This is a genomic window from Mesotoga sp. UBA6090, from assembly GCF_002435945.1.
Lineage (GTDB): Bacteria > Thermotogota > Thermotogae > Petrotogales > Kosmotogaceae > Mesotoga.
Map to the genome: position 1 here is coordinate 1 of NZ_DIXC01000060.1, position 57,671 is coordinate 57,671.

Annotated in this window: 54 protein-coding genes, 3 tRNA genes, 1 other RNA gene and 2 pseudogenes (1 of these 60 running past the window's edge); 42 read left to right on the top strand and 18 right to left on the bottom strand. The window is 44.4% G+C overall.

Translation table 11 applies throughout. The annotated features are described in order from the left end of the window. The coding region (locus B3K42_RS09215; RefSeq protein ID WP_292598400.1) for an MFS transporter at positions 1-870 on the top strand (870 nt) is incomplete at its 5' end. Between the two features lie 180 nt (positions 871-1,050). Here the strand turns inward: B3K42_RS09215 and B3K42_RS09220 are convergent. Continuing rightward, positions 1,051-2,691, bottom strand: coding sequence for a peptidylprolyl isomerase (locus B3K42_RS09220; protein WP_292598401.1), 1,641 nt, complete (start codon positions 2,689-2,691; stop codon positions 1,051-1,053). A 68-nt stretch (positions 2,692-2,759) separates the two neighbouring features. Here B3K42_RS09220 and B3K42_RS09225 point away from each other — a divergent pair, with 68 nt between their 5' ends. Both B3K42_RS09225 and B3K42_RS09230 read left to right on the top strand, forming a co-directional pair. Further along, the gene (locus B3K42_RS09225; protein WP_292598403.1) at positions 2,760-3,152 is read left to right on the top strand and encodes a hypothetical protein; all 393 of its coding nucleotides are present in this window, start codon (positions 2,760-2,762) and stop codon (positions 3,150-3,152) included. A 203-nt stretch (positions 3,153-3,355) separates the two neighbouring features. Continuing rightward, positions 3,356-4,894 carry a hypothetical protein gene (locus tag B3K42_RS09230; RefSeq protein ID WP_292598404.1) on the top strand — a complete coding sequence of 513 codons (1,539 nt, stop codon included), beginning with the start codon at positions 3,356-3,358 and terminating at the stop codon, positions 4,892-4,894. 506 nt (positions 4,895-5,400) lie between these two features. Here B3K42_RS09230 and lpdA read toward each other — a convergent pair. The 4 genes and pseudogenes from lpdA to B3K42_RS09245 all read right to left on the bottom strand — a co-directional run bounded on the left by lpdA (position 5,401) and on the right by B3K42_RS09245 (position 7,429). Beyond that, a complete protein-coding gene (gene lpdA, locus B3K42_RS09235; RefSeq protein ID WP_292598406.1) occupies positions 5,401-6,762 on the bottom strand; it encodes a dihydrolipoyl dehydrogenase in 1,362 nt (453 codons plus the stop codon). Then, positions 6,755-6,970 carry a sulfurtransferase TusA family protein gene (locus B3K42_RS13770; protein ID WP_349680970.1) on the bottom strand — a complete coding sequence of 72 codons (216 nt, stop codon included), beginning with the start codon at positions 6,968-6,970 and terminating at the stop codon, positions 6,755-6,757. Before B3K42_RS13770 ends, lpdA begins: the two co-directional genes overlap by 8 nt. 87 nt (positions 6,971-7,057) lie before the next feature. Next, positions 7,058-7,165 (bottom strand): annotated as a pseudogene (locus B3K42_RS13775) (YeeE/YedE family protein); the annotation flags it as partial. 24 nt (positions 7,166-7,189) lie between these two features. Continuing rightward, positions 7,190-7,429 (bottom strand): sulfurtransferase TusA family protein, encoded by a 240-nt coding sequence (locus B3K42_RS09245; protein ID WP_292598410.1) that lies wholly within the window; start codon positions 7,427-7,429, stop codon positions 7,190-7,192. Between the two features lie 243 nt (positions 7,430-7,672). Here B3K42_RS09245 and B3K42_RS09250 point away from each other — a divergent pair, with 243 nt between their 5' ends. The 3 genes from B3K42_RS09250 to B3K42_RS09260 all read left to right on the top strand — a co-directional run bounded on the left by B3K42_RS09250 (position 7,673) and on the right by B3K42_RS09260 (position 11,016). Then, positions 7,673-8,188, top strand: coding sequence for a cob(I)yrinic acid a,c-diamide adenosyltransferase (locus B3K42_RS09250; RefSeq protein ID WP_292598412.1), 516 nt, complete (start codon positions 7,673-7,675; stop codon positions 8,186-8,188). Positions 8,189-8,193: 5 nt separating this feature from the next. Further along, positions 8,194-8,727: an HAD family hydrolase gene (locus B3K42_RS09255; protein WP_292598413.1), complete on the top strand. Its 534-nt coding sequence runs from the start codon at positions 8,194-8,196 to the stop codon at positions 8,725-8,727. Between the two features lie 609 nt (positions 8,728-9,336). Further along, complete coding sequence (locus B3K42_RS09260) at positions 9,337-11,016, top strand: HD domain-containing phosphohydrolase (protein ID WP_292598415.1); 1,680 nt, start codon at positions 9,337-9,339, stop codon at positions 11,014-11,016. A gap of 367 nt (positions 11,017-11,383) precedes the next feature. On the opposite strand, the gene corA is transcribed toward B3K42_RS09260, so the two are convergent. Next, positions 11,384-12,448, bottom strand: coding sequence for a magnesium/cobalt transporter CorA (gene corA, locus B3K42_RS09265; RefSeq protein ID WP_292598416.1), 1,065 nt, complete (start codon positions 12,446-12,448; stop codon positions 11,384-11,386). Between the two features lie 202 nt (positions 12,449-12,650). Between corA and B3K42_RS09270 the strand changes: the two genes are divergently transcribed. The 3 genes from B3K42_RS09270 (at position 12,651) to B3K42_RS09280 (ending at position 15,844) form a co-directional block, all read left to right on the top strand. Beyond that, positions 12,651-12,803 carry a hypothetical protein gene (locus tag B3K42_RS09270; RefSeq protein ID WP_292598417.1) on the top strand — a complete coding sequence of 51 codons (153 nt, stop codon included), beginning with the start codon at positions 12,651-12,653 and terminating at the stop codon, positions 12,801-12,803. Between the two features lie 170 nt (positions 12,804-12,973). Beyond that, entirely contained in the window at positions 12,974-13,927 is a 954-nt protein-coding gene (locus B3K42_RS09275; protein ID WP_292598419.1) for a transglutaminase-like domain-containing protein, read from the top strand. Between the two features lie 198 nt (positions 13,928-14,125). Beyond that, entirely contained in the window at positions 14,126-15,844 is a 1,719-nt protein-coding gene (locus tag B3K42_RS09280; RefSeq protein WP_292598420.1) for a dipeptidase, read from the top strand. A 27-nt stretch (positions 15,845-15,871) separates the two neighbouring features. Here the strand turns inward: B3K42_RS09280 and B3K42_RS09285 are convergent, their stop codons facing one another. Beyond that, entirely contained in the window at positions 15,872-16,453 is a 582-nt protein-coding gene (locus B3K42_RS09285; RefSeq protein ID WP_292598422.1) for a flavin reductase family protein, read from the bottom strand. 276 nt (positions 16,454-16,729) lie between these two features. Here B3K42_RS09285 and B3K42_RS09290 point away from each other — a divergent pair, with 276 nt between their 5' ends. The 5 genes from B3K42_RS09290 to B3K42_RS09310 all read left to right on the top strand — a co-directional run bounded on the left by B3K42_RS09290 (position 16,730) and on the right by B3K42_RS09310 (position 24,489). Continuing rightward, positions 16,730-17,842 (top strand): Ldh family oxidoreductase, encoded by a 1,113-nt coding sequence (locus tag B3K42_RS09290; protein ID WP_292598568.1) that lies wholly within the window; start codon positions 16,730-16,732, stop codon positions 17,840-17,842. 43 nt (positions 17,843-17,885) lie between these two features. Next, positions 17,886-19,151 carry an NAD(P)/FAD-dependent oxidoreductase gene (locus B3K42_RS09295; protein WP_349680971.1) on the top strand — a complete coding sequence of 422 codons (1,266 nt, stop codon included), beginning with the start codon at positions 17,886-17,888 and terminating at the stop codon, positions 19,149-19,151. A 525-nt stretch (positions 19,152-19,676) separates the two neighbouring features. Further along, positions 19,677-20,036 carry a VOC family protein gene (locus B3K42_RS09300; protein ID WP_292598425.1) on the top strand — a complete coding sequence of 120 codons (360 nt, stop codon included), beginning with the start codon at positions 19,677-19,679 and terminating at the stop codon, positions 20,034-20,036. A gap of 39 nt (positions 20,037-20,075) precedes the next feature. Beyond that, entirely contained in the window at positions 20,076-22,346 is a 2,271-nt protein-coding gene (locus B3K42_RS09305; RefSeq protein WP_292598426.1) for a WD40 repeat domain-containing protein, read from the top strand. Positions 22,347-22,353: 7 nt separating this feature from the next. Further along, positions 22,354-24,489, top strand: a complete 2,136-nt coding sequence (locus B3K42_RS09310) for a fibronectin type III domain-containing protein (RefSeq protein WP_292598427.1) — start codon at positions 22,354-22,356, stop codon at positions 24,487-24,489. On the opposite strand, the gene B3K42_RS09315 is transcribed toward B3K42_RS09310, so the two are convergent. Beyond that, a complete protein-coding gene (locus B3K42_RS09315) occupies positions 24,490-25,389 on the bottom strand; it encodes a GGDEF domain-containing protein (RefSeq protein WP_110991308.1) in 900 nt (299 codons plus the stop codon). It abuts the gene before it with no gap. A 117-nt stretch (positions 25,390-25,506) separates the two neighbouring features. On the opposite strand from B3K42_RS09315, the gene B3K42_RS09320 reads away from it, so the two are divergent. Next, the gene (locus tag B3K42_RS09320) at positions 25,507-26,088 is read left to right on the top strand and encodes a GNAT family N-acetyltransferase (RefSeq protein WP_292598428.1); all 582 of its coding nucleotides are present in this window, start codon (positions 25,507-25,509) and stop codon (positions 26,086-26,088) included. Positions 26,089-26,126: 38 nt separating this feature from the next. Here B3K42_RS09320 and B3K42_RS09325 read toward each other — a convergent pair whose 3' ends face one another. The 4 genes from B3K42_RS09325 to B3K42_RS09340 all read right to left on the bottom strand — a co-directional run bounded on the left by B3K42_RS09325 (position 26,127) and on the right by B3K42_RS09340 (position 29,759). After that, on the bottom strand, positions 26,127-26,921 hold the full coding sequence (locus B3K42_RS09325; protein ID WP_292598429.1) for a M55 family metallopeptidase: 795 nt from the start codon (positions 26,919-26,921) through the stop codon (positions 26,127-26,129). A 356-nt stretch (positions 26,922-27,277) separates the two neighbouring features. Continuing rightward, positions 27,278-27,931 carry an RNase H family protein gene (locus B3K42_RS09330; RefSeq protein WP_292598430.1) on the bottom strand — a complete coding sequence of 218 codons (654 nt, stop codon included), beginning with the start codon at positions 27,929-27,931 and terminating at the stop codon, positions 27,278-27,280. 2 nt (positions 27,932-27,933) lie between these two features. Then, entirely contained in the window at positions 27,934-28,704 is a 771-nt protein-coding gene (locus tag B3K42_RS09335; protein ID WP_292598432.1) for a prepilin peptidase, read from the bottom strand. After that, entirely contained in the window at positions 28,689-29,759 is a 1,071-nt protein-coding gene (locus B3K42_RS09340) for a tetratricopeptide repeat protein (protein ID WP_292598433.1), read from the bottom strand. Before B3K42_RS09340 ends, B3K42_RS09335 begins: the two co-directional genes overlap by 16 nt. 156 nt (positions 29,760-29,915) lie before the next feature. Here B3K42_RS09340 and B3K42_RS09345 point away from each other — a divergent pair, with 156 nt between their 5' ends. Further along, positions 29,916-30,419 carry a ferritin-like domain-containing protein gene (locus tag B3K42_RS09345; protein ID WP_292598435.1) on the top strand — a complete coding sequence of 168 codons (504 nt, stop codon included), beginning with the start codon at positions 29,916-29,918 and terminating at the stop codon, positions 30,417-30,419. Here B3K42_RS09345 and rnr read toward each other — a convergent pair. After that, positions 30,413-32,623 carry a ribonuclease R gene (gene rnr, locus B3K42_RS09350; protein WP_292598436.1) on the bottom strand — a complete coding sequence of 737 codons (2,211 nt, stop codon included), beginning with the start codon at positions 32,621-32,623 and terminating at the stop codon, positions 30,413-30,415. The two genes, B3K42_RS09345 and rnr, sit on opposite strands and share 7 nt — an antisense overlap. A gap of 100 nt (positions 32,624-32,723) precedes the next feature. Between rnr and B3K42_RS09355 the strand changes: the two genes are divergently transcribed. The 14 genes and pseudogenes from B3K42_RS09355 to guaA all read left to right on the top strand — a co-directional run bounded on the left by B3K42_RS09355 (position 32,724) and on the right by guaA (position 44,129). After that, positions 32,724-33,746, top strand: coding sequence for a 6-phosphofructokinase (locus tag B3K42_RS09355; protein ID WP_292598437.1), 1,023 nt, complete (start codon positions 32,724-32,726; stop codon positions 33,744-33,746). A gap of 9 nt (positions 33,747-33,755) precedes the next feature. Beyond that, complete coding sequence (gene amrA / locus B3K42_RS09360) at positions 33,756-34,271, top strand: AmmeMemoRadiSam system protein A (protein ID WP_292598439.1); 516 nt, start codon at positions 33,756-33,758, stop codon at positions 34,269-34,271. Between the two features lie 20 nt (positions 34,272-34,291). Then, positions 34,292-35,287, top strand: a complete 996-nt coding sequence (gene amrS / locus B3K42_RS09365; protein ID WP_292598441.1) for an AmmeMemoRadiSam system radical SAM enzyme — start codon at positions 34,292-34,294, stop codon at positions 35,285-35,287. Further along, positions 35,257-36,297, top strand: a complete 1,041-nt coding sequence (locus B3K42_RS09370) for an FAD:protein FMN transferase (protein WP_292598442.1) — start codon at positions 35,257-35,259, stop codon at positions 36,295-36,297. Before amrS ends, B3K42_RS09370 begins: the two co-directional genes overlap by 31 nt. Next, complete coding sequence (locus B3K42_RS09375) at positions 36,294-36,644, top strand: NusG domain II-containing protein (RefSeq protein WP_292598444.1); 351 nt, start codon at positions 36,294-36,296, stop codon at positions 36,642-36,644. The genes B3K42_RS09370 and B3K42_RS09375 overlap by 4 nt, the downstream gene beginning before the upstream one ends. 108 nt (positions 36,645-36,752) lie before the next feature. Continuing rightward, positions 36,753-37,292, top strand: a complete 540-nt coding sequence (locus B3K42_RS09380; RefSeq protein WP_292598445.1) for a Gx transporter family protein — start codon at positions 36,753-36,755, stop codon at positions 37,290-37,292. Further along, complete coding sequence (locus B3K42_RS09385) at positions 37,280-37,843, top strand: nucleoside triphosphate pyrophosphatase (RefSeq protein WP_292598447.1); 564 nt, start codon at positions 37,280-37,282, stop codon at positions 37,841-37,843. Before B3K42_RS09380 ends, B3K42_RS09385 begins: the two co-directional genes overlap by 13 nt. Positions 37,844-37,859: 16 nt before the next feature. Beyond that, positions 37,860-38,480, top strand: a pseudogene (gene radC, locus B3K42_RS09390) (RadC family protein); the annotation flags it as partial. 40 nt (positions 38,481-38,520) lie between these two features. Then, positions 38,521-39,069 carry an HDIG domain-containing metalloprotein gene (locus B3K42_RS09395; RefSeq protein ID WP_292598450.1) on the top strand — a complete coding sequence of 183 codons (549 nt, stop codon included), beginning with the start codon at positions 38,521-38,523 and terminating at the stop codon, positions 39,067-39,069. Positions 39,070-39,103: 34 nt separating this feature from the next. Then, positions 39,104-39,853, top strand: a complete 750-nt coding sequence (gene deoC / locus B3K42_RS09400) for a deoxyribose-phosphate aldolase (RefSeq protein ID WP_292598452.1) — start codon at positions 39,104-39,106, stop codon at positions 39,851-39,853. A gap of 1 nt (position 39,854) precedes the next feature. Further along, positions 39,855-40,484, top strand: a complete 630-nt coding sequence (locus B3K42_RS09405) for a cyclodeaminase/cyclohydrolase family protein (protein ID WP_292598454.1) — start codon at positions 39,855-39,857, stop codon at positions 40,482-40,484. Continuing rightward, positions 40,477-41,622, top strand: coding sequence for a tRNA guanosine(34) transglycosylase Tgt (gene tgt, locus B3K42_RS09410; protein ID WP_292598455.1), 1,146 nt, complete (start codon positions 40,477-40,479; stop codon positions 41,620-41,622). The genes B3K42_RS09405 and tgt overlap by 8 nt, the downstream gene beginning before the upstream one ends. 4 nt (positions 41,623-41,626) lie before the next feature. Then, entirely contained in the window at positions 41,627-42,454 is an 828-nt protein-coding gene (locus tag B3K42_RS09415; protein WP_292598457.1) for a hypothetical protein, read from the top strand. Positions 42,455-42,623: 169 nt separating this feature from the next. Further along, positions 42,624-44,129, top strand: a complete 1,506-nt coding sequence (guaA, locus tag B3K42_RS09420) for a glutamine-hydrolyzing GMP synthase (RefSeq protein ID WP_292598459.1) — start codon at positions 42,624-42,626, stop codon at positions 44,127-44,129. A gap of 197 nt (positions 44,130-44,326) precedes the next feature. On the opposite strand, the gene B3K42_RS09425 is transcribed toward guaA, so the two are convergent. The 3 genes from B3K42_RS09425 to B3K42_RS09435 form a co-directional block, all read right to left on the bottom strand. Further along, positions 44,327-44,401, bottom strand: a tRNA-Gly gene (locus B3K42_RS09425). A 26-nt stretch (positions 44,402-44,427) separates the two neighbouring features. Continuing rightward, positions 44,428-44,512: transfer RNA gene (locus tag B3K42_RS09430), tRNA-Leu, on the bottom strand. Continuing rightward, positions 44,513-44,588 (bottom strand) — tRNA-Lys (locus B3K42_RS09435). It lies immediately after the preceding tRNA gene. Positions 44,589-44,760: 172 nt separating this feature from the next. On the opposite strand from B3K42_RS09435, the gene B3K42_RS09440 reads away from it, so the two are divergent. From B3K42_RS09440 to B3K42_RS09470, 7 genes are all read left to right on the top strand, one after another. Beyond that, positions 44,761-45,546 carry a type III pantothenate kinase gene (locus B3K42_RS09440; RefSeq protein ID WP_110989998.1) on the top strand — a complete coding sequence of 262 codons (786 nt, stop codon included), beginning with the start codon at positions 44,761-44,763 and terminating at the stop codon, positions 45,544-45,546. Beyond that, positions 45,524-46,870 carry a B12-binding domain-containing radical SAM protein gene (locus tag B3K42_RS09445; protein ID WP_292598463.1) on the top strand — a complete coding sequence of 449 codons (1,347 nt, stop codon included), beginning with the start codon at positions 45,524-45,526 and terminating at the stop codon, positions 46,868-46,870. Before B3K42_RS09440 ends, B3K42_RS09445 begins: the two co-directional genes overlap by 23 nt. After that, positions 46,860-47,390, top strand: coding sequence for a 2-amino-4-hydroxy-6-hydroxymethyldihydropteridine diphosphokinase (folK, locus tag B3K42_RS09450; RefSeq protein ID WP_292598465.1), 531 nt, complete (start codon positions 46,860-46,862; stop codon positions 47,388-47,390). The genes B3K42_RS09445 and folK overlap by 11 nt, the downstream gene beginning before the upstream one ends. Beyond that, positions 47,387-47,896 carry a hypothetical protein gene (locus B3K42_RS09455; RefSeq protein WP_292598467.1) on the top strand — a complete coding sequence of 170 codons (510 nt, stop codon included), beginning with the start codon at positions 47,387-47,389 and terminating at the stop codon, positions 47,894-47,896. Before folK ends, B3K42_RS09455 begins: the two co-directional genes overlap by 4 nt. After that, positions 47,886-48,785, top strand: coding sequence for a TIGR01212 family radical SAM protein (locus B3K42_RS09460; RefSeq protein ID WP_292598469.1), 900 nt, complete (start codon positions 47,886-47,888; stop codon positions 48,783-48,785). Before B3K42_RS09455 ends, B3K42_RS09460 begins: the two co-directional genes overlap by 11 nt. A 10-nt stretch (positions 48,786-48,795) precedes the next feature. Then, an RNA gene (gene rnpB, locus B3K42_RS09465) (RNase P RNA component class A) lies at positions 48,796-49,124 on the top strand. A 19-nt stretch (positions 49,125-49,143) separates the two neighbouring features. After that, positions 49,144-50,886 (top strand): YgiQ family radical SAM protein, encoded by a 1,743-nt coding sequence (locus B3K42_RS09470; RefSeq protein WP_292598470.1) that lies wholly within the window; start codon positions 49,144-49,146, stop codon positions 50,884-50,886. On the opposite strand, the gene B3K42_RS09475 is transcribed toward B3K42_RS09470, so the two are convergent. Next, positions 50,818-52,101, bottom strand: coding sequence for an SLC13 family permease (locus B3K42_RS09475; RefSeq protein WP_292598472.1), 1,284 nt, complete (start codon positions 52,099-52,101; stop codon positions 50,818-50,820). The two genes, B3K42_RS09470 and B3K42_RS09475, sit on opposite strands and share 69 nt — an antisense overlap. Positions 52,102-52,216: 115 nt before the next feature. On the opposite strand from B3K42_RS09475, the gene B3K42_RS09480 reads away from it, so the two are divergent. Further along, entirely contained in the window at positions 52,217-53,617 is a 1,401-nt protein-coding gene (locus B3K42_RS09480) for a Do family serine endopeptidase (RefSeq protein WP_292598474.1), read from the top strand. 141 nt (positions 53,618-53,758) lie between these two features. Here the strand turns inward: B3K42_RS09480 and fabZ are convergent, their stop codons facing one another. Beyond that, a complete protein-coding gene (gene fabZ / locus B3K42_RS09485) occupies positions 53,759-54,166 on the bottom strand; it encodes a 3-hydroxyacyl-ACP dehydratase FabZ (RefSeq protein ID WP_292598477.1) in 408 nt (135 codons plus the stop codon). Positions 54,167-54,297: 131 nt separating this feature from the next. On the opposite strand from fabZ, the gene B3K42_RS09490 reads away from it, so the two are divergent. The 4 genes in view from B3K42_RS09490 to fabF are tightly spaced (at most 28 nt apart) and all read left to right on the top strand, a layout consistent with a single transcriptional unit that may run on beyond the window. Beyond that, positions 54,298-55,251, top strand: a complete 954-nt coding sequence (locus B3K42_RS09490; RefSeq protein WP_292598479.1) for a nitronate monooxygenase — start codon at positions 54,298-54,300, stop codon at positions 55,249-55,251. After that, complete coding sequence (fabD, locus tag B3K42_RS09495; RefSeq protein WP_292598481.1) at positions 55,245-56,180, top strand: ACP S-malonyltransferase; 936 nt, start codon at positions 55,245-55,247, stop codon at positions 56,178-56,180. The genes B3K42_RS09490 and fabD overlap by 7 nt, the downstream gene beginning before the upstream one ends. Positions 56,181-56,208: 28 nt before the next feature. Continuing rightward, positions 56,209-56,457: an acyl carrier protein gene (gene acpP, locus B3K42_RS09500; RefSeq protein ID WP_110989995.1), complete on the top strand. Its 249-nt coding sequence runs from the start codon at positions 56,209-56,211 to the stop codon at positions 56,455-56,457. Position 56,458: 1 nt separating this feature from the next. Beyond that, positions 56,459-57,671: the 5' portion of a beta-ketoacyl-ACP synthase II gene (gene fabF, locus B3K42_RS09505; RefSeq protein ID WP_110989994.1), read on the top strand. It continues 11 nt past the right edge of the window; 1,213 of the gene's 1,224 nt are visible here — the first part of the coding sequence; the start codon lies at positions 56,459-56,461; its stop codon lies off the right edge, out of view.

Below are 57,671 nucleotides of genomic sequence, written 5' to 3' on the forward strand. Positions count from 1 at the left end.
CTTCTTCGCCTTCTTGGCACACTGGGAGCGGTGAACTCCGTTTCTTACATTGTGGGACCGGCTCTAGGGGGTATTCTTTATGGCCTGTTCGGAATTGAGATAGTCTTCATTCTTAACGGAGCGTCGTTCATAGCCTCAGCAATCAGCGAAATCTTCATCAGGTATCAGCAAACGACTGAAAAATCCAAGGTGTCAGTGAAGAGTGTTTTTGTCGATATCGCCGAGGGGATAACCTTTCTGAGAAGAATCAAGGGACTGATGATGATTCTGATTTTTGCTATGGTCTCCAATTTTCTCTCGTCTCCGATTTTCATAGTTGTCTTCCCATTTTTCGCTCGCACAGTGGTCGGCTTTTCCAGTCAGCAGTACGGCTTTCTTCAATCGGGTTGGGTAATTGGAGTTCTCATTGGGAATGTCTTGTTAGGAACGGTGCTTGTTAAGAAAAGACAGGGTCGTCTATTTGCAGGAGGTCTGGCCGCGGAAACAGCTATAAACTTCTGTCTGGCAGCTTTCTTTTTTCCGTACTTCACGAAGCTTTTCGGTGGGGCTTCATGGCTGTATTTTGCATCACTCGGAGTACCTATACTTGTTATGGGGGTGTTTAACGCCTTTGTGAACACGCCGCTTCAAACTTTGTTTCATCGTATAGTGCCAACAAGTCACAGATCAAGAGTGTTTTCTGTGATCTCAATTCTTGCACAGATTGCTACTCCCTTGGGTTCGGCCATCTTCGGATTTGCAGTTGACAGATTTCCCGTTCACTATCTTGTTCTAGCATCGTGTATCGGAAATGCCGTTCTTACCGTTGTCTTTCTCACAAAAGGTATGTCCAAGCTCTTCGAAGAAAAGCGAAGCGAAAACAGGAACTAACCAACAGGTCCCTCGGTCGAGCCTGCAGGCAAAGGTATAGGATCATGATCATACGAGTCTTACAGACTGACTCGTTGTACAAATGGTCCTCCAAATGAAGGTATTCTTCTAATCGATCGAAACGGAATTTCAAAAAAAGAACCGGAGAGGAATTCTCCGGTTCTTGGTTCTTGTGTTAGTTCAATCAGTTGCGTTCTGTGTTTCCTTTTCTGCTGCAAGCTGCTCTAACTCTGAAAGTATTGAATCTATCTCGGCCTGTGCCTCTTCGGAGGGGTCGACTTCCATGAGATTCTCGAAGTAGCTTAGCCTTTTGCTCAGTTTTTCCTCTATCCACTCAGGGCTGTAATCAAGATCAAGTGAAAGAGAGTTGTTCCTTATAAGAATGTAAAGAATATCGGCCTTCAATTCATCAGGGATTTCTCTATTGACCATACTTTCCAGACCGGATTCAATCTCTCCAATTGTGCTGAATACGTAATCCACAAAGCTTTGTCCATAGCTGCTTAACTGCTGCTGAAGAAGATCCTGGTTCATGAACGTACTTTCCAGTTCCCCAAGCAAGGCGTTGTAGTATGCTGCAGTGACCTCGGGGTCTTCACCATCAAGCTCGTACATCTTCTGCACTATTACACCGCGCTTTTCACCTACTTCAAAGAGATTTCTTATTGCTGTCTCATAGTCTGGACTGTCAGTGTAACCAAGCATTTCCGATAGTTCGATGAATGCTGCATATTCTATAGCAGGCGCTTCAGATGAAGACTTCTCGCCAAATATGTTTGCCGCTATCTCGACGAAGAACTCGCTCGCAGACTCTTCTGTCGCTCTTGCTTCGGCATATTCATTGTAGAAGAGGAACTCATTATCCAGAATCTCATAATCGAAGTCGTTCTCTTCTATATAGCTCTCTATCCAGCGACTATAAGTATCGTTCTGGTAACCTGACACAAAGTCGTTGTAACTCGGAGAATTCATAATGTCTTCCAGACTGTCTATTTCCGTTCTCTCTTCGACAATTATCAAGTGATATCCAAATTCGCTTCCAACAGGACCGTAGAGCTGGCCTATAGGGGCGGAAAGTATGGCTTCTTCAAATTCGGGGACAGTTTGTCCCTTCTGAAGTGATCCTAGATCTCCTCCATTAGCCGCCGTTCCCGAATCAATCGAATACTGCAAAGCGGCTTCTGCGAAGGTGATTTCGCCGCTTTCGATTCTATTCATTAGTTCAGTTGCTGTTGCCTCTTCAGTAACCAGAATGTGTCTGGCTCTTATAGTCTCAAACTGATTCTTTATCTCTGTCTTGAACTCATCAAAATATGCCGCCAGAGCGTCATCATTTAAAGGGGCTATCGCCTCCTGAACGAGCGCTGCTTTAAGAGCATCAGAAACATAGTTTCTCATTTCCGATCTGAAGGCTTCCATGGAACCATAGATCGACTCTATCTGCTCAACCATGTCGGGACTTGAAGTGTACATTTCCATCATCGAATCGGTTTCAGCGTCAATTTCCTCTTCAGATGGAATCAAATTGCTCTCCCACGCATAGTAATCTATTAGCTTCTGATCAACGATATATGGTATTATCATGGTTTTCAACCCAAGCTCACTTGGTATATAGTAGCTGTCAAAATAAGGATCAAGTGTGATTCCTTGACTTGCAGCATTTGCCACTGTTGCGCCAAATGCCTGCTCAATTTCCTCTCTTGTTATCCAGAACTCACTAGATACTGCTTCTCCACCTTTTGTTATCCTGACTGCATATTCAGCCCCGATCAGAGTGAGCGAAAGAAACGCTGCCAGAAGTATTAGTAGAAACTTCTTCAAAATCATTCCCCCTCGTGTATTAGGTACATTCATGATAACATTTCATTTGAAAAGGTGTGTCACGAGAGGTGAATATTTTGAAGAAAACTGACCTTGATCTGGAGAGACTCAACTCAACGTCATGGAAGTGGTTAAACTCTGAGGAAGCCGAGCTGTCTGGCGGTGAGAACTCCAGGCAACCGCAAGCCATGTACTTCTTCACAGACGAAAAGAACAGATCCTTCTGCCGAAGATACAATAGGGAAGTGAATTTCAGAAGGGATGTTGAGGATATTGGTCTCTGTGATAAATGTGGAATGAGATTCCGAACTTACAGGGCAGCTCAGATATGTGTATTTGCACCAGCTGAAGCTTACTATACAATCGACACACGTGATGAATCGAAAGAAATCGAGGGGTTTCCTGACAAGGACTTTGCGGAAAAGGGAGTAAGTGACTTCGAGAGCAAGAGCTGGCAATGAAAAGCTTCTAATAGGCGTATTTTGGCCATCTTCATCCTCAGAGAGCTTATAGAAGATCACAAATACACGGTAACATTAGATCGAATCTTATGATTAAACCTTCTTGGTCAGGTCCCGAAGGATCCCTTCGTCAAACAGTTTAGTTGTTTTTGTTTTTCGTAACAAAGCGTTTCCATTATTTCTTTTTTTCTTGGAGTCGGACAATGAAGAACTTGCCGAGATCGCTCTTGTGGTTTGCTGCAGCTGTAATTGTTGTCTTTTCCCTTTCTTCGTGCATTGTAGTAGATAATCCAGTTGTCGTTAGGGTGCCCTTTGATGAACTAAAGGGCGGTGCTTATTATGGAGGGGGGCTCCTCTTTTCGCCTTCAAACATATCGATTTCGCATTTGGGAGAGGGAACTCTGATTGCATTCCAGGATCTCAGCATGGAGTGGACACCCGAAGAAGGTTCTTCTATTGCGGAGAGAAACTATGGTTATCTTTACATAAAATCCATAGATGGGACCGGAATTAAATATGAGTACATGATTTACGATTCGGAAGGTGCAATCGTCAAGCGCGTTGACTCTGTTTTTCAACCGGTCTCTGTAGGATCTCAGTATTTCTCGAACTCATCCGATGCTGATTTTTTCTCTGGCGTCTCATACCATTCCGCCGCCGGCATGCACGATCCATTTATCAGCGATGGATACCTTCTAACCTTTAGACACGATATCCCCGATGAAGAAAACTCCGCTCCACTTTCCTTTAGAAAAGTTCTTTTCAGAGTTCAGCAAGCGCCAATGGTTTCCTCAACCAGATTTCCCAGAGGCGTAATTGCAGTGAGCAATTCTATACCTAGATCGCTTGTGATCAACTCTTCTCTTCTTGTACAGGAACCGTCTGAAATCGAAAATCAGATCGTATTTTCGATGACTTCTTCTATCCCTCATTTCTCTCCCGGTGATTATATCTTTGACACAATGAATGACTCTTTGAGAAGAGTTGTTTCCGTGAATGATTCTGACCCTTTAAAAGTATCACTCGAAACGGAAGAAGCTTTTGTTGAAGAGGCTCTGGGTACTTTAATAGTGAATATTGAGGGTGATGTATCAGAAATCATAGAGAAACTCGGAACCGAAAGTGATCGTTCCTTTGCAGAAAGTGTGACAACAAACCTGATCACAAAGGAATGGGAAGAATCTATCGTTGATGAGGATGAGATGAAAGCTGCAATTAAGAATAAACTGGTTCTTGACGCGAATATCAGTCTTGATTTTCATCTTTCGTGGAACAAATTCAGCTCTCATGGAACGCTTCTCTTTCCGGCAAAAGTCTCTTCGATACTGGAAATTGTTGGAAAGGAAGGGTTCGAGATTGAAAAAACGAAGAAGGTTGCTGAACCAAAGGTAAGCATTAGCGTATGCGGAATCCCCGTAACAATCAGCATACCCATTGAGCTATTCTATGGGATGGAAACGGAAGTCGCAAGCATTGATCTTCAATTCGGTCCCGAGATAGAGGTATATCCGAAGTTCCATTATGAAGTAGAAGCAAAAATCAACCTCGACGGACCTCATGGTAAAAGCTATTCAAGAGGTTCCATAGACCACAATGCAACCTTTGTAGATAAGATCGATTTCGACGGATCCCCTGAGATTGAAGGAAAGTTTGGCTTCAAATTTTATCCTGGAGTTACTATTGCTTGTGTCCTTCGTCCGGAGATGGAGATGCCAGTCGGTTTCTCTGCAAGAGTAAGTTAATCGAAGGCTGAGTTAGATTTTGAGACCGAGGGACACATAATGATAAAGCTAGATCTGTTATTCTATAAGCACACTTTTGCCAAGACAAAGGTCTTTAGCCAGACAAAGAATATCTATTCGAAAGAGCTCTGAGGATTATCAGGAATGGTCCGTGATTAGTTTGAATAGCGCAAGGGACAGTTCTTTCTAGCGATAATCTGAAGATCAGCGTGAAAGTTCAGAAATCAATAATCGGAAGTTTTCTGTTCTCAATACTCGAAATACTGAATAAGGGCATTCCTGATTAAAGTAGATCGGGATGCCCTTTTACCGAAAAGCCTTCGTAACCCTAATCATGATTGACAGATTCCCATCAGGAGCATTGCTCTTGAACCTCAGTGGAATTCATTTTCCTTAACCCGATTTGCACTAGACAAAGACTACCTAATACAGGCTATTGCCCTCGCCTCGATTTGCTAGAAACTCAGGCAACGAATTACTGCAAAAACCTTCTCTAGAGAACTATTCTAAATGTGAATGCTCATTCCATCGATACCTTCTAGCGCTCCCAATATTGTTTCCGAAAGCGTCGGATGTGGGTGAATCGAATTCTCGAGATCTTCCACCGTTAGGCCGTTTCTTACTGCTACAACCCCTTCCATGATGAGCTCGGTCGCAGAAGGCGAAACGATACTCATTCCCAGAACTTTACCGCTCTCTTTGTCTGCGATCACCTTGACAAAGCCCGTGTTCTCTAGGACGGTTCTTGCTCTTCCGTTAGCACTTAGGGGGAATTTCGCTATCTTTACCTTCTGTTTGTCATCGATATCTGCCTCCCTCAAACCAGCTGACGCCACTTCTGGGCTGGAGAAAATTATCGAAGGCACAGCCGAGTAATCCATTTCCATCTCATCGCCCGCAATATTGTGGGCGGCCACTATACCCTCATAGCTTGCAACGTGAGCCAGCATGATCCCGGCTCTGATATCACCAATGGCATAGATCCCTTTTACGCTTGTCTGCATTCTGCTGTCAGTAACTATCCCTCTCTCAATCTTCAAACTCAAATCCCTAATGTCTTCAGTGATGTTCGGCCTTCTTCCCACCGCAACCAGCACTTTCTCGGCCTGAAGAGAGAGCTCTTGTTCACCTTCTGCATTGAGGATAAAAGAACATTCTTCTCTTTCCACCTCAGTGACCTTAGTCTTTTCTATTATCTCGACTCCCTGTCTGGTCAAAGACTTCCGTAATTCGTCAGCAACGTCGCTGTCTTCAGAGGGCATTATGTGATCTGCCAGCTCAACTAAGGTCGTCTTAACTCCGAATGAACTGAAAAATGTTGCAAACTCAACTCCTATAACGCCCCCGCCAACAATTACGAGGCTTTCTGGCATTTCTTCCAAACGAAAAACGTCATTGCTTGTCCAGATTCCTTCGACTTCACTGAAAGGCCTAAACATGGAGGGTTCTGATCCACTTGCGATAACTATGTTATTCGTCTCCAGAATCTCCCCGCTCTGCTCTAAGAGGACGTGCTTCGCATCCTTTATCACAGCGTTGTCATTGAAGAAATCAACTTCGTTTTTCTTCAATAGGTGCTCAATCCCTTTTCTAGACATTGTGATCGTTCTATTCATGTGAGACATGATTTTCTTCAGATCATAATCAAGTCCGGATATCTCGATTCCAAGTCTCTTGGACTTATTAGCTATCTCAGTGTACAAATGGGCTGAAGTCAGCATCGCTTTCGTTGGAATACAGCCCCAGTTTGTGCAGGTCCCACCGAGATATTCCTTTTCAACGAGCGCAACTCTCTTTCCCAGCTGAGCTATTCTTATCGCACATACATAACCTCCAGGCCCACCACCAATTACAACCGCGTCAAGCATTCTGTCTCCTCCTTATGTAAATCTTTATATCGCCGTATTTATCAGCTATCTTTTTAATTATCTCATGGCCTTCTTTCTGAATAGACACAGGAATTCTCTCCCCCGAAAGTGGGTAATCTACAATAACAAGCAATACTTCTTCGGGGTTCATGTTTTCCAGAGTCTTTCTTGCTTGAATATCCGGAATCGGGCAAGATTCACCTCTCATATCAAGAAGCTGGTCGGGCTTGATAACGTCAACCTCGCCTACCAGATAATAACTGCATATTCCCTCCGAGCAGGCAATTGGGTTCCGGAGGTAGTTGTCCTTGAAAAGCAATACATCCCTGAAGACTGAACTGAAGCACACTCTACCTCTCTGAAGAATTATTCCGAAAACAAGACCAATTAGGAGACCTGTCAGGCCGTATCAACTCACCCCTTCAATTCAATTGACTTTTATGTATATTTTCCACTTGCTGTTACCAACTTCGTCTATTTCCAAAACTTCATGCCCCTTTGCCCTAACTGCCTCGGGAATCCTTTCCATCGACATAGCGTAATCGATGCAGACTTCAAGTATCTCTCCAGCCTTCATCTTCTCAAGAGAACGCTTTGTCTCAACATCTGGTACGTGGCAAACCTCGCCTCTAACATCCACCGATTTTGTCACTTCGTACTTCGCCATTTTCATACCTCCATTTTATGTGATTTAGTTCACATTTTTTTGAAAACTCTCCTTCACCACTTGTACACTAAACTGGCAGTTTATTGGCATCTTGAAAAGAATCTTCAACAAACTGATAAATGCACACTATTGACGTCCAATTTCGCTATAATTCCAACTTGGTAACGGGCACACTTTGCAGGACATTCATATTCAGACTCCGATTTCGAAGTAGAATTGGAATACTTGATCGAGGAGGTCGCCATGAAAAGAGGATACGTTCAGATCTATACGGGTGATGGTAAAGGCAAGACCACTGCAGCAATCGGTCTTGCAGTAAGGGCAGCTCTTGCGGGAGAGAAGGTATTCATCGGCCAGTTTATCAAGGGCATGAAGTACAGTGAACTCTCATTACCAGATTACGTAGACAAAATTGTTATTGAGCAATTCGGAAGGAAATGCTTCATAAAGAGTAGCCCTGAAAGACAAGATCTTGAAGCGGCCCGAAACGGACTTGCAAGATCACGTGAGATTATTATTGGAAGAGAGTTTGGGGTTGTTGTATTAGACGAGATTTTCATCGCCCACTACTATAGATTGATATCTACCGAAGACATAAGGAAATTGATTTCTGCAAAATCTGAAGAGACAGAGCTTGTTTTGACTGGAAGAAAAGCACCTACAGAAATTTTCGATGAAGCAGATCTCGTCACCGAAATGAGAGAGATCAAACATTACTATTCAGTGGGAGTACAGGCGCGAGAGGGAATAGAATTTTAAGAACGTTGAGAGACCGAGAGATAGACTTCCAGAACCTCAAGGCCTTGATTTTTGGTATGGACGGTACTTTGCTGGATGACAACAAGGAGATTTCAGATAGTTTTCTCGAGGCAATTGAGAAGCTCAAGAGAAGAGAGATAAGGATTGCAGTTTTCACTGGAGAAGACTATATAATGGCACGTGAATGCCTCAACATTCAAGATCTTGAAGGGCCCCACGCCCTTCAGAGTGGAGCTTCCCTCATAAAAGGGAAAGATGAGACGATTGCGAAACGTTGGGTTGATGGAAACATTTCATCTTTCGTGTTTGAACTGGTACCTGCTGTGGGCTGTGATGTTCTTGTAAGGACAGATTCTCCAGGTGTTTCTGATTGGTTTCATGTGGGCCATTTTACGGTCAACCCATATCTCTTTTTTCTTCAGAGTAAAAAATACAGAATTACAGTATTAGACAACCTTTCCCAGGTAATAAACAAAAGAAGACTTCTTCAGTTGGATGCGACGGGAGACTTCGGTGTTCTGACACGCGTTTTGGCCTAGATCAACGCAAATTTTGGCCGGTCTGTTCACTTACTCGCTAACAAGAACGTCCGATGACACAGGATTTTTAGATGTGTGTACTGGTCTCGGGTTGAGAGCGAGGAAATCCGTAAATAAATCACATCAAAGGTTGCGAATTGGGCCTGCTTTCAATCTACTATGGATTAGTCTCCAATGCTATTGCACTCGATGCCTTTCTCGACTTTCATGGATTGTCCAGTGAAGAAGTTGCATTTATCGGAGATCACTAGACGGATATCCCCCTTCTACAGAGAGTTGCTCTTGCCGTGGCAGTAGAGACCGCATTCCCCGAAGAAAAAGCCGTCTGCGATTAGGTAACTTGCTCAAACATCGATGATGGTGTAGCTTCTGCAATCGAGGAAGTCTTCTTTGCGAAAAGATGATGAGCTTCGAAAAAATGTAAAGCTGCTCATCGCACGTTCGATGATATTCTCAGAAATGAAAATCATTCATAAACACTTGATCCGATTCTCAAAACCGCCGGAAAGATGTTAGAATTCAAAGTGAAGCAAACTAAACTAGAATCACAACCGAATTTCGAGCCAACGTTTGCACTTTTATTTCTTAAGAATGAGAGATGAGCTGGTCTTGTCATTAGATGAATCAACAGACTTTAATCTCGACCTTATTGATGAAGCGGTCATGATGGTTGATAACACTGGAAGAATTTGCTTTCAGAATCTTTCTTCAAGAAGATACTTCGGAGATGTCGTAGGCAAAGAGTACGAGATTCTCTTCGGTTCTAGCGATATGTTTATCGATGATGTCGGCGCTGTATGGAGCATCTCCTCATATTTCGACAGAAACAGATTCCGTGATGTAAAGATCTTGAAGAAGGCAAATAGCATCAACATCGAGTCTTTGATTAAAAAGGAGAAGCCGGGAAGATCAACCGATATCTTTGAAGAGAGTCAGAAGAATCCAGATGGCTATTCATTATCTGCAACCCGAATTCACCATTTTGAGACTGACAGCGAACTCAACAGGCTATTCAGAAAAGCCTTTGAAGAACAATTCATAGGAGCAGCGATTTTTTCTGTAGACAGAACGTGCGAAAGAATAACTCCCTTAGCGAAGAATCTCGCTTTTGAACTTAACCGACTGGCGCGACTCCCCGTCGTAGAAGGTCTGGCTCTGGAGAGACCCATTAGCAAGGCCGATCATCTGTATTTGCAGGCATTGAAAAGAGTTGCGCGAACAGGGAGGCAAGAGACAATTGTGCTTTCTGAGGAAGCCTATCACGAAGAAGTCTGCATAAGACCGATTTCCAGCAGAGAGTTAGTAAGTATCCACAGAGAGATTACGGCCGAGATCAATACCCGAATTGAATTAGCAACTGCAAAAAGCATAATCGATACAGTTGATCAGGCAGTGATTTGCACAGATGAAAAAGGGATGATCATCCTTTCCAACAGAGCCGCCGAGAAGCTGTTCGGAAGAAAGAGAGATCAGATTATTGGGAGAGAAGTTTTCAACTTCATGGAAGCTAGATGTAGTCGAAGTGAGGATAGACTTATCACTAATGGGAGTCGAGTTGATAAACGGTCAGTGATCGTCACCCGGAGTGATGGATCACGAGTAGAGGTCGAAGCCCTGGTGACGAAGATTGACGGCTCCCAATCTGGAGGACCGGGAGCAAGAACCGTTTATTCCTTTGCAGAATCCGATTTTCATCATGTTCTTCCTGAATCGACTGAGAGAACTATTAAAAGCCTCATTGATACTCTCTCAACAGTGGTCGAGGTTAGAGATCCATACACTGCCGGTCATCAACGAAGGGTAAGCAAACTTGCTACGGCAATCGCTACCGAAATGGGGCTCAACTCGGATCAAATAGATACTGTGCGAGAGGGCGCACTTCTCCACGATATTGGTAAGATTTCTGTGCCCACTGAAATACTAAGCAAACCGGGGCGACTTACGGAAAATGAATGGTTCCTCATTCAAAGCCATAGCGAAGCAGGTTTCAAGATGTTGGAAAGAATCGAACTACCGTGGCCAGTATCTAGCATCGTACGGCAGCACCATGAAAGGCTTGACGGTTCCGGATATCCCCAGGGGCTGAGGGGTAAAGAAATTCCTTTTGAAACGAGAATTGTAACCGTCGCCGATGTGTTTGAAGCGATTGTATCTCACCGGCCATACAGGCCTGCACATGAAACTTCAGCAGCGATTACGGAACTTACTGAAGGGACGGGCAAACTCTACGACCCTGACGTTGTTGATTGCTGTCTATCTGTAGTGGGGAGCGGATTCTCCCTGGATTAGGAAACTTTCCAAAGAACGCTGGTTTGGTTACTTCTGGAAAGAAAAGGATTAGTGACTTCCAGTTTCTAGTGACTATTACTTCTGATGCCAAGAGCCGGACTGAATCCCGCACAGCACTTTCTCATGTTTAAATCTCTATTCTCTTGGCGTAAAAGCGATTGCTCAATCGCAAGCAGCAGAAAAGGAAGTTCTCGAAGGACGTCTGCAAAACGAGACAATCATCCGACTCGAAATTGTGAGGAATGTTGCTAGAAACTTCAGATGACTGCACAGTAAAACAAGCCCAACTCTATACGGCGTTTGTTTATAAGAAAAAGAGAAGTTTGTCTAGGGTCATAGGGTAGCTTCTGAAGAAACAAATCGAGTATCACTTCCTGAACCACCCCTTTTTGTGGATGAAAAACAACATTATGAGAACGACTATTGCCATTGCAATCAAGACTGCTGGGTAAGCCCACTTTACAGAGAGCTCCGGCATATAATGAAAATTCATTCCGTAGAGGCCGGCCATGAATGACAGGGGAATGAAGATTGTAGAGATAACTGTCAGTACTTTCATTATCTCGTTCATTCTGTTACTGGTCGAAGAAAGGTACAGGTTCATCAGCTCAGACGCAAGTTCTCGACTCAGATCAAGCATATCTATCGACTGCATTACGTGGTCATATACATCTCTGAGATAAAGCGAAGTCTGGTCTCCAAAGTACTTGCTTCCGTCTCTTGAAATACGCCCAATCGCGTCCCTGGTAGGCCAAAGAAGCCTCTTTAGATGAGCCAGTCTATGCTTCAGTATGTATAACTCCTTGAGTTTTTCCCTGGCTGCTGTTTCCACGAGCTCATCTTCAAGGTTCTCAAGATCGTTGCCCAGTTCCTGCAATACAGGAAAGTAGTTATCAACGATAGTATCAACTATGGCGTAGGCCGTGTAATCGTTGCTCATATTTCTCATCTGAGCGTTCCTCCGTATCCTTTTCCTAACAGGGTCTAGAACATCTCCGTATCTTTCCTGGAAAGTAAGCACGAAAGTCTCTCCGACAAAGACACTGACTTGCTCTGTGACAAGACCGGTCTCATCCATTCGCAACATAGGCAGGCAGATAAAGATACAGTTCTCATATTCATCAACCTTAGGGATCTGCGGGACATTCGTAACATCTTCAAGAGCCAGAGGATGAAGAGAAAAGATGTCGCCAAGTTTTCGAATTAGCGTTTCGTCTCCCAATCCTTGAACGTCAACCCAGTGAACCTTTCCTCTCTCGAAAACTATTGACTTCAGTTCTTCCAAATTCTCAAGGATTTCTTCTCTAAGATAGTTTCCGTCGAATTCGATAAGCTTGATCTCCGGAAAGGGTGCCTTTTCGTCAATATTGAGACTTCCAGGTACTGAACCAAGCGGTGGCTTCCTCTTTTTGAAAAGACCCTTCTGATTCATCTGCGCACCTCCCTGTAGAAAAAAACAACTGAACGAAGAATTGATTGCATTGTCTCCATCATTCTAGCACTGAGTCTTCAGAAAAATGTTCTTCAATCACTTCGTGTTGTTAAGAAAGAGGCTGTCAGAGAGTTTTGCGATTTGCATCTTAAGGAGTATATTTGGATCGTAGCCAAGAAATCGGGGTCTCTAGGAGGGAAACATGAGAAAGGTCCTCGTTCTGTTCATTGCCGCTTTTATTGTTCAAACATTCCTTTCTTCAATCGAAACGGTAAGAAACAAGGAGTATCTCACTTCTCGGAAAAACATCAAAGGAAGCTTTATTCCATCAATTATGAGGAGGCAAAAGAGATAATCTTGAGTCACTTTCCACATCTAGCGTCCGATGATGAAATCAGGGCTTTCATTGAGAAGAGAGACATCCAGAGAAGGTTGGTCGGCAACTCGTGAAAGTTTTTCAACCAGTTCAAAGACAACCTCTTGTACAGAGACCTTGAATTTGTTAGTCAAGAAAGGTCTTGGGCCGTGCGGTTCGATGAAATAGTCAGATTTATGCTTTTCGAGTACCAAGAAACAGCCCAGGGATTTGCAGACTTCAATACTGGATTGTACCCATATTTCGATCCTAGAAGTTTCTTGGTTGAATTCCAAATCGAGGCTGAAAGATGTAGACTTCCAGACAAGGGCTACCTAAGAATCTGGCTCCATCTTCCGCTGCACAGCCCAAGCGAGGATGACATTGATATCCTGAAGGTATCCCCACTCGAAGCACTGGTGCGTTATCCCAGACTCGAAGTGAATATCGGATACGCTTTTTTCGAATTTGATCTTGCTTCTGTAGTAGTGAATTTGGAAATATCAATAATATTCTCTTTCAGACACTTCAGACAGCAGTTCGACATCGATCCTGTGACTGTCGGAGAATACGATACTGAAAGCGTTCTTTTCAGAGAATATACAGCATCTTTCGGCAATATCTATTTCGACGAGAATTCCACAAGTCTTGCAAAGTCGATTGTGGGAGAAGAGACAAATCAGTACTTGCAGGCGAAGAAACTCTATTACTACGTTGTAGAAAATTTCCAGTACTGTTTCATGGCACATTCGGCAATTGAGGCAGACGGAATTCCGGAAAGCCTCTATGCTTATGAGCATCACTTTGGCGATTGCGGGATGCAGTCAGTGTTTTTTGCAACTTTGTGCAGATCTATAGGTATCCCGGCAAGAACACGTGGCGGGTTTCAGCTTTTCTCAGGTCAGCTGGGTTCACGCTTCTGGGCCGAATTCTTTCTGCCAAATTATGGTTGGGTTCCCGTCTACACTTCTGCCGGACAGTTCGCGAACTACGCTATGAATGTGACCGATGATGAGCGGAAAGCATTCATTGACTTCTTTTTTGGAAATCAAGAACCTCTTAGGGTGAGTGTCCAGAATTCGGTAGATAGGGAACCGAAAGAAGGACCTTTTGATATCCAATAGTTTAGCCTTACCATGCAGTTGCCATTTATTGATTGTGAAATCGGGAATGAAGATCTTTCTGTTTCTTTTGATGCTCTGGAAGGATTTTCAATGAACACAACACTGATTAGTTAGGAATGCGCGAGTCCAAAGTGTCCCAAAAATCCAGAGAAGTTAAGAATCTCAATCTGCCTTCCAACTGAAGAGAGGTGAATCACTATGAAAGCTTCAAAGGTATGTTTGCTCTTTATCTTTGTAATCGTTGTTGGTGCTTCCTTTGCGTGTACGACACTTATTGTAACTAAGGGTGCAAGTGCTGATGGATCAATGATTGTTGCTCATTCAGACGACAACGATCTAGCCGATCAGAGAATAGTCTATGTCCCTGCCCAAGATCATGAACCCGGGTCATTTAGACCGGTTTATTGTACGGCAGTCGCGATAGGCGAATTCCCTCAGTATAACAGCTTTATTTATCCAAGGATTGTGTCGGACAGAGCTCCTGCCTATGATACATCTGGCTATCCAGCTTCAATTCCAATAGGAATGATTCCCCAAGTAGCACACACATATGCCTATTTCGACGGCTCATACGGGATAATGAACGAACATCAACTGATGTTTGGTGAATGCACTAACGGAGCAAAGGTTCAGATCGGTCCCGAACCTGGGAGAGGGATTTTCTACTCCTCGGAGCTTTCTCGAGTTGCTCTGGAACGCTGCAAGACTGCTAGAGAAGCCGTTGAAATGATTGGTTTTTTGATTGAAGAATATGGATACTACGGTACAGGTGAAACACTGCCCGTTGCTGATCCAAACGAAGCGTGGATCATTGAGATGGCTCCTTCTCCTGAAGGTACAGGAGGACTTTGGGTTGCAAAGAAGGTTCCCGATGGAGAAGTCTTCGTAGCTGCAAACCAATTCCGAATAAGGGAAATAGATCCCGAAGACCCTGATATCCTATTCGGAAAGACTCTTCACGAAGTTGTAGAGAAATTCGGATGGTGGAATCCCGAAGATGGCCTTCTTGACTGGCTGAAAACTGTGAGTCTTGGAGAATACAATCACCCGTACTACTCCTTGAGGAGGGTATGGCGTCTTTTCTCCTTAATCTCTCCCAGCCTAAACCTTTCTCCCTGGGTAGAAGACGGTTTCACTAGAGAATATCCATTCTCGATAAAACCGGACAGGAGACTCTCAGCGAATGACGTGATGAACTTATATCGAGACCACTATGAAGGAACGGAGTTCGACCTAACAAAAGGGATTGCCGCCGGCCCATTTGGTTATCCAGACAGATTTTACGGCCCCTACGACGGACAGGGTGATGTTGGTGATCCTTCTCGACAACTTGAAGGTGCTTGGGAAAGGCCTGTATCAGTGACATATTGTGGATACACTTTCGTGTGTCAGGGAAGGGAATGGCTTCCAGATCCCATCGGAGGAATAATGTGGTTAGGTTTAGATAAACCTGCCGATACTTGTTTCATTCCCTTCTACGCAGGAGTAAGCAATCTGCCTAATTCTATTCAAGTCTGCGATACTTCAAACTTCAGCAGGGACAGCGCCTGGTGGGCGTTCAACTTCGTGTCCAATTGGGCCGCTCTGAAATACAGTTACATGCACGAAGAAATCAGACTAATGCAACAGAAATATGAAGCACTTTCCCTAAGTCGCCTTCCGGAAATCGAAGCGAGCGCAGCCACGCTTCTTCCGACAAAACCGAGGGAGGCTGCTGACTACCTCGCGAGATTCTGTTCAAGAAACTCTCAAGAGATTGTCCAGGCCTGGTGGGAATTCTCAGAGTATTTGATAGTGAAGTATAACGATGGTTTCATAAGCGACAAAGGCAATATGGCCCAGCCGACAGGCTATCCAAAAGAATGGCTAGACAAAACGGATTGGTCTAAAGGACCGACCTCTTACGAGAAGAAATGAAACATCTCATCCCTCCAAAAGCGGGGCTTATTCCACGCCCTCTCTTGGAGGGGTGTACTTTATACCTATATTCCATGCCTTCCCAAGGTGCATGCCGATAGACCAGTAGGAGTTATCGTAGACAGAGAACGTCACTGGACTGATCTTCCTTATGTCTGGAAGACCGTCGACAAGGCACGACTCTGCACAATATGTTTGAATAACTTCGCCGACGAATGTCACGTGTACTCCACCAAATTCAGAACTCCTGACCAACTTGCATTCCATATTCAAAGGCGCTTCTTCGATCATTGGAACGCTTCCACTTTCTCCAAAGAAGGTGCCGAAAAGCTCCGACTTGTCAGTGGTCTTTCCAGAGTAGATTCCCATATAATCTACACCTCTAAGCATGTCGAGAGAGGGTACATTCACGCTGAAGTAACCAGACTCCTCAATATTCTTGCAGCTAAGCCTAGTCTTTGCCAAAGAAATCTGGAGCATAGGCGGCTGAACTTCTACAACCCCACAAAAGGCAACTGTAGTGTAATTAGGCCTCTCTTCGTTAATCGTACCAACCACTATTAATGGCATAGGGTAAAGATATACTCCCGGTCCAATTCTGTCTTTCAAGCGATTCACCATTCTTTCTTAAAACTAACAAACTATAGGATGATCACAAAGCTCTATGATGTGAATTTTCCGTAAATCCATTGTACTCGATTTTTTCTCATAAAAACAAGCCGTCTCCTGCTGAGAGTTCTGAGATAATCATCTAATCTGCTACGAGGGCAAAGAATCCGAGGACAGATACACCAGACTGAATGGAAGATTACTTGATAAACTGTATATGGTTTATGCTGATTGTATAATTGGCTGTAGAAAGAAAGGAGTGATTTTGTGGAAAACATGTATGACGATGTTGCGTGGGTTGACTTCGATACTTTAGAAGCCTTTATGAAAGATGTTTTTGTTGGTGTCGGCGTTCCTGAAGAGGATGCAAGTCTTTGTGCCAATGTTCTCATAACTTCAGACAAGAGAGGAATCGACTCACATGGCATAGGCAGACTGAAACCAATCTACGTTGATCGCATTAGGTCAGGAATTCAGAATCCTGTCACAGAGTTTGAGATCATTAGGGAAAGCCCCACGACAGCTGTAATTGACGGGCACAACGGCATGGGACATGTTGTCGCTTACAAGTCAATGAAGCTCGCAATCGAGAAGGCGAAGACCTATGGAATGGGGATGGTGGCGGCGCGCAATTCGACACATTACGGAATAGCCGGCTATTATCCAATGATGGCCGTTGAAGAGGGCATGATAGGAGTTACTGGCACGAATGCCCGCCCATCTATTGCACCAACTTTCGGAGTGGAGAATATGCTGGGAACTAATCCACTCACTTTCGGGATTCCCACAGACGAAGACTTCCCCTTTGTTCTCGACTGCGCCACTTCTGTGGCTCAGAGAGGAAAGATTGAAGTCTATGCCAGAGCTGGCAAGGAGCTGCCTGAAGGTTGGGTGATTGGTCTTGATGGTAGACCGAGAACAGATACTCAGCAAATTCTGATTGATCTCACAAAAGGGGAAGCCGCTTTGACTCCACTGGGAGGTATTGGTGAGGAAACTGCCGGATACAAGGGATATGGCTACGCAACAGTAGTTGAGATTCTTTCAGCTGCTTTGCAGGCAGGCAGCTATTTGAAGATGCTGACGGGTGTAGGGTCTAATGGTGAAAAAAGGCCTATTCCAATAGGTCATTTCTTCATTGCAATAGATATCGAGCCGTTCACTCCAGTAGAAGAATTCAGGAAACTTGCAGGTGATATCCTCAGAGAGCTTAGGGCATCGAAAAAGGCCCCCGGACAAGAGCGGATCTTTACCGCTGGAGAGAAGGAACACCTCGCATGGCTGTCAAGAAAGGACAAAGGAGCCCCTTTGAATGAGATCTTGAGGAAACAACTAGTGCAGCTTAGGGATGAGCTGGGGCTTGATAAATACAGATTTAGCTGGGAATAACGATGCACCGGGGGAGGTGAATTGTCCGTTAAGGACTTATCACATGAAAATTGGAGTTATCGGATTTGGAGCAGCATCAATAGGCTTTATGAGTGAGGTGATTGATGAGAATCATGAGATTCACATTCTTGAACGCTCAAAGGATATTTTTAGTTCAAGCATAAGCGGAATAAGGTCGGATGGAAAGATTTTCGTATCAGATACCATGGGCGGTGACATGGAGATTCCACTCTCCATTCAGAAAAGTGTGGTTGATTTCTATCTGGAAAAACTGCATTCCGAAGACAAGCTCAACGTCAAAACTGGTACATCCTTTGACAGAAAATCCTCATTCTTCGACCTTTTCTATGAAAAAGGGTTTGAACCTGTGAACTCGAGGTTTTGGCATATAGGGACCGATAAACTGGGTTCGGTTCTTACAAGGATTTTCGACGAATTCTCAAAGAGAAAGAACGTCCACTTTCACTTTGGCTCGAGGGTCGATGAAATCGACATTGAAAAGGAAAGAATTGTTCTTAGAGGAGAGGGATTCGAAGCAGAGTTTGATTATGTAGTAGTTGCTGTGGGCAGGAGTGGCCACTCACTTATAAAAAAGGTAACAGGTCGATATCCGGAGATCGTCGCATCCAGTAACACGGTAGATATTGGAATCAGATTTGAACTTCCCGACCATGTCGTGGAAGAGATCAATAATGAGATGTACGAATTCAAGGTTAGATTGAAGGCCAAGACAGGATATACAGTGAGAACTTTCTGCAATAACCCATCTGGAAAGGTCGTTCTGGAGAACTACGACGATTTTGTGACCGTGAACGGCCACTCCAACTCTGGAGGGAGTTCAGAGAGCACAAACTTCGCAATACTTTGCACGACGCGTTTCACAGAACCTTTTCGTGATCCAATAGGTTACGGCTCATATATAAGCAGATTAAGCAACATTCTTGCCGGTGGCAGGAAAGTGATTCTTCAGACCTATGAGGACTTCATGCAGACCAAGAGAACAAAGAGGTTGGGAAGGGTTAAACCTACGTTACCTGAAAGTGATTTCATTCTGGGTGACATAAATCTTGTGTTGCCCAGGAGAATATCTGTTTCTATTACCGAGTTTATTGAGAAACTCAGCGAGGTAATTCCTGGAGTAGCTTATCCTGACAATCTTATGTATGCCGTTGAAGTCAAGTTTTACTCGAACAAGATAAACAACGGTCGATATAAAAATCTAAAGTTCATCGGTGATTGCAGTGGTCACACAAGATCCATAACATATGCAACAGGCCACGGAAGGCTTCTGGGCTCTTCTCTCAAATAGGAATAAGCACTGAAACGCTAGTCCGTAAGACAAATGCTTCGCAGAAAGAGCTGTCTCCTTATCGAAAGAAGCCAGTAGCTCCATTATCGTACCATCAATCCTACGTCGGTAAGTGCAGGTTTTGTATTCAAACCGAAAGAGACAATGCGGGAAATCCTGATCAGAGGATTTCAAATCAACTCAGTTAGGATCGCTTGTTGTGATGATGATAGTGCAGATCAAGAACTTATATTTGCCAAGCAGGATGATACTCTTGAAAACAGAAGTGCGGAACACTTAATGTAATATATACGCAAATAAAAATATACACTTGTACTGAACTGTTGGTTCAATATAGGGGTCTCAATTCTTGTAAAACCGAGATGAAAGACAAATCGATACTAGCAAGATAGCAAGGCCAGTGCAAAGCACACCTACACCCTTTTAAGTGCAACCCGTCCTCATAGTACCCGAATTATGTATGGAAGATCAACCGGAAGGGTCCGATCGTAGATCGGACCCTTGCTTTGAAGGGAGGATCGAGTGGTGAAGGTATTATTAAACACTATCGTCTTTTTTGGCACAAGAGACCTGAGTATTACGAGTTCATTCTACAAAGGTTTGATTGGGCTTGAACTGTTCAGAGATCAGGGGACATGCCAGATTTTCTTCACCGCGGGCGGTGGTATGATTGGTTTTTGTCATCATCTTCAAGTTAGTCCTAGAAAAGATAATCCAATAATAACTCTACTCACCGATGAAGTCGGTGAGTTCTACAAAAGATTGATCAAAGCGGGTGTTGAATGCACCGAGCCGACCATAAACGAGAAGTTCAATATCTATCATTTTTTCACAAGGGATCCCGACGGCTATCGATTGGAGATTCAGAGGTTTCTCGACCGATAGGTTGGACTGTTCTTGAAGGGCCATGAATGGTAGAATTGAATGAAAATTCTATTCAGGGTGATAGATTTGAGAAGGATAGCTCTTTTAGCAACTTTGCTTTTCTCTCTTGTTGCATATGGCATAGAGTACTTGCCAGATAGCAAGGCTTTCAGCGCTACTTCGTTGGCAGTCAGTCCAGATGGCGAGAGACTTGTTTCTGGATATATTGATAATACAATCAAAGTCTGGAATCTTTTAGATGGGAGATTATTACACAATCTTTCTTTTAACAGCGCCTGGGTAACTTCTGTTGCTGTTTCTTCCGATGGAAAGATGGGAATAGCGGGCTACGATGATGGAATAATCATCGTCTGGGATCTCCTGACTGGGAAGAAAATAAAGTCCTTGAGTAGTCACACTAGTGCAGTGAATGACTTGATTGTAACTGAAGACGGTAAGACACTTTATTCATGCAGCTCAGATGCAACGGTGAAGATATGGTCACTCTCAAGTCTATCGTTCATAAGAACTCTCAGAGGCCATTCCGGGTCCGTTCACTCCATTGTCGATTGGCCTGAACAAAATCGTCTATATTCAGCTTCGGAAGATGGCACCCTCAGAATCTGGGATACATCAAGTGGACAGCAGGTTAAGGTTATCAGGGCAGAGATCGGGTCACTCACCGCAGTCTCTATGGATAGAGAAAGAACAGTTCTTTTAATTGGATCTGAGGCGGGCCATCTTAAATCCTATGATGTTAAGACCTGGTCCCCTCTGAAGACATCTAGAGTTCACAATGCAGAACTAACAAAGATCCTCATCGATAATGGGGTAATCTACACTGCATCCTCCGACAGAACGATAAAGAGTCTTTCCTTTCCTTCTTTCAATCTTGTGAATATGATAACGGGCCACAACTGGGATGTCAGCGAGATAGTTCTTTCAAATGATGGTTATGTGCTTTACTCATCTTCCACAGATGGAACTTTGAAAATATGGGATATTGAAAAGGCTTCTGCAATAGGAACCTTGATAGGGTTTGGAGACGGAGAGTATTTCTCTTATAATTCCTATGGAAATTGGGTTTCTTCAGCACTGGCACTTGAGAGAGTCACTACTGCTGATGGATCTAGCCCTATGGAAGTCGCAAGAGAGCTTAATTCACTTCTTCTCCAACTAGATAAGTTACCAAGAATCTACACTCCTTCTTCCTTGAGCATAAGCATAGAAAAAAGCACGGTGGATTTTTCGGTTTCCAAGCCTGTCAAAAGAGTGACAGTGAATGGAGAAGAAGTGGATATAGGTGAAGATGGAGAAGTTGTTTTCAACCCCGATGGCGCAGGCGACTACATCATCAGAGCTTATGATGATTCCGGGTCCTACGACGAACAAATTGTAACCGTTCACTTTGAAGAAACCGTGATGTACGTAGTAAAAGAAATCGGTACCTATCAGAGAGGCGACAGAGTAATCATTGGCGACTTTCGTGAACTGACATTCCTTGTGAATGGGGAGTGGATTGACAGAGACTACTTTTCGAGAGTCGCTCCTGATATTGAACCACCTGTTATAACCGGCGATAAAGCCCAGAAGGTTTCTATTGGCGATACCAAGTATCTGGAGTTGTCCGTCTCCGACAACAGTACAGTGACTTTGATTGAAATTGTTTCCCCCGACCTCACCGTAACTCCTCTTGCCGTAAATTCAGTTTCGGTAGAGATTAGAACAGAAGTTCAGGGAACGGGTGACTATACTGTCAATGCATACGATCATGACGGAAACAAAGCAATGTCAACATTCTCACTAGAAGCCGAATCTAGAAGCTTCTGGGTTTGCAGAGATCACGAGAGTCTGGGATTTGGCCAAGAAGTCAAAGTTACCGAGGAAGGCGAAAGCTGCTATTATGTTTCCGATTATGGCTGGCTAGAAAAGGAATATCTATCTGGAAACCCGGTTTCAACTGCAGATCCAGTAATCAGCGGAGAACCAGTTCAGTATGCTGTTTCGGGTGCTGAAAGGATCCTGAGCTTCACAGTAAGCGATGACGTTAACGTAAAAGAAGTCGTTGTTTCCGGAAAGACATATCCAGTAAATGAAAGAGAAAAGGAAATGCACATTATGGTAAGCGAGTATGGGGAGCATCTTGTAATAGCAAATGATGTTGAGGGCAATTCAGCTCGAGCATCGTTCACACTCTCTGCCCCTCCGGAAAATGAAAGGGAAGGCGGCAAGATCTGGTACTGGTTGATTCCGATTGTAATAATCCTTCCTCTGATTTTGTTTCTGGCAGCAAAGTCTTCAAGGAAGAAGACACGGAAGATAAGGCTTTGATTTGACTATGAGGAGAATACTATTTGCTGCAATGGTCTGCTTCGCAGTCCTAGCAGTTGTCTCAGGCTTTGGACTTCTGAAGGGACAAAGCGCAGATTTCGAAGTCTTGGAGTGTGGTAGTGTAACAGTAGAATACGGCGAGCCACTTTCATTACCAATTGCAGACTTCGTAAGAAGCAATGGAACAGCCCTTGCCTTTTCAGTCGTTGGAGAGAAAGGAAGAATAGAGAACGATTTTCTTGTAATAGATACAAAATCCTTAAGCTGCCCCAATGACATAGTGAAGATCGTTGTACAGTCGGAAAGATCAAGAGCTGTTGTTCCCATTGAGATTGAAGTAGAAAATCCACCTCCACCCCCTGCTCTTGCAATCACAAACCAGAAGCTTTTTGAGGGAGAGTTTCTGGAGATTGACTTGAAAGAACTCACCACTTCAGATTCAGAAAGCATTTTTTACGAAATTGTCAGTGGGGTGGGCGAGATTCAGGGTACTGAATATAGATACACCGCAGGGCTGCGCGAAGCTCCTGTCGCGCACAGAGTGACTATTAAAGCAATTGACGAGTTGGGACAGTGGCGCTGCGAAACCTTTAGCATAATCGTAATGGACAAGAACCACTGGCCAGAAGAGCCCCACTCTCCTTATCCAGACGATGGTGTTGAGGATTTCATGAATGACCTGGTTCTCTCATGGAAGTGCCAAGACCCCGATGGAGACAGCCTGTCTTATAGTCTCTACTTTGGAGCTGAAAGACTTGAAGTCTTGGCTAAAGAAATTGCGGAAACCACCTATAGCTTGCCTTCTCTTGAACCTGGCACAGAATACAGCTGGCAGGTTTTGGCTGACGATGAAAAGGGTGGACTAATCAGAAGCCCGATCTGGTCATTCAGAACAAAGAAGATTCCCAAACTGACATGGAAAAGGGTTATTGGTTTTGACGGAAGAGACAGCTTCGCCAAAATAAGGCCTCTTTCAGATGGGGGCTTCATTCTTGCAGGTTCTGTAGATGCTAAACCGGTTCCGAATTCCTCAGCGAAAGATCTTTCGAGAGCAGGATGGGTTGTGAAACTTGACGGTAACGGCTATTTTGCCTGGCAGAAGAAGTTCGATTTTGGCTGGACCGAGTTCATTGACATAATACCGACCTACGATAACGGATTTCTGGTCGCAGGCAAAAACCTCGACTTAACTAGTCCCAAATCTGGGGAAGAATCTTCATTGCTGGCCATCAAACTCAATAGATACGCAAATGAAAGCTGGAGATTCACAGTTGGCGGAAATCAGAATGAAGCTGTCGCAGTCGCTGAGGTCGAGGATGGATACTTGATTCTGGGAACGAAGTCCTCAGACAATAGAGAAGAAAAAAGCGTCGTTCTGATAAAACTGGATAGGTCGGGATCGGAAGTCTGGCAAAAATCATTTGGTGGGAGCTCCTTTGAACGGGCAGTTGCCTTCAATCTTGATCCCAAAGGAGACATAGTGATTGTTGCAGAAACAACTTCAATGGATGGAGAGGCCGAAGGGAATACCGGAAGCAGCTTATCAATTAACGGATTAACTCTACAATTCTCATCAATTCTGGTGATCAAAGTTAGCATCAATGGTGAGGTACTTTGGTCTAAAGTTTTGGGTGGAGAGAGCGAGGATTTCCCATCCTCTGTAAAAGTGGACGCAAACGGAGATATATTTGTTGGGGGTTCAACCAGCTCCACAGGAGGCACCTTCTCTCGGCAAACTTCCGATTACGATGGGTTCATAATAAAACTCTCAGAAGTGGGAGAAATCTTATGGACGAAATGCTTGGGAGGAAAAGGGAACGACTTTGTTGAAGATTTTTTCGTCACCCCTTCTGGTGGTATTCAAGCAATCGGCTTCTCCGAGTCAAATCTGGAAAGGAAAGGTTCGGAAAGCACTTCCTTGAAAAGAGCTGGATTAGCTTATAGTGACATCTGGCTTCTGCAGCTTGATGTCGACGGGAATTTGCTTTGGGAAAACTACCTTGGCGGAGAACTGGAAGATGTGAGCCTCGCAGTCGCAAGATCAGGCAACGGATTTGCTTTAGCAGGTTTCTCCGCATCGAGTGACGGGGATGTGGGCTCTAATAAAGGGGACTACGATGCGTTAGTCTTCTACCTCGAATAATCAGCTGTAGAATCGCCACTTCAAACCTTCTCTTTTTGCTGCAAATACAGATGAAAGGCAGTTACTAAAAAGAGCGTCTGAACTCTCCCCATCCACGGGAAACTGACAGATTCCGATTGCAACGGATGGAGATATTTCAGTATCAGTGACAACGACGGGGCTCTCCAAAGCTGATAATAAGGAAATCACTGTCGAAGAAACTTCCTTCCTATCGCTCAAATCCATTACGATAACAAAGACATCATCCATGACCCTGAAAAACTCTGCTTTTGGTACTGCTTTTGCAAGTCTTCTGCTAATTCTCTGCACCAAAATATCTGCGGTTCTTTTTCCAAACATTGCAACTATCTCCTTAGAATCTGATAATGTGACACATACAATCGAAAAGGAGCTTCCAGTAACTCTTGAAGTATGCATTTTGCTGGCAAGATGAGTGTGCAGAGAGCATTCATTTCCAAATCCAGAGAGAGAGTCAAGGTACACTATATCCCTCAACGCGTTTCGAATACTGGTAGATTCGCTGTTGTCAGTCATGGTCATCAAATATGATAGTTTCTTCGAAATCCCCAGACAAAAAATGTTAAGCGACAAATGTGACCTTCGAGTCTGAACTGAATCGCTTAGGTCGAAAGAGACATTATCTATCTCTCCATTGATGAACGAACTGAGTCTTGCAGAACTGGAGCCGTTCAACAGGTTGAATAAACAGGGGAAATCTACCACATCTTTGTTCAAAAAGCTTAATTCATAACAGTAATCAGAAGTCAACCTTCTCCACTCGCTGTTCTCAACAACTACTCTCCCCTCGGCAGAAAGAATCGCAGAAGCTTCGAGAGTTCCCTCGAGCAAGCGTTCAGCAATCTGCACACTCTCGTTCTTTTCTCTCTCCCTGTTTTCCATAAGCCACCTCACGTTAAGGATCTTGATTGGATAAGCAATTCAATGCAACACCATGCCAAGACAGAGATTGAACGATCATGGTTAAAGGCGCAGAATTTACCTGTGGAGAAGAGAGAGATGTTATTTAGGTCGGCAGAAAGAGAGGATGTGCCCTTCGTTGCCTCGCTGGTTTTCGATACAGATCCTTCGCATTTCAAAAGGGCTTTTGGATGGAAGGCTAATAAGTATGTCTCCGGACTTGTGCTACTGAATAGCCCGCTGAACATAAGGCACATAACCGTCTGTGAAGTTAGCGGGCAACCGGTAGCAATATATGCTCTTTACTCAATGAAAGAGATGAACCAATTAGCTTCTTCAAAGCCTAATCTTAGAGATTTCGTTCCCAGTCTGTCTAAATTCAGGTTGCTACTAGAATTTCGGACTCTTCAGAAAGCAATGAGAATGAGTATTTCATCTAACCAAAGCTATCTAGGTATTATTTCGGTTGAAAGAAACTTCAGGAATATGGGCTTAGCCAGAATGATATTTGATTATCTTTTCGAAACTTGTCAAGAAATTGTGCTCGACGTTTCTAGAAGTAATAGTAGGGCCCTTTCAATATATATTAGATATGGCTTTAGACCCGAAACGAGGCTTCCGCGAGACTACCCATTAAAAGACAGCATACGACTGAAAAGCACCCGGAAAACTACTGGGTGATTATCTTAAAAAGCTCTTCTGAGATTGCCCTAAGACTCTCAAAGCAAGAACAAGAGCTTTCTAAGTACTTCAAAATAGTCTGTTTCTTCGAACATGAGCGTCCTGTCATCCATCTTGCTCACTCCCGGAAAAAAGGAGAGTTTGTGTGCTTGTCTATGATCGACATAAGTAATCTCAACATCAAACCTCTCTGGCAGTTCTAAAGGAAGTGCCTCAAGATTCTTCAAGGCCTTATAGACCCCCTCTTCTATTAGCTTCACCGCTCTCAGAGGATGAATTGAATCAACAGAGGATCCGCTTCCGCGATTTGTTGAGACTGTTACAATACCGGGCACGTCCTGCTCTGCAATCCTCACAATTCCTTCATCACCACTGACAAAAACTATCGGTATACCATAATAGGCTGCTGACATCGCGTTAAGCTTGAATTCACTGACAAGCTCACCATTGATCTTCAAATAGAAGATCTCGCCGGTCATAGTGTGAGAAAGAGGATTCAAAGCCTTTCCTGATGGGGAGTGATAGCCTGTGAATACGACGGCCCCAAAACCGGCATCGACTCCTTGCATCATCATCAGAGGGTCTCTTGCCCATCCTCTCAATATGCGAACTTCTTCAGGAAGAGAAGAGGGATCAATATTCCTTGCACTTCCATGGGCATCTCTCACAACAATTTCCGAGACTCCTGCTTTTAGAGCACCCTGGACAGCGGCCCTCACTTCGGCAGTCATCTGCTTCTTGAAATATTCGTAGTCTTCATGTCCCTTCCTAGCTTCGTCCCAATCGGCAATGCCTGCGGTACCTTCAATGTCAGCACTGATATATACTCTCACAGTCAACCCTCCCCATTATTTTTTCCATTCTATTTCCCGTTTTCTAGCCAGTGGCATCACACAGAATACCAACTTCTCGTCAGGATTCGTTCTTCATGTAACGGCTATTACACCTTAAACAGACTCAAAAAGGCAAACAAACTCCAGTTACATTTCCTCTGAACTCCAAAAGAAGGGAGGCTCTTCAAAGATCTCCGATTGCCCTCGACCGAAGAAACACTGATGCACTTGCCGTATTTCGTATGTAACATAACCGGCAGAGACCACTCAATTTCCAGAAAATTCAGACTGACTGTCAAGAATCATCCAGATTTTACTTCTGGTAGTCGGAATCCTAAAAGTGACTCCGGAAGCATTCAACACTCCTCAACGGCTTTCTTTGCTAATTTATCCGCAATCTCGTTAAAGGTATCTCCAACATGTGATTTGACTTTCACCCATTCTATACTGATATTGGGTGATAGTTCATCAAGAAGATCTCTGTACTTTCTCGTCGGCTCGTTCTTTGCTTTCCACTCTCCTGTTGTCCAGCTCTTCAATCCCTCATAGTCGTAATGCATTTTCACTTTCTTATAACCCTTTTTCAGGCAGTAGCTCAACCCTTGAATAACACCTTCTATTTCTCCTATCACATTTCTCATTTCCAGGTTTTCTTTCACACAACCTTTCATTCTCTCCACGATACGGTTTTCGGAGATCACAATCACTCCATAGCCTGCCGCATTGTCTCTAAAGCTTCCATCAACGAAGAGGTGTATACCAGCATATGTCCTGCCGTTGAATTCCTCCCATGCGAACAGCAACTTCTCTGACAGCACACCGCAGATGGAAGAGGGCAAGACTATCCTATAGTTCCCGGAGCGGTTTGTGTAAAGTTTAAAAGTGACTCCATTAGATAACTGGACAAAATACTCTCCATGGGCGCTTGGAGAGCAATGAATCCCCTTGCCATCAAGGAAATCCGCAAACGCGATTCCAGTTTTTCTTATTCCATCAGTCCATTCCCTCATGTTCACACCCGATAAAGTGCCTCAATGAAATCCAGGAAGATTATTGTTGAATATCCACCGATTGCGATAAAAGGCCCAAATGGAAGCTGAGCGCGCCTGTCGAACCGTTTTCCTCTTGCTGCAGCGTTTATGGCGTACACTATCAGTGCGGCGAAAGAAGCTATCATGACTGTGTAAAGAGATCCGACAATCCCTGTTGCAAGTGAAAGAGCAGCAAGAAGTTCTACGTCACCAAATCCGAAGCTATCTTTCCTCACAGTGTTTGCAATTAGAAAGAAGGCTACCATTGCACCGGTTACGAGAAGAGCATACACCAAGTTCAAAGGGAATCTATCTTCGAGAATAGACCAGGTGAAGGCGCCAACTCCAACAAGGATCACGCCAAGATCAGGAATCATGTAGTGCTCAAGATCGATGAAGGAGGAAACGATGAGTCCTGTCGATAGAACTGATATTGAGATCGCTCCCGGAAGAGTAAAAAGAGACGCGTTCAGCGCATATAATGCTGCTGTTAGCAACTCAACAAAGGGATATCTTGCGGAAATCGGTTTACCACAGTATCTGCACTTTCCCTTTAGGAAGATGTAGCTAATCAATGGAAGATTGTCTTTCCAGGAAAGCTCATGTTTGCAGTGGGGACAGAAGCTTCTTCGTGGTCTGGTCATAGAGTACTCCTTGGAAGGAATCCTGAAGATCAACGCGTTAGAAAAACTCCCAAAAATCAGCCCAAAAAAGAAGAAAATCGGTACTCTAAAAACTAGGTAATCCCACACTGTCTTCTCTCTTCTTCAGTAAGATACTCATCGAAAAGCTCTTTCTTTCCGTAATAATACCAAACCTGCTCATCTTCAAAGTCCTCAAGAAGCTTCTTTGCCTCAGAACAAAGCCCTTTCTTAACGTGAGTCACAATGAGAAGCATTTTTAGCTCTGGTCTGTCGGGATCTTCTTCCAAAAACCTCTTTGCCTCTTCTTCCACAATATCGAACCTTGAATACTTAAACTGAATCTTTGCCCAAGGCTCGATATCGTTTATATAGACCGGCTTTGCTCCGAGCACTTCCTGCTCGACTCTGTCCCTCATGTCAATATTTCCCATTCTTTCGTACAAATCAGCCATCTCAACCTTCGTCAAGATGCTGTCTGGGTCCCTTTGAGAAAGACTCATAAGAACATTAAGAGCTTCCTCCATACGACCACCATTTATATAAGCGTCTGTCAGCATAAAATAAGTGACAAGATGATCCGGCGATAAAGCTATTTCCTTCTCCCAACAACTCGCTGCTCTATCAAACTCTCCTCTGTTGTAGAAGGTCTGACCGAGAAATGAGTAAGCGGTTACTAGTGAAGGGTCTATCTTCAAAGCACGCTGAAGCCAATTAATCCCCTCTTCCTCGTCCCCAGATTCCAGGAAGATCGTACCTTTAAGCTCGCAAACAGATGCTTTATCAACATTCGCCTCCATAAGCAAATCTAGAAACTGCTGGGCACTATCATAGTCACCTCTATCTGCGATCAAAAGAATCTTGTCTTGAAAGCCAGAGAATGTACCTCTTTTAAAAGACTTGATAGAGAGTTCGGTCTCCGCAAGATATTCTAGAAATTCCTCGAACTCAATGGGTGCATAGTTTTCAGGTGTTACAATGTTGTCGAAAGTCTCAATTAGGGTTCTGATAACATTAAGATCCTTCTCTACCTGGCTTTCTTTCACATCATCTATCGCCAGATTAATATCGCCATCGTATATCTGGTCAAGTATTGCGATAGAAAACGGTAAGGTCTCGGTAATCGAAATGCTCTTTTCTCCATGCTTGAGGCGGATAATCTCCATAAGACACCTCTTCTTTGAGTCATTTGTAAGAAATATACCACGTTTGCTCACCACAAAAGTGACTTTACACTTATCGAGCAATACTTTGTCAAGGAATCCATTCAATGAGATAATTGCTTTGGAAACAAGGAAGATGATGAAAGGGGGGTGTATACGATGGGAGCTGAGGAGCTTGCTGTTCTTAAGTATGCTCTGGCCCGAGAAAGAGAGGGTGTGAAGTTTTACAGAGAAAGATCGAAGGAGATTCACGTTCCAGAAGTTAAGGAACTCTTCTTGCAACTTGCTGAGATGGAAATGGATCATGTCTCCTTTATCTCTAAAATGATTGAAGATGCGTCTAGAGAAGATGAAATAGCAATAGCAATCAGCCACATTGAACAGAAAAACGTCTTCTATTCAAGAGAATCTCTCGAGCTGAGAGGGATTTCAGTAGACTCACTTGCAGGAGATCTTTCAGCCTTACGAATTGCTTACCTGATAGAAAAAGATTTCGAAGACTTTTATAAACAAAGAGCACAAGAAACTTCTAAAAAGGAAATTAAGGACCTTTTCGATATGCTTTCTAGCTGGGAAGAAGACCATAAGACGACATTACTGGGTCTTTATGAATCTCTAATGAAAGAATACTGGAGCGCACAGAGATTCGAACCGCTCTATTGAGTCTTCTTCCTTTTGACGCTTCTATTCTTCGAGTTGCTCGATGAGGCGGTTTTCCTGTTGACGGCTGATCTGCTTTCTTCCTTCACTATATTAAAATCGATTTCCATGGTCGTCTTGTCTGCCCTTACAACCTGAACCTTCAGTTCATCACCAATTCTGAAGATGCGTTTCCGTTTTCTTCCTACAAGAATATTCTGGTTCTCAATAAAATCATAGTAGTCATCCAGAGTTGAAATATGAACGAGACCCGAAACCATCTTTTCTGTCAACTCCACGAATATTCCGAATTTCGTTACCCCGGTAATCACACCATCAAAAACTTCTCCTACACGACCGGAGATATACTCGACCTTCTTCATATCGAGCAAATCCCATTCCGCTTCATTCGCTACTCTTTCTCTCTTCGATGCCCATGAAGCAATCTTCGGAAGAGTCTCTTCAATTTTCTTTGACTCTTCTCCGAGATCGTTACCAGAATTCTCTATCAATTTTTTCAACAGACGGTGCACAACCAGGTCAGGATATCGCCTGATCGGCGAAGTGAAATGAGTGTAAGCTTCGGAAGCCAGCCCGAAGTGACCAATATTTCTCTCGGAATAGACTGCACGCTTCATGCCTCGCACAAGGACTCTTTCTATAGAAGAGTGTAGGGGGTGATCCTTTGTCTTCTCCAGTATTTGTTGAAGAGCTTTTGGATGAACATTCCTTGGAATCATTATTTTCATTCCCAGCGCCTCAAGATAATTCTTCAGTTGCATCATTGATTCGGGATCTGGCTCCTCGTGAATCCTGTATACAAAGGGCAACCCTCTGTTGTCAAAGATCTCGGCAACTGTCTCGTTTGCAAGTATCATGAATTCTTCAATGATCCATTCAGATACACCACGGCTTTGTGGAATAATGTCTATTACTTTTCCGTTCTTATCAAAGACGATCTTGACTTCTCTAGATGAGATGTCCATGACAGAACCACGCTTCTTTCTGAAGTCCCTTATCTTCTGTGCAAGCTCATGTGACATTCTAAGGCTTTCAGCGACAGGTATCAGTTTCTCAACAGTGGCATCCGAAGCTTCTCCGTTTAGGAATTCGTTCACTTCAGAATATGTCAGTCTCCTCTTAGAATTGATAACCGCGTTCTTGACTGCTGTCGAAACTACCTTTCCCCTTGCATCAATTTCCATCAAAAGCGACAGAGTCAACCTATCCTCAGCAGGTTTCAATGAGCAAATGTCGTTTGACAGTTCAAAGGGAAGCATTGGAATTACGGTATCGAGTAAGTAGACCGATGTACCCCTTAAATAAGCTTCGACATCGATCTGAGTTCCCTGACGAACGTAATGAGAGACATCGGCGATGTGAATACCGAGAAGATAGTTCCCCTTGGAATTTTTCTTCAAAGATATGGCGTCGTCGAAATCCTTCGCATCATCGCCATCTATTGTATAGACCAATTCATCGCGGAGATCCTTTCTTCCTCTTATTTCACTTGGGCTTATCTTCTTGGCAGTTTCTACGGCCTGTTTCTTGACTTCTTCAGGAAAGTAGCCGGGTTCCGGAAGATCTTGCTTGTAGATAACTGTCATCAAGTCCGCCTCGGGACTGAATGCGTCCCCGAGAACTCGCTCAATAACTCCTTCTGGATTCTTTCCGGGTGAAGGATATCTGGTGATCTTGACAAGAACCTTTTGGTCGGGTCTGGCTCCATTAAAGCCTTCCGGAGGTATATAGAAATCACTTTTTATTCGCATATCGTCGGCCACGACAAAGGCCATCACGCCTCTCGTCTTGAAGGTTCCGACTACTTTCGTCTTATTACGATTGATTACTTTGACGATCTTTCCTTTTCTTATCTCTCTGTATTTTCCAGTAATCTCTACAAGGACTGTGTCGCCATGAATAGAAAACCCTGTATCCTCAGGAGGGATGAAGATATCCTCCTCATCTTCCACACTAATGAAAGCACCCATTCCTCTTCTGGCAAATTCGATTTTTCCTACTATCCTCTTTTCGCCAGGAGATATGTATCTGCCTTTCGAATCTCGAATTACCTCTCCAGAATCAATCATCTCCGTGAGAAGTTTTTTGAGCGATGCTCTGCTTTCCTTATCATTCAACCCTAACTGGACCGCGATACCTCTTAAGGTGGTCGGCGTGTATTCCGACGAAGTAATGTATTCTCTTATTGGTTTCATGCTTAGCTTCATAAGCCTCTTTCCTCTCTGTCCTCAGACAACATTGAATCTCTTCATGTTATAATTATACAGTCTATGAGTCAGTACTTTCTAAACTTACGGGAGGTTCTTAATGAGAATTGGGATATTGACTGGCGGCGGGGACTGTCCAGGACTGAATGCAGTAATCAGAGGAATCGTCAAATCTGCTCCGGAAAGCGTAGAGATTATTGGTTTGATGCATGGTTGGAAGGGGTTGGTTGTCGGCGAAAGTATGAAACTCACCGATAACGATGTTGAAGGCATTCACATCCTGGGAGGAACAATTCTTGGTACATCCAGAACCAACCCTTTTAAGTCAGAAGACATGAGAGTCAAAATGGAAGAAAACATCAAGAAGCTCGGGTTGGACGCTATAATAGGCATAGGCGGTGATGATACATTGAGTGTGGCCGCCAAGCTTTCTTCGATGGGATACAAAGTTATCGGAGTGCCGAAGACGATCGACAACGACGTTGCCAACACTGATTACACTTTCGGATATCAAACTGCAGTTAATGTCGGCGCCGATGCAATAGATAGGCTTCATTCCACAGCGAAGTCACATGGAAGAATCATAATCGTCGAACTCATGGGCCGAGAGGCCGGATGGGTAACTTTGGAAGCAGGCATGGCTGCTGGAGCACATCTAATACTGATTCCAGAGTATCCCATGACTATAGATGAAATCATTGCATATGTGAAGAAGCGAATGGATAGGCATGGATATATGATAGTTGCAGTTGCTGAAGGGTTTAAGCCAACAGAGCTTGAAAATGTTGTAGGAGATGAGAGCAAGATTGATGCTTTCGGACACATAAAACTCGGTGGAATCGCACATTATATGGCGAACATCATTTCTGAGAGAACGGGTTACGACACAAGATCTGTAGTTTTGGGCCATCTGTTAAGAGGGGGTACTCCTACAGCCTTTGACAGAATTCTTGGAACGAGATATGGGGTACATGCGATGGAACTAGTTATGAAAGGCGATTTTGGAAGGATGGTTGCACTTAAAGGCAACGACATCGTCTCAATTCCCCTTGAATATGGAATAGCTACGAAGAAGCTCGTACCCTTCGAATACTACAAGCTGTCTCAAATTTTTTTCGATTGAGGGATTGAATTGTCTTATTCCGAACCTGTAAGGATTGCTAGATTCGCAATAGGAGAGTACTTTCGGAGACACTTTGCTGTTGAGGTTCCTGAGTGGGTTTCTGACGAATTTATCTCCAGAAGGGCAGGTTGTTTCGTATCCCTGCATTCTCTGGGTGGATCACTCAGAGGTTGTATTGGAACGATATTTCCCGCGGAAGAGAATATTGCAAGAGAGATAATACAGAACGCGATTTCTGCAGCTATTCGAGATCCACGGTTTCCCCCTGTGAAACCGGATGACCTCCCTGATTTGGAATTGTCTGTGGATATTCTTAGTTTGCCAGAAAAAGCAACCGTTTCAGATCTAGATCCGAAGAAGTTTGGCGTTGTTGTTTCTCTGGGATGCAGAAGAGGCGTTCTTCTGCCTGATCTAGAGGGGGTAAATACCGTCCATCAGCAGCTGGGAATTGCGTTGAAAAAAGCTGGCATTGGGGAATCGGAGAACTACAACATTTTCAGGTTTTCAGTTGAAAGGTATCACTGATTCCATTAAGAGGTGTATTTTTGAAACCGGCCGTATATTTCGACGAATATGGTGAAAAGGATGAGTTGCAGTGTCTGCTTTGTCCAAGGCACTGCATAATCAAACCTAATCAAGTAGGTTTTTGTGGTGTTAGGAAGAATGTTGATGGGATGCTTTATTCGCTAAATTACGGTCAACTGACCTCGATAGCGGTTGATCCTATCGAGAAGAAGCCTTTATACCACTTCTTCCCTGGCGAGAAGATACTTTCAGTAGGCTCGTGGGGATGTAATCTTAAGTGCGATTTTTGCCAGAACTGGGAAATCTCAAAGCAGCGACCGAAGACCGTGAAGCGGGTCATGCCTCAACAGCTCATTCAGATCGCACTTGAGAGGGACTCACAAGGCATAGCATTTACTTACAATGAACCGATCGTCTCTTTCGAGTTCATTCTTGATACCTCAAGGGCAGCAGCCAAAGAGGGTATCTACAGTGTCCTGGTTACAAACGGAGTGATCGATGAGGAACCTATGGATCTTCTTTCTCAGTCGGTTAGAGCAATGAACATTGATCTAAAGGGTTGGAACGATGACTTCTACATAAATGAAATTGGCACAGAGAAGAAAAATGTTCTAAGATCAATAGAGACGGCAAAGAAAGTAGGAACACATTTGGAATTGACAACATTGATAATTCCTGGTAAGAATGATTCCGCTGAAGAAATGAGAGGGGAAGCAAAATGGATTTCGGAACTTTCAAGAGATATCCCCCTCCATATAAACAGATATCATCCTAGCTACAAGAGTGAAATACCTCCGACTTCACCAGAATCTTTAATAATGCTTGCAGAAGCTGCGAAGGAGTATTTGAGATACGTGTACGTTGGAAACGTAAGCCTTCCCGGTCTCTCCGATACTATTTGCCCTCACTGCGGGAACCTTCTCATCGAGAGGAAAGGTATGCGGAGCTCAGTGGTTGGAATAGATGAAAAAGGAAGGTGCGACAAGTGTCAAGAAGAAATACCAGTCATCTTCTGAGAAGCCGGACAATCCTTTATGCAGTGCTTCTTCTCTCTGCCATTGCGTTGCTGACTTTCGTTTTTTTCCGGCAAAAACCTCTTGAATACTATGACAGAACGGAGTATCTTCTCGGGACTTATGTTACCGTAAGAGTCTCTTCTTCAAAAATGTCTCCAGTTACCCTCGCAGAAGCTGCTATGGCAGAAATGGAAAGGATTGATGATAAATTTGGAAGTAGAAGCAACGGAGTGATCGCTGAGCTCAACAGAAGCGGTGAGCTTCACGATATAGATAAGGAGACAAGTTTTCTCATAAAATCTGCCCTCGAAATCGCGAGAAATACTTCCGGCGCCTTTGATCCGACACTGTATGAACTGACCAAGCTTTGGGGCTTTGATGATGAATCATCTGAAAAAAGGATTCCCTCTGAGAAAGAAATCAAAGAAGCTCTAGGATCGACGGGCTTCTCCAGAATCACCTTTGTTGAAGAGTCGAAATATGTATCCCTGGCAGATGGAGCAATGCTAGATCTCGGAGCGATCGCAAAAGGCTACGCAGTAGATATGGCTATTGCGAAGATCAAAGCGCTTGACGACGGAGCGACTGGCTTCATTGATGCTGGTGGTGACATAGGGGTAATCGGTCCAAAGTACGGAAGCAGGCCGTGGATCGTCGGCGTGAGAGATCCAAGAGGGGAGAGTGTCCAGGACGTTATCGAATATATCTATCTATATGATGGTGCTGTGGCTACTTCTGGGGACTATGAAAGGTTCTTCATAGAAGACAACGTACGTTACCACCATATTCTGGATCCAGAGACGGGATACCCGTCCCGCAACGGAGTTATTAGTGCAACCGTTATAGGTAAGAGCGCCATGCTTGCAGACGCCTATGCGACTGCAGCCTTTGTGACTGGGATGGAGCCGGGAGTAACATTCCTGCCAAGATTTGGAGCACTCGTTCTTTTAGTGATGGAAGATATGAGTACTTTCAAGTCACCGGGGTTCGAAGTATACCAGGAGCGATGAGATTATTAACCAGATATGATCTATTGATTGTCTTCGGACTCATTGCAGTAGTATTGCTTCTCTCATTGACGCGAGAAAGAGGCTCCTCTTTCGCCGAAGTGTACCATGACGGAAGACTAATAAGAACAGTAAATCTGAAAGTAGACTCAGAGTATTCGCTCGAAGTAGGTATGCTTATTAAGGTCGAAGGAGGAAGGATCTCAGTCATTGACTCAGATTGTCCTGACAAGCTGTGCGTCTTACAGGGAGCAGTAGACAGCCCAAATATCCCAATCGTTTGTGTTCCTAACAGGATTGTCATAAAGATCCCCGCTGGTAGGACGGAAGTAGATGTAATTTCTCAGTAGGCTTGTTAAGATCTCTTTGAAGCTTTGGCAGAGAAAATGCTGAACCGCTCTGAAAATTGGGGTGAGAAATTCGGATAACTGACTCCCTAAAATTTGTGGATCACTGGAATGTTAGCTAACTTTGCCGATGGAGTAATGATGGAAGCGAAAAGAATCACCACACTGTCGATGTTAATTGCGTTAGGTTCTGTTCTCTATCTTCTTGAAAGCCTTATACCGTTTCCTCTACCGGTTCCAGGTGGAAGATGGGGTTTCTCTAATCTTGTCTTGATTATCGCTCTAGCGGGCATGCCTCTCGGCGACATTCTAATTCTCTCTATTGGAAAAAGCCTAATTGGCAGTTTGTTGACGGGTAGACTTGCAACTCCCGGTTTCTTGATGGGAATTACGGGTTCTCTTTCTTCCGGGGCAGTGATGTGGCTCTTGAACCGGACCAAAAGGTTCGGTCTGGTAGGTATAAGTTTAGCCGGCGCCTCGGTGAGTAACTTGATACAGCTGCTAGTTGCATCTGCATTGATTGTGAAGAGTATAGAAATAGTATTCATTTACCCTTATATGTTAATCATGGGATCAATTTCTGCACTGATTAATGCCTATATTGCATTTGAAGTTATACGAAGGATGGGTGATACTCTTTGGCTAGATTGATACTTGGTTCATCTTCTCCAAGGAGAAAAGAGCTGCTTCAGTTAATTGGAGTTACCTTTGAAGTAGTTCCGCCGGAAGGAATTAGAGAAAGCCTTTCAGAGAGATTCTCAGAGGAGGAGCTATCAGAGCTTTCTTACAGGAAGGCTGAAAATGTATATTTCAGGAACCCTGATGCGGTAGTTGTGGGAGCGGACACCGTTGTGGTCCTAGATGGCTTGGTGCTAGGAAAGCCATCTTCAGTTGAAACAGCTTACGAAATGCTCTCTGCTCTTTCGGGCAAGACCCACTCTGTCTATACGTCGGTCTCAGTTGTATCGGAAGAAGACGAGTTTACTTTTGTTGAAGAAACCACCGTCACATTTCGAGAAATGCCCAAGAAAGTACTTAAGGAGTACTCTGCAAGTGGTATCTCGCTTGACAAAGCTGGGGCATACGGAATCCAAGACTATGGTGCTATTTTTGTAAAAAGCATCTCGGGTGACTTCTACAATGTGATGGGACTTCCCATAGGAAGACTTTGGGAGGGACTTCATTCACGGGGGGTAATCTGAATTGGGCTTCCACGCAATGCCTAGAGAAAGGCTTCTAAAGTATGGTCCAGGTTCTCTTTCAAACAGCGAACTAATTGCGATCCTTCTTAGAACTGGAGCAAAGGGGAAAGGGGTAGTCCAGTTAAGCGAAGAGCTTCTCGATCATTATGGTTCTCTCACAGCGCTTCTGTCTGCCGAAGTTGCGGAATTAATGACTGCAAAAGGTCTTGGAACGGCTAAAGCAGTCTGCCTCAAGGCAGCTCTAGAGCTTGGACAGAGAATCTTCAGGGAGATGACAGAAAAGGCAAAAGTGCGGTTGGATGAACCTCAGGGCGTGTACTATCTCTGCAATGACATGGCTTTCATGGATCGAGAGACTGTCAGGGTAATTTCCTTGGACACTAAACTGAACTATAGAGGATTAAACACCGTTAGTGTGGGAATATTGGATTCCTCTCTTCTTCACCCAAGAGAGGTCTACAAACCCGCCATATCCAGGACGGCTGCAGCGATAATTCTCGTCCACAACCATCCATCTGGCGACCCTTCTCCAAGTAAAGAAGATGAAGGGATTACTTCAAAGATTAGAGACGCTGGAGAAACACTCGGAATTAAGATGCTGGATCACGTTATAATAGGAAGCGGTAAATACTACAGTTTTGCAGCCGGAAGAGTTTTCGAAGCGGAGGTGGTAGAAAATGATCTCAAGGGAAGAGGCAATGAAGTTGGTAATAGACAACATGCACTCCAAGAATCTGATTAAGCATGTTCTTGCCACTGAGGCGGTCATGAAAGCCCTGGCGAAAAGACTGGGACAAGATCAAGAAGTCTGGGCCATGGCAGGACTTCTTCACGATCTTGACTACGAATTCACTAAGGACAACTTTGAAGAACACGGCAACAAGACAGTAGAAATGCTTGAGAGCGAGGATTTGCCTGATGATATTAAAGATGCAATTCTTGCCCATTGTGAAAAGAAGGAAAGAGGAAAACTTATAGAAAAGGCAATTTATGCGGCCGACCCAGTAACTGGATTCATAGTGGCTGCGGTTTTAATTAGGAGAGGTAGTAAGCTATCTGATATCGACGTGGATTTCCTTCTGAACAGATATAAAGAGAAATCATTTGCCAGGGGTGCTAGTAGAGATCAGATGGCGACTTGTACTGAACTGGATATGACTCTCAAGGATTTCCTATCTCTGTCTCTAAACGCAATGCAAGAAATATCAGAAGATCTAAGTTTATGATTTCGCGAAATAATAGATAAGGATTGGTGATGCAATGCTTGGAGCATTAATCGTAGAGGAAGTTAGAAGGTACAAAGAAGAGTATTCTCCAATAAGAAGAGAGTTACCGGAGAAACTCAACATTGCCAAATTCATTGACCACACTCTTTTGAAGGCCGATGCAACTCCAGAAATGGTAAGAAGACTATGTGATGAGGCTATCAGGTTTGAGTTCTGGAGTGTCTGTGTCAATTCTGGATATCTCCCCATAGTGAATGAATCACTTAGAGGAAGCAGTGTAAAGAAAACCGTTGTCATTGCGTTCCCTTTGGGGCAGGCGTCAAAAGAAGCGAAAGCTTTCGAGGCATCATGGGCGGTTGATAATGGAGCAGACGAGCTTGATATGGTAATGAATGTAGGTCTCTTGAAGGCAGGAGAGTACGAAAGCGTATTTGATGACTTAGTCAAAGTGGTAGAATCAGGACGAGGCAAACCTGTTAAAGTAATAATCGAAACATCTCTGCTCAACGAAGAGGAAAAGATTGCTGCCTGCGTAATCGCCAGGCAGTCGGGTGCTGCATTTGTCAAGACTTCAACCGGCTTTTCAACCGGAGGAGCAACGACAAACGATGTTTCTTTGATGAAGTTTGTTGTCGGAGACACGTGTAGAGTCAAGGCCTCCGGCGGTGTCAAATCAAGAGAAGACGCTCTCAAAATGATTGCTGCCGGAGCCAACAGAATTGGTACTAGCTCTGGGATAAAAATCGTTTCAGGAGAATCAGAGGACAATCGAGGGGGTTATTGAAATGGATTTTTGCACATTACCGGTGAAAGACTTTCTGAAAAAAGTTGCTGAGAAGTCTGCAACTCCTGGAGGAGGTGCTGTCGGAGCAGTGGTAGCTGCCCTCGCAGCTTCGTTAGGATCAATGGTCGCAAATCTGACCATAGGGAAAAAGGGCTATGAAGATGCCGAGGGACATATGGAGTCAGCCTTAGAGGTTTTTGAATCGGAAAGCAACTATCTTTGCGACTTGATGAACCGCGATATTCAGGCCTTCGATCAAGTAATGTCTGCTTATAAGCTTCCGAAAACCACCGACGATGAGAAGAGCACAAGAGAAATGAAAGTCCAACAAGCTCTAAAGACAGCAATAGAAGTACCTTTTGATCTTGCCAGGCGATGCAAGAACATAATTGTGAATGTAGAAAGACTTGCCAAGTGGGGGAATTCTAATGTTCTTTCGGATGCCGAAAGTGCCGCCCACCTTCTCCTAGCAGTCTATAGGATTGCCAAAGCCAATGTTATGATCAATATGAAGTCTCTGAAGGATCCCGATTATGGCGCCTGGATAAACGATGAAATGAATCAGCTCGAAAAACAAATTGATGCTTCTTACGATAAGATAATCGAGATTATCGGAAAGCGTAATGGTTGAGCTGAAAATAAGGGCAAAGAGTACCGAAACGAAAGCAAGAACCGCTGTACTTGCCACTGCACACGGAGAGTTCGAGACACCCGTTTTTATGCCCGTAGGCACTAATGGGACGGTAAAAGGGATCTGGCAAGATCAACTTTATGAAATGGATTCAAAAATAATACTTGGCAACGCTTTCCATTTGTTTTTGCGTCCAGGACTCGACACTCTGAGATACTTTGGCGGCCTTCATAATTTTATGTCTTGGGATCATTCTATCCTAACTGACAGTGGCGGATTCCAGGTCTTTTCACTCTCCGACAAAAAAATTACCGAGGAAGGAGTGAAATTTCGTTCGCCTCTTGATGGCAGAAGCCTTTTCGTTACCCCTGAACTCTCAATCGAAATTCAGGAAGCCATAGGATCAGACATTGCAATGGCCTTTGACGAGTGCGTTGAACCAAATGCAGACAAGGAATATGTAAGAAATTCAGTAAGACGAACCACTAACTGGGCGAAGAGATTCTTACTTGCTCACAGGAAGGATAGTAATCAGTCTCTGTTCGGTATAGTCCAGGGCGGTTTCTTCAATGATTTGAGGGAAGAGAGCGCTTCGGAAATCACTGCGATGGATTTTGAGGGCTTCGCCTTGGGTGGTCTAAGTGTTGGAGAAGACTTCGAGACAACGGAAAAAGTTCTGTCGGCATCCGTTGGCCTTTTGCCCGAAGATAGGCCCAGATACTTAATGGGAGTAGGATCACCCGAACTGATTTTGGCTGCAGTCGAAAGCGGAGTCGATATGTTTGATTGTGTTCTTCCTACAAGGCTTGGCAGACATGGAGCGGCATTGACCTCAGGTGGAAGAATCAACCTCAAGTCCGCAAGGAATAAGCACGATAAATCTCCAGTAGATCCGAACTGTACCTGCAAAGTCTGTTCAACGTACAGCAGAGCGTATATCCATCACCTGTTCACAAGGGACGAGATACTTGGCAAGATTCTGTTGAGTTACCACAATGTAAGCTTTCTAATGGATTTTGTGAAGAAGATTCGAGAGGCTATACTTGAGGATAGGCTGTGTGAGTTCAAAGAACATTGTGCTGAAACCGGTCTTATTCAAGTAGGCAATCTAAAGACTTCTGAAGAACGTTTGGGGTGATATGATGAAGAAGCTTTTGATCTTGGTGGTCGTGTGTTTTGGTGTGGTTACTATGGCACTGAATCCCTTCTTACTACAAACGGGAGGGAACGGGATACTTGCAAAGGGGTATAGTTCGGGTTTTGGCAGCCCTTCAGATTTGTACGGGATACTTAAGTCAGCTTTCTCTTCAAACTTCATCGAGCTTACCACAAGCGCGTCCCCCTCTTCAGACGAGCGTGGGCTATACGTCCAGCTCTTTGAAGATTCAGACGATGGAATGGCAGGTTTGCTTCAGTATTACATGGACATAGGAGAAACATCGAGCAATAGATCCCTCAGTTACATGATATCGGGTGAACTCGGACCTCTCACATCTTTCGGAGCAGACTTCAAGGTTAACATGACGACTGGCGCGACACCTACTTACGGTGTTGCAGTCAGAGGTGGAATAACCGGTAGGGCTTACGAATTGCTAGACTATGTAGTTTCCTTTGACAGCCTATTATGGAACAGTGGCCTATCTTCAAACTCAATCGACCTACTTGCTGGAATAAGGTTCGTCCTGGATCCGTTCTTGATAGGCCTTGAGTTAGGTACCAGAAACGGGATGGGAGTCAAGTATCTTGGTCTTTCAACGCAGTACACATATATGAATCTCTTTTCGGCGCGTGTGGGAGTATCAATGAATGCCGACCTCATACACAACATTGATTTTCTTGTTGGCGGCGGTATTGAAGTCAGGGTGGGAGATATGATAATAACAGCCGGGATAGGGACCAACCTGACTAACAAAATAGAATCACTCGGTTTTCAGAAGACCTGGAGTGTGGGGCTACTCGGGCAGTGGTGATTGCATATTTACTAATATGTAGTGCTCTCTGTGGAACAAGGGAATAAGAGTCGGTAGCTCGTATTATTTCTCATATCGGCTTTGCAATCTCAGCTTGAAGGTCATAATCTTCTTTCTTTGAGAGGATGCTCTAACTTCACCCCTCGGGGGTTTTCTTTTTGGAGGAAAGATGGATAGAATAGCTGTTATCGACTTCGGATCTCAATATACTCTACTTCTAGCAAGAAGAATTCGAGAGATCGGTGTTCTTTGCACGGTAGAGACTCCAGATGGCTTTAAACTAGAGAAAGATATCAAAGGCGTGATTTTGTCAGGTGGACCTCAGAGTGTTTATGAAGAAGGCTCTGCAGGTTTCCCTGAACAACTCAGGTTTCTCTCAGTACCGATTCTGGGAATATGCTACGGAATGCATCTCATGGCCAAAGAAGTTGGAGGAGTCGTTTCAAGTGGATTGAGAGGCGAGTACGGCCTCACATCAGTATCAATTGATAATGCTTGCTTTCAAAGTGTCCCGAGCGAAATTATTGCATGGATGAGTCATGGCGATGAAGTGACTCAACTTCCAGATGGATGCAAGATCGTGGCGAGAAGTAGGAACGGAACAATTGCGGGATTCACAGATGGGAAGAATATCGCTCTCCAGTTTCATCCAGAAGTTTATCACACCCAGTTTGGGAAAGAACTACTCGAAGAATTCGTGATAGACATCTGCAAAGCATCACGCGACTGGAAGATTCGTGACCTTGCTGATGAGAAAGTGAAGACGATTCAGAGAACCGTTGGCGATCAAAGCGTTGTCGGAGGTCTTTCAGGAGGAGTCGATTCAACAGTAGCGGCAACAATAACTTCGAGAGCAATCGGCGAGAAATTCACCGGGATTTTCGTTAATCATGGATTGATGAGAAAAAATGAAGAGATCGAAGTTCCAGTAGCCTTGAGAAAACTGGGAATAAATGTAGAGACAGTTGAAGCGTCAAAAGAATTCTTCCATGAACTTGAAGGAATTGTGGACCCAGAGGAAAAGAGAAAGGTTATTGGACGGACATTCATACGAGTATTCGAAAGAGAAGCGAGCAAACTGAATGCTAGGTTTTTGCTTCAGGGGACGATCTATTCAGATGTCATTGAATCCGGAGCTGCTTCCAGGAGTGGTGAAAAGATCAAGAGTCACCATAATGTCGGAGGTCTTCCCGAGAATATGAGCCTGGAATTGCTTGAACCACTGAGAGAGCTTTTTAAAGATGAAGTACGAAACCTCGGTCACTCTCTTGGAATAGACAAATTCCTGATCAGTAGGCAGCCATTTCCCGGCCCTGGTCTTGGAGTGAGAATAATCGGAGAAGTGACTTCGGAGAAGGCGCAGATTCTGAAGGAAGTTGATTCTATTTTCATGGAAGTGCTACGCGAATCGGGTGATCTTGATAAGATATGGCAGTCGTTTGCTGTCCTTCTACCAGTCTCCAGCGTGGGTGTAAAAGGAGATAAGCGATCATATGGTTATGTGGTTGCTCTTCGGGCTGTTAATAGTTCAGAAGGCATGACGGCATCTTGGTATGAACTTCCGCATTCGGTCCTTAGGCAGGCTTCTTCAAGGATTACATCTGAAGTAAAAGAGATAGGTAGGGTCGTTTTCGACATAACTGACAAACCACCGGCCACGATTGAATGGGAATAAAGTCAAGAGAAGAAACAGAAAGATCAGCATTTCAGAAGGGACCAAATTTTCTCGACCTGAGAATTCTCCAAAACATGAATCACGCACCTTACCGGAAAGCTGTATGTTTGTTTCGGTACACGGTGATTCTCCTAAGCTGATTAGCTAATACAGAACAATGAATATACACAAAGAAAGACGCCCTTCCGGCGTCCTTCTGGAGCGGAAGACGGGGTTCGAACCCGCGACCCCCTGCTTGGCAAGCAGGTGCTCTACCACTGAGCTACATCCGCGCAAACTTACATTCTGTAAATCGCTCTGGTGCGAGAGGAGGGACTTGAACCCTCACAGGTCTCCCCACTGGATCCTAAGTCCAGCGCGTCTGCCAGTTTCGCCACTCTCGCTGGTGACTCGCGCGGGATTCGAACCCGCGACCCCCTGATTAAAAGTCAGGTGCTCTACCAGCTGAGCTAGCGAGTCGCTCCCACTTTCAGTCTCCAGCCTGCGCTGGCAGAAAGATTATATCATCACATCATCTGCCGATCAAGTGGAGAGAAATATTAAGAAAATGTGAAACAATACGGGCTGTCTGAAGGGGACGTCAGTAGAAAGACCAGCAACGAGATGTTAATATCTAGATAGGAGGTTTTGCATGCTGTTACTTGCAGACATCGGAAACACGACAACCGTCTTTGGACTTGATAATGGAATGGATATTGGGGCAGTTTGGAGATTATCTTCCTCAAGGATTGAAACTGAGGATGAGCTCTTCGTGATCCTAGACGGATTACTGAGGAACAAGGGAAGTTCTCTCTCCGAGATAAGCGGACTGTGTGTAGCAAGCGTTGTTCCGAGACTCAATGGATCGGTGAATTACTTTGCCAGAAAATACCTGTCGAAACCAGCAGTATTTATGAAGGCCGATGAATTCGTTTCAGTTGGACTCAGAACTGATAATCCTGCTGAAATCGGCGCGGATCGGCTGGCAAATGTAATTGGAGCAAGAGAATGTTACGGGGCAAACGCAATAGTCATCGACGTCGGAACGGCAATAACCATAGACATTCTTAAGGATGGGATCTTTGCAGGAGGCGCGATTCTTCCTGGTCCGGCAACGGCAATGTCTGCACTTTTCTCTCATACCGCCAAGCTTCCTGAAGTTGAGCTCTTTTTTGAAGATCACTACTTTGGAACTAATACCGAAGATAACCTAAGAATCGGTATTGTAAATGGAACCTACTTTGCTCTCCAAGGAATCATAAGCAACATAATCAAAGAATTTGAAGAAAAGCCAAGAATCATAGGAACCGGTGGCGATGTCCGCCTGTTCATAAATAAAAGTGGTTTCATAGAAATCGACGATCCCATCCTGACCTTGAAGGGCTTAAGGTCTTACTACAACAGAGTGAAGTCAGTTGAAAAGAATACTACTGGTTAACCCCTGGATCGAGGCTGTTTCGGCTTACGATTACTGGTTGAAGCCTCTAGGACTTCTCTATATTGCTTCTGCCCTCAAACATCTCGGCATTGAACCGGTTGTGATTGATTGTCTCGATAGATATGATCTTGAGCTTGTCTCATTTGGTGCCAGACGGGGAGATAGACACTTCGGAACGGGGAAATTTCTGGAAGAGGAAATAGCCAAGCCTCACTCTATTGCATCAATTCCAAGGAAGTTCAAGAGATTCGGTTTCCCCGAGGAAGTCTTGCGAAGAAAACTTAGGGGGTCGGGAAGTGTAGATGGAGTATTCGTGACTTCGATGATGACTTACTGGCACTATGGAGTAAGCGACACTATACGGGTAATTCGGGAGGAGAAGTCCGGTATTCCAATTCTGCTGGGCGGAGTTTATGCAACACTTCTTCCTGATCATGCCAGGCAATATTCTGGAGCAGATTTTGTTTGCCCCGGAACGGGAATGAAACCGCTTGAGAAAGCTCTTGCTTATCTTGGCATCGACAGTACACTGCAATTTGACTGGTTCGAAGACCTTGATCCCGATTATTCCATTTACGAATCTCCTCGCTATGCAGTTGTTATCACAAGTCTCGGCTGTCCATTCAGATGTACGTATTGCGCCAGTAGTTTTCTTTGGAACGGTTTTTTCAGTCGAGATTCAGTTAGGACTGCCGAATACATTGAGTTTCTAATAGAAACAAAGCATCTTTCCGACGTAGTCTTCTTCGACGACGCCATTCTAGTAGGTAATGGGTTTAAAGAACTAATGCGCGAAATACAGAATCGCAGAATTGGAACAAGATTTCATTTGCCAAACGGTGTCCATGCCAGATTTCTGGACATGGAGACTGCAGGTCTGATGTTCGAAAACAATTTCAAGACAATAAAGATCGGACTAGAGACTTCGGATCCAGCATTGCAAAACGCAACGGGTGGGAAAGTAAGTTCAAGAGATTTCTATCAAGCAATTCAAAACCTCTCTGAAGCCGGATTCACTTCTAGAGAAGTTAGTGCCTACATCATGATGAATCTTCCCGGCCAGAGCGAAAAGGATATTCTGAATTCACTTGAAGTCTGTGAAGAACTAGGAGTTAACCCGAGCGTTAACGAATTCACGCCGATTCCAGGCACGGCGCAATGGAAGGATCTGGTAGATAGAGGGATGTTTAATGAAGAAATTGATCCACTGCTTCTCGACAATTCGATTCTTCCTCACTGGTGGGAAGGGGGATTTTCTTTGAAAACCGTACAGAGATTGAAGGAAGCGGCGTGGTCGTTGCGGAGGAAATTAAGTGGAGAGTGATCTGTTCCTTGCCTTCGGTAGCAATATCGGAGACAGATTGCGTTACATTATCGAAGCCTTCAAGAGACTTACAGAAATGGAGCTGTTTCCCTCAGAAGTCTCCTCTCTCTATTATACTAAACCATACGGAAACACTGAACAAGAAGAATTCCTGAATTGCGTCGGAAAATTTCGACACACCGGAGACCCAGAAATCTTGCTAAGAGAAATAAAGACCGTTGAAAAGTCTGTGGGACGAGTAGAGCGATTTCGATGGGGTCCGAGAGAAATAGACATTGACATTATTCTTTTTGGAGAAACTGTTCTAACTACAAAGGAGCTTACAATTCCCCACAACGATATAATTAAGAGGAAATTCGTTCTGGTTCCTTTGCTTGAAATAGAAAGCGAGATCAGAGATCCCAGAAATGGAGTCTTGTTTTCAAATCATTTAGAGAGATTGGGGCATGAAAACTGGCCCAAGATCTATATGAAAGCTAACTCCTTTAGAACACTCATAGAACGGGAGGTGAAGAAATGAGAATTAGACTACCCCACATAACGGCAGCACTTGTTATTCTGATAATCTTTATTTCTTCCTGCGGAACCTCACGGTCGGAACTGGTGCCGGGACGATTTGCAGGATTCACACTAAGTGAATATATGGACATCTCTACCTTAACTAGTGTTGGCGGCAAAGTTCTGGACCTCAGTTTAGATGATACTGCTCTGCTTCTTCAAAAAGAGTTCGCTAAGGGAACAAGAAGGTTCAGTGTTTATGTAACAAAATTCGAAAACGCCTCTCAAAGCACGGGTTTTTGGTATACCCTAATTGGAGATGTCTCAAGTGAACTGAGAGCAGTTGTAAGTGCAATTCCCTGGGTTTATGGAGAGTTTTCTGGGGAGATCGATGAAGGCTACATCAAAACGTGGTTTTCCGGGAAATGGTTGTATCTTTTTCTGGGAAACACAAAGGAAGAAGTGAATTCCGCTGTGGATGCTTTCAAAGAGTTCGAGAGAAGCCTGGTGAGATCTGTTGAATCGTAAGCCCTATAACGATCTAAAGACTCATTTAAGGCTTAAATACGGAGAACCTGTTCACAGGGTTCCCATTGATGCGGGTTTTTCTTGCCCACACAAAATCAATGGGACAGGAGGCTGCATATATTGTGATCCTTCAGGAAGCGGATTTTCAATCGACTCGAATCTTTCGCTTAGAGAACAACTGGAACAAAGGATATCACTGCTCAGAAAGAAAGGCATTCACAAGTTCATGGCATATTTTCAGGCAAATTCAAATACATTCGCTCCCACTGAGAGACTTCGAAAAATCTACCGCGAAGCAATTATTGATGATGTTGTTGTTCTTGACATATCTACGAGACCTGATCTTGTCTCTGACGATGTGCTCGATCTTCTTGAGGAATTCACAAAAGAAGTCGATGTAATTCTTGAACTGGGACTACAAAGCATTAATCCAAATACTCTGAAAGCAATCAACAGAGGGCATACTCTATCACATTTCATCGATTCGTCCTTGAGAGCCAAGAACAGGGGCATAGAGCTTGTGGCTCACGTGATAGTTAATCTTCCCTGGGATACAGAGGAGGATGTGTCTGAGGCGGCAAGGCTGATATCAGTGCTGCGAATTGATGGAGTCAAAATTCACTCTCTATATGTGGCTGAAGGTACCGAACTGGCAAGACAGTTTCGAGCAGGAGAAGTCAAAATCGGGACTTTGGAGCAGTTTTTGGAGCGAGTAGTTGTCTTCCTTGAGAACCTCAATAGTGAAGTGATTGTGCATAGACTTGTTTCAGACCCTCCATTTGAGGGTACTCTTTTTGGAAACTGGGGGATGTCAAAAATCAAGCTCTTGAATATGATTGAGAGAAAGATGATAATTGAAGGTAGAAGTCAGGGCTGCAAGGCTTTATAGATTTCGTTGGGAAGCGAAATGTGTGACCGCGGATTATCCGAGGAAAGTCCGGACTCCATGGGCAGGGACGCTGGGTAATACCCAGGGAGAGTGATCTCCGGAAAGGGCCATAGAAAATGAAACCGCCTTCGGGCAAGGATGGAAAGGTGAAGGTAAGAGCTCACCGGCTGTCGGGTGATCGGCAGGCCTGGTAACCCCCGTCTGGAGCAAGTCCAAGCAGAAAGGGTCTGAGGTTGCCCACCGAACCCCTTTCGGGTAGGATGCTTGAGGGTCGTGGCAACATGACTCCCAGATAGATGGTCACAATAACAGGATCCGGCTTACGGTTTCGCTTCCCTATTCTTTTTTGGAGTGACCAATGAATATTCCAATGACTAAAAGAGAGATGGATCAAAGAGGCTGGTCTTTTCTCGACATAATTCTTATCACAGGCGATGCTTTTATTGATCATCCATCATTTGGATCGGCAATAATCGCCAGAGTTCTTGAATCTGCAGGCTGGAAAGTAGGCGTGATTTCGCAGCCGGACTGGCGAACAACTGCAGACATCTCAGCACTGGGGAGACCAAAACTCTTCTTCGGCATAACCTCCGGAAATGTTGATTCTATGGTTGCAAACTACACCTCGACCGGAAGAAAGAGGAAGAGCGATGATTACACTCCTGGCGGGATTGGCGGAAAGAGACCTGATCGTGCAACTACAGTCTATTCGAATTTGATAAGGCAGGCTTTCAAAGACACTTTCGTTGTTATCGGAGGAATAGAGGCAAGCTTGAGAAGGTTCTCTCATTATGACTGGTGGAGCAACAAAATAAGAAAGTCTATTCTTCTTGACTCTAAAGCAGATTTGCTTGTATATGGAATGGGTGAGAAACCCGTCACCGAAATTGCCAGGAGAATCTCAGAATTAGGAGAAATCCCCAAAGACGTCGAAGGAACGGTTTTCTGGTCGAGCTCAAAACCAAATGGAGTTGAGCTTCCCTCTCATGAAGAAGTCTTACTTGACAAAAGGAAGTACTTCAGACTCACAAGAATCATTCACGAAGAGACGGACCCTGTAAGGGGGACCTGTCTTTATCAGCTTCAGGACAATAGATATGTTGTACAGAACAAACCCCCACAGGTAAGTTCACAGGAATTGGATTCTTTCTATTCTCTTCCCTTCAGTAGAAGAGTACACCCTCTGTCTCTCTCTAAGGGAAAAGTCAAGGCAATTGAGACCGTTCAAAATTCGATAACGAGTCATAGGGGTTGCTACGGTGAGTGTAACTTCTGCGCGATCGCGACTCATCAGGGAAGAACAGTAGTCTCGAGAAGAGAAGACTCAATAATCAAAGAGATCGAAATTCTTACCAAAGACACCGAATTCCATGGAACTATAACCGATATCGGCGGTCCGACAGCAAATATGTATGGATTCGAGTGCTCTGCAAAGGAAAAAGCCGGGGCTTGTACTGATAGAAGGTGTCTTTTCCCGGAAGTCTGTCGTTCTCTTAGACCCGATCACACCAGATACCTCAATCTTTTGAGAAGAGCAAAGAAACTTCCGGGGGTTAAGCATGTTTTCGTCTCTTCTGGAATTAGGTACGATCTCATTCTCAGCGATGGAAAATCCGGAAGGGGCTTCCTCAAAGAATTGATCGAAAATCATACCTCCGGACAATTAAAAATAGCACCCGAACACTCCGTTGATCATGTTCTGAAGCAGATGGGAAAACCATCAAAAAAGGCACTTCGTGATTTTCTGAGAGAAGTAAGTCTTCTCTCAAGTAGAAATGGATTCACTATCGGATATTTTATTGCTGCTCATCCGGGATGCACGATACAGGACATGGCCGAACTGAAGAAATTCGTGAGCAAGGAAATGCATTACAACCCAGAGCAGGTTCAGATATTCACACCTACACCGGCAACGTACTCCACAGCGATGTACTACACAGGAATTGCCTCGGAAGATGGCGACAGAATCTTCGTGGAGAAGTCGGCCTCAGGAAGAAGAGAACAGAAAGACATTCTCACGAAAAAGGAGAACCTAAAGCGAGAATCTGAGGAGAATATAGGCGGTACCGGCAACAAGTGTCATAATCGTCACAGGCATTGAAAATCTCAAAAAATCTCCGTATGTGAGACTCTCCTTCGAGTGTTTTTCTATCAGCCCCACTCCAACCATATTGGCAGCTGCACCGGCAATCGAGAAACTCCCTCCAAAACAGGCCGAGATTGAGATTACCCACCAAATCTCGACAGGAACACTGTAATTTGCCGTTATTCCCTGTATAACGGGAATCATAAAAGTGACTGCGGGGACCGCGCCTATGAAGCCGCTCATTACTGCTGACAACCAGTAAAGGGTTAGAAACAGCACTACTCTATTACCCGAGAGTGTACCCAGAAGACCGGATATAAAGGAAGTAATACCAACCTCTTGTAGAGCAAATGCGAGAACAAAGAGCCCGATGAAGAAGAAGATAGTATCCCATTCGATATCCTCGGACAGACTAGAAAAACCTTTCCCATTTAGAATCATCGCCGCGGCAGCACCTGCAAGAGCGACGAGAGAAGGCTCGATTCCAATCAACCCATGGAGAAGAAAACCTGCGATGACTCCAAAAAACACTGCAAGTGATTTATAGAAAGCCGATTTTGAGACTATAGCCTTGTTGGGATCCATACTGGCAAGGCGCTGAAGCTTATCTCCCATTGATCTGTAATCCTTAAAGACCTTTCTATCAAGGTATATAACAGTTATTAGAAGGGCAATGAGAGTGATTGGCCCATCAAACCTGAGAAAATCCATGAATCCAAATCCACTTGCGGAACCGATTAAAATGTTTGGTGGATCTCCGATTAAAGTCGCTGTACCGCCGATATTTGCTGAAAGAACTCCCGCCAGCAAAAACATTCGTGGTGAGACTTCGAGCGCATCGGCAACGAGGAAAATTATCGGTGCAAAGAGGAGTATCGTTGTGACGTTGTCAAGAAAGGCGGAGAAAAGAGCAATTGTAACCATGAAGAATATCAGAAGAGCTCTTACGTTACCCTTAGAGACTCTAACAACATGCACTGCAACGAATTCGAAGAACCCCGTTGTTCTTAGCGTACCGACTACTATCATCATCCCAATGAGGATACTTATTGTATTGAAATCAACAAGATAACCGAGCTCCTTCATATCGAAGTCCGGAATTACCTTTGACAGAAGTATTAAGATTCCCGCAGTAAAGGCGACTGTGGATCTATTGAATTTCCCCGAAATAATGAGATAATACGCAACAACGAAAACAATCAGCACAAACAACAACTGCAACAAACTCACCCCTGAAAAACATAACTCTATCAGTATATCACCTTCTAATTTTTTGAACAATGAATTCGGCCGATCAGTCAAATTAGTTACCGGAGTAGCCAAAACGAAGAAGGAGGTCAGAGTTATGAGGAAAGTTCTTGTAGTTGTGGTTGTTGTTCTGTTATCAGTGGCTTCTCTGGCCCTGGTTAATGAAGGCTACGAGAGTCCCGTGGTCAACGTAGTTCAAGCGGCAGGACCAGCAGTAGTGAAAATAGACGTCGAAGCCACCAGAAAGTATTCAATAACTGATCCTTTTGGGTTTGAGGATTTCTTTAGGCGTTTCTTTGGAGAGATCCCGGATCAGAAAGTGTCAGGCGTTGGTTCTGGATTCATTTTCAGCAAAGATGGGTACATTTTCACCAACGAACACGTTGTTTCTGGTGCCGAAAAAATCACAGTGTCTATGCTCGATGGAAACTCCTATCCAGCGAAGTACATTGGGGGAGATGCAGAGCTGGACATTGCGGTTATTAAGATTGATCCCGATGGGATTGATCTTCCAACAGTAGAACTCGGCAAATCCGACTCACTTAGGATAGGGGAATGGGCAATTGCAATCGGTAATCCTTTCGGACTTAAACACACTGTAACTCTCGGTGTAATCAGCGCAGTCGGAAGGCAGTTGCCAAAACCCGATGGAAACGGTGTCTATTCGAATTTGATCCAGACCGATGCGGCAATTAACCCCGGCAATAGCGGGGGACCTTTGTTGAATATCCACGGTCAGGTTATCGGGATAAACACCGCCATAATCTCCCCCGACGTAGGAACTTCACTAGGCTTTGCAATACCTATAGATGTAGCTATGAGATTCGTTGATTCGATAATTGAAACGGGATCGGTTCATAGAGCCTATCTTGGAGTCTATATGGATACTGTTACAGAGGCTATCTCAAGATCGCTTGGACTAAAAGTCGAAAGTGGCGCTCTCATTACCGATGTAGTCCCGGGCTCTGCAGCTGAGAAGGCCGGAGTGAAACCTCAAGACGTGATTATCGGTTTTGAAAATCTCGAGATTACAAATTCCTCTGAACTGAGGGCAGCCGTTCTTAATTACCCGGCAGGTTCTGAGGTAAAGATTACAATCGATAGATTTGGAGAGAGAATTGTGCTAACGGCGGTTCTGGGATCGCTTTCTCAAGAGAGTGAATCCTCATCAACTGACGACCTTGAGGAGTCTAAGACCTTTGAAAGCTCTTTGGGAGTCTCTGTTTCCGAGATAACCCCAGAAGACAGGGAACGGCTTGGATTGCCTGCAGAATTCAGAGGCATAGTTGTAAGAAAGGTTGATTCAGAAGGAATAATCTACAGACTCGGTATTAGCAAAGATGACGTGATCACCCGTTTGAGCATAAATGGCAATCAGGAACCGATAGAGAATGTGAACGATTTCAAGGCACATACCGAAAAGATCAAGAAGGGAGACTACGTGGCATTCTTTGTTTATAGAAGTGGCGTGAGATTCGTAGCTTCTTTCCAGTTCTAAAACAGAAATGCCGCCACCCATTAAAGGTGACGGCTTACCCCCTTTAATCCCCCTGTGCAGGATTAACGCCTAGATTATAGCACAGGGGTTTTTTCTTTCCAAAATCATCTCTTGAATAGATTTAATTATGATGCATTACGATCATAATGAAGAAACAAGAAGTGTAGCTCTGGCACAAAGTCTCCCTTCAACATGAGCGACGCCCTCTATCTTCACAATGTTCATTTTCTTTCCGATTACTTTCACGGTATATTCAAGTCTGCAAGGTGGCTGCACTATTTCCTTGAATCGAGCATTTTCAATTCCGGCGAACAGTGGGATCTTTTTCGGCTCCAGCAGGAGAATTCCCGCTGTCTGAGCAATACCTTCGATCATCAACACCCCTGGATAAACCGGATGCCCAGGAAAGTGACCCCTGAATATGGGCTCATCTTCAGATAAGTCCTTGTAGGCCTTAATCTCAGTATCGCTAATATAAGTCACACCGTCAACTAGAAGAAAGGGATCCCGATGTGGAATTCTACTCTTCACAAACTCCTTATCTTTCACAAATCACCTCCCGTTTGATTTCCGGACTGTGGAATCGAATAGGGTTCGATATCCGTACTAAAACTAGGCTTTTCTCCCTGGTATGGCATTGCTGATACTTATTCAGCATTTTCGTGCCAGGAGGATCAGTCTTGAGACAAGAGAGACCATCATTGACCAAGTTGCTCGAAATCAAATATCCGATACTCCAGGGAGGAATGGCCTGGGTTGCAGATCACACCCTAGCTGCTGCAGTTTCTAATGCTGGTGGCTTGGGCATTATTGCTGGAGGCAGTCTCTCCTCGGAGGAGCTGCTTGCTGAGATTCATGAGGTGAGGAAACTAACCTCAAATCCATTTGGAGTAAACATCATGTTACTTTCCCCCTTTGCTGAAGAACAGATGGAAATAGTTCGCAAGGAGAAAGTCCCGGTTGTGACTACTGGAGCAGGAAGCCCTTCTCGCTTCTTAGATGGACTTAAGTCAGCCGGGACAAAAGTGATTCCAGTTGTTGCTTCTGCAGGACTCGCCAAAAGACTGGAGAAGCAGGGAGTCGATGCGGTAATCGCTGAAGGAATGGAAGCTGGCGGTCATATTGGGAAAGTGACATCTATGGTTCTCGTCCCGGCCGTTGCTTCTGCAACGCAGATTCCTGTTGTCGCGGCGGGAGGTATTGCTGATGGAAGAGGCTTTGTGGCGTCACTGGCGCTAGGCGCAAGTGGAGTTCAAATGGGAACAAGGTTTATCTGCACTTCTGACTGTTCGGCACACTTTCGCTATAAAGAGAAAATTCTATCATCAAACGAACTGGATACAGTTGTTACGGGAAATGCTAACGGCCATCCAGTTAGAGCCTTCAGAAACAGACTCACAAGATACATAGAGGAGCTTGAGAAAAGAGGCGAGGGATTCGAGGAAATTGAGAAAGTGGCCGTTGGTGCGCTTAAAAGAGCCGCCAAAGAAGGTGATGTCATTTTTGGCTCTTTAATGGCCGGTCAATCTAGCGGCTTAATAAAGGAAGTATTAAGTGTGAGCGAACTAATCGAATCAATCATTGAAGAGGCCGAAGAAATCATTGGCCACCTGGGAGGGATCACAAAATGGTAGCATGGATATTTCCTGGACAGGGAAGTCAATATGTGGGTATGGGAAGAACTTTTTGCGAGGAAAGCGCACAACTTAAAGAATTCCTTGGAATCTCAGGTCGCATGCTGGGATTTGATTTGCTGACAATGATGCTTGAGGGTCCGGAGAGAGAATTGACGCTAACTCAAAATGCTCAACCGGCTATCCTTTCTCTGAGCGTAGCGCTTTCAGACGTCCTTAGAGAAGTTGGAGCAAAACCCGACATTGTTGCGGGTCTATCCCTTGGAGAATTCACTGCACTTACAATAGCTGGGTCACTTGAATACGCGGACGCTCTTCGCCTGGTTAGGATGAGGGGAATGGCTATGCAAGATACCATTTCTCCTGGTAAGGGAAGCATGGCAGCGATAATTGGTCTGCAAGATGAAGTGGTTGAAAGAATCTGTTCTGAGACTTCATCGAGCGAAGAAGTAATAGTTGCGAACTATAACTGTCCGGGACAGGTGGTAGTCTCAGGTCTCACAGAAAAAGTGAAAGTCGTAATGGAAAGTTGTAAGAGAGAAGGCGCAAAGAGATGCGTAGAGCTTTCGGTTAGCGCGCCTTTCCACAGTCGATTCTTACAGCCTGTAGGAGAGATCTTGAGAGAATTCCTTGATGGTGTCAAGGTAAGCCCCCCGAAGATTCCAGTAGTATCTAATGTAACCGGTGATCTCTTCCCCGAAGATCCGAATGAGATAAAGGAGCTATTGATTTCTCAGACATATTGCCCCGTAAGGTGGGAGCAATCGATAAGAAGAATGATTCAGCTGGGCGTTGACAAATTCATTGAGGTAGGTCCGGGAAAGGTTCTCAGCGGATTTATGAAGAAGATTGACAGGAGTGTTACTGTAAACAATACAGACAGCGAAAGCCTTGAAGCACTAAGAGAATTCCAGGAAATTGCTAACTAAACTGATTTTTTGATGAGAGGTGAGTTTAATGGAAGGAACGTCAACCATCCAAGAAAGGGTTGTATCAATTGTTGCAGAAAATCTCGGGATCGAGGCAGGTGAGATCAAAGGGAATTCTAGATTCATAGAGGACCTTGGCGCAGACTCGCTTGATCTTGTAGATCTGGTAATGGAGCTAGAAGACAAATTTGACATCCAGATCAGCGATAGCCAGACTGCCGGCTTCAAGACAATCGATGACGTGGTTGGATTTATACTTGCACTGGAAACTAAGTAGAATGAGAAGAGTTGCAGTAACGGGCATGGGCATTATAAGCTCCATCGGAAGCAACCTGGAAGAGTTCTGGGAGTCACTGAAGTTAGGAAGATCAGGAATTGATTGGATTGACACATTCGATGTCTCAGAATTTGGATCGAAAGTCGCAGGTCGCGTCAAGAATTTCGACCCCATTTCCTATATGGAAAAGAGAGAAGCCAAGAGAACTGCCAGGTTTGTCCAGATGGCGATTGCAAGTGCAAGCGAGGCTTACAACGACTCCGGTTTGGAAGAAGGGCTTTTTGATTCGGAAATGGCAGGTATCATCTATGGCGTGGGACTGGGCGGAATGGACGTAATTGAAGATCAACATCTGATTCTTATGAACAAAGGTCCTTCTCGAATTACTCCATTTTTGATACCGATGACGATCGCAAATATGGCTCCGGGCCTTCTTGCGATCCGCTTCGGTTTTAAGGGGACCAATTTCACCATCTCAACCGCCTGCGCTTCTGGGACAAATGCAATCGGCGAAGCGACTCGGCTCATTAGAAGCGGAGTTCTTGACGTTGCAATGACTGGCGGCACGGAAGCGACGATTACACCTCTTACTCTAGCCGGATTCTCGAATATGACCGCCCTTTCACGAGGGACCCCTGAATCGGCTTCAAGACCATTCGATAGTAAACGCGACGGATTTGTCATGGCTGAGGGTTCTGCAACACTGATAATTGAGGAACACGAGCATGCTTTGAGACGCGGAGCGAGAATATACGGGGAGATCGTCGGCTATGGTTCTACTGACGATGCGTTTCACATAACTTCACCCGAGGAGTCTGGCGATGGAGCATATAGAGCAATGAAAATGGCTTTGAAAGATGCTTGTGTTGACCCTTCAGAAGTTGACTACATTAACGCTCACGGAACTTCAACTCCGCTAAATGACGTGATCGAAACCAGAGCGATCAAGCGCCTTTACGGAACAAGAGAAAGCCTGAACATTAGTTCCACTAAGTCTATGGCTGGGCACGCCCTGGGCGCCGCTGGGGCAATCGAATCTGTGGCGACACTTCTCTCGATGAAGAATTCCTTTGTGCCGCCCACAATAAACTACTCTAATCCAGACCCAGAATGTGACCTTAACTACACTCCCAATTTCGGGGTTGAAAAAGCTATCAATTTTGCAATGAAGAACTCGTTTGGCTTTGGTGGTCATAACGCTTCTCTGCTCTTCA

Excerpts from the sequence above, each read along its gene's own strand:
- B3K42_RS09230 (WP_292598404.1), top strand. The coding sequence starts at position 3,356 with ATGAAGAACTTGCCGAGATCGCTCTTGTGGTTTGCTGCAGCTGTAATT.
- lpdA (WP_292598406.1), bottom strand. The coding sequence starts at position 6,762 with ATGCTTGACGCGGTTGTAATTGGTGGTGGGCCTGGAGGTTATGTATGT.
- B3K42_RS13770 (WP_349680970.1), bottom strand. The coding sequence starts at position 6,970 with ATGAGAGGTGAATCTTGCCCGATTCCGGATATTCAAGCAAGAAAGACT.
- B3K42_RS09245 (WP_292598410.1), bottom strand. The coding sequence starts at position 7,429 with ATGGCGAAGTACGAAGTGACAAAATCGGTGGATGTTAGAGGCGAGGTT.
- B3K42_RS09250 (WP_292598412.1), top strand. The coding sequence starts at position 7,673 with ATGAAAAGAGGATACGTTCAGATCTATACGGGTGATGGTAAAGGCAAG.
- corA (WP_292598416.1), bottom strand. The coding sequence starts at position 12,448 with ATGAATCAGAAGGGTCTTTTCAAAAAGAGGAAGCCACCGCTTGGTTCA.
- B3K42_RS09270 (WP_292598417.1), top strand. The coding sequence starts at position 12,651 with ATGAGAAAGGTCCTCGTTCTGTTCATTGCCGCTTTTATTGTTCAAACA.
- B3K42_RS09280 (WP_292598420.1), top strand. The coding sequence starts at position 14,126 with ATGAAAGCTTCAAAGGTATGTTTGCTCTTTATCTTTGTAATCGTTGTT.
- B3K42_RS09290 (WP_292598568.1), top strand. The coding sequence starts at position 16,730 with ATGTATGACGATGTTGCGTGGGTTGACTTCGATACTTTAGAAGCCTTT.
- B3K42_RS09295 (WP_349680971.1), top strand. The coding sequence starts at position 17,886 with ATGAAAATTGGAGTTATCGGATTTGGAGCAGCATCAATAGGCTTTATG.
- B3K42_RS09305 (WP_292598426.1), top strand. The coding sequence starts at position 20,076 with ATGAAAATTCTATTCAGGGTGATAGATTTGAGAAGGATAGCTCTTTTA.
- B3K42_RS09310 (WP_292598427.1), top strand. The coding sequence starts at position 22,354 with ATGAGGAGAATACTATTTGCTGCAATGGTCTGCTTCGCAGTCCTAGCA.
- B3K42_RS09315 (WP_110991308.1), bottom strand. The coding sequence starts at position 25,389 with ATGGAAAACAGGGAGAGAGAAAAGAACGAGAGTGTGCAGATTGCTGAA.
- B3K42_RS09320 (WP_292598428.1), top strand. The coding sequence starts at position 25,507 with ATGTTATTTAGGTCGGCAGAAAGAGAGGATGTGCCCTTCGTTGCCTCG.
- B3K42_RS09330 (WP_292598430.1), bottom strand. The coding sequence starts at position 27,931 with ATGAGGGAATGGACTGATGGAATAAGAAAAACTGGAATCGCGTTTGCG.
- B3K42_RS09340 (WP_292598433.1), bottom strand. The coding sequence starts at position 29,759 with ATGGAGATTATCCGCCTCAAGCATGGAGAAAAGAGCATTTCGATTACC.
- B3K42_RS09345 (WP_292598435.1), top strand. The coding sequence starts at position 29,916 with ATGGGAGCTGAGGAGCTTGCTGTTCTTAAGTATGCTCTGGCCCGAGAA.
- rnr (WP_292598436.1), bottom strand. The coding sequence starts at position 32,623 with ATGAAGCTAAGCATGAAACCAATAAGAGAATACATTACTTCGTCGGAA.
- B3K42_RS09355 (WP_292598437.1), top strand. The coding sequence starts at position 32,724 with ATGAGAATTGGGATATTGACTGGCGGCGGGGACTGTCCAGGACTGAAT.
- B3K42_RS09375 (WP_292598444.1), top strand. The coding sequence starts at position 36,294 with ATGAGATTATTAACCAGATATGATCTATTGATTGTCTTCGGACTCATT.
- B3K42_RS09380 (WP_292598445.1), top strand. The coding sequence starts at position 36,753 with ATGTTAGCTAACTTTGCCGATGGAGTAATGATGGAAGCGAAAAGAATC.
- B3K42_RS09395 (WP_292598450.1), top strand. The coding sequence starts at position 38,521 with ATGATCTCAAGGGAAGAGGCAATGAAGTTGGTAATAGACAACATGCAC.
- deoC (WP_292598452.1), top strand. The coding sequence starts at position 39,104 with ATGCTTGGAGCATTAATCGTAGAGGAAGTTAGAAGGTACAAAGAAGAG.
- B3K42_RS09405 (WP_292598454.1), top strand. The coding sequence starts at position 39,855 with ATGGATTTTTGCACATTACCGGTGAAAGACTTTCTGAAAAAAGTTGCT.
- tgt (WP_292598455.1), top strand. The coding sequence starts at position 40,477 with ATGGTTGAGCTGAAAATAAGGGCAAAGAGTACCGAAACGAAAGCAAGA.
- B3K42_RS09415 (WP_292598457.1), top strand. The coding sequence starts at position 41,627 with ATGAAGAAGCTTTTGATCTTGGTGGTCGTGTGTTTTGGTGTGGTTACT.
- guaA (WP_292598459.1), top strand. The coding sequence starts at position 42,624 with ATGGATAGAATAGCTGTTATCGACTTCGGATCTCAATATACTCTACTT.
- B3K42_RS09440 (WP_110989998.1), top strand. The coding sequence starts at position 44,761 with ATGCTGTTACTTGCAGACATCGGAAACACGACAACCGTCTTTGGACTT.
- B3K42_RS09455 (WP_292598467.1), top strand. The coding sequence starts at position 47,387 with ATGAGAATTAGACTACCCCACATAACGGCAGCACTTGTTATTCTGATA.
- B3K42_RS09470 (WP_292598470.1), top strand. The coding sequence starts at position 49,144 with ATGAATATTCCAATGACTAAAAGAGAGATGGATCAAAGAGGCTGGTCT.
- B3K42_RS09480 (WP_292598474.1), top strand. The coding sequence starts at position 52,217 with ATGAGGAAAGTTCTTGTAGTTGTGGTTGTTGTTCTGTTATCAGTGGCT.
- fabD (WP_292598481.1), top strand. The coding sequence starts at position 55,245 with ATGGTAGCATGGATATTTCCTGGACAGGGAAGTCAATATGTGGGTATG.
- acpP (WP_110989995.1), top strand. The coding sequence starts at position 56,209 with ATGGAAGGAACGTCAACCATCCAAGAAAGGGTTGTATCAATTGTTGCA.